Genomic DNA, 54,510 nt, shown 5'->3' with positions numbered 1-54,510 from the left:
ATGCCGATATTGAGGCCGTCGTCAACGACCCTGCTGTCTCCGCTTCCGAAGAAATCGGGCCTTCGCGAACCCCAGCTCGGCAAGCTAAGCCAGTTGATGCCGGTGCCGATCTCTAGGCTAGGCGCGGTGTCCTCGTTCTGCGGTGTTAGCTTGGTGTCGTCGGCAAGTGCAGGGGAGGTCGTGCCAGTAAGGCTTGCTAGAGCCGCAACCAGAATTGCGGCCATTTTCTGGGGCAGAACGGCTTGGCGGATCCGCATTCTCTCGTCACCTCAAGATGGCACCGACGCAGGCCGGCGCGACACGCTGAGGTCTATTACTATTATAATTTAGTATACAATCAATTAGCCGCGGTATCCGCGCGTGGGGAGTTGGTGCCATCGGTGCATAAATGTCACGGCACGGATACCACGCAGAGCTTCTCGCCGTTCGGACCATAGACGGTGAGCCGGGCGCTCCATCCGTTCGGCGACACGGAGACGGTTGATCTTGAAAGCGCGAGCCGTCCCGGGTTGTCCTTCTGGAAATCACCGCCTTGAACGTTGCTTGACGTATTGCCATTGGAACTCGAGAAAATCTCGAACTGATAACTTCCTTCGCCGCGACCGTCGCTTTCGATCGTCGGGACCAGGGTCATGGCATCCCCACTCTCCTTATGATGCTCGATGATGCAATGGACGGGGGGGAGGGCAGTAATCATTGTAGGACTCCATCGTAAAGGAGGTCAGCGGCACGGCCGCTGACCTAAAGATATACTCGACTAATGCTGGATGGTCACAGAGTTGTTGCCCACGCCGGACTGGTAGGTCTGCGAGTTGTTGCCATGGCCAAACTGCAGCGTACCAGAGACGTTTCCTAGACCCTGTTGTACGGTAAGCGAGTCGTTATGGAAGCCGAATTGGGCCGTTCCGGATTGATTGAATGCACCATGTTGAATGGTCGTCGAGCTATTCCAGCCGCCGAGCTGCCCGGTGCCGCTGAAGTTACGGAAGCCGCTCTGGGCCGTGCCGGCGCTGTTGCCCCAGCCGCTTTGAGATGTGATGGACAGATTTTCCGCAGCGAATGCGCCGGAAATCGATGAAAGAGCAAACACGGTTGCAATTACTAGGCCCTTGATTTTCATTGTATCTCTCCTCTTCCTCCCGCCGGAATTGACGGTTGGAGAGACACTACCCCATCGCTAGTCGCGCTAGGGCTGCAAAGCTTGCCTAACTCAAGAGGGAAGTCTCTAGTTTGAGCCAAGGAATATGGCTGCGAATTGGTTAGAGAGCGTGATTGGTGGTCTATTGCGCCATGCCAATAGGGATCTTCGCCAGAAGATTGGGAAAGAGTAACAGCTGCGTTTTTCCACGTCTTTGCCGCGCATAGCGCCGCCGGCGGAAGATATACAACTATACGCTTTGAAAGTATACGCGCCTACGACCCAGGCAACGTTTTGCCCGGAAGCCCGAGCATCCGGCAAGATGATGACGAGGCGATCCGCTGACCACCCCGTCGACCAGGGCGATGTCGCTGCCCTTGGATGTCGCCAGTTAAAAGTGCGGCGCCCCGCAAGGTGCGGAAAAATCTATGGCGCGAACGACAGCGATCAGTGAGCGCATAGCACAGCCAATCCAGGCGAAACGTCAGGCCGGGCGAGAGCGTCGCCAGCAGTCTAGCTACAGCTAGGTTGTCAATGTTCCCGCCGCGCCCTTTTCTCGTTGATGCGACCCTGGCCTTTCGCTCGCCGGGGTTGCCGGTGCTATTGATCCGATGTGCAAGAAAAAGTATTCCTTTTGTCGACAAAAGGATTCCAGGATGACTGATAACGATACGAATTCCACTCCTGAACGCAAGCGCGGCTCCGGCGTCAAGGTGGTCTATGACCTCCTGCGCGACGAGATCCTTGATCTGGTTTTGCCACCCGGCAGCCCGATCGACGAGGTGCAGCTGGCCGAGCGGTTTAAGATGTCGCGCACACCGATCCGCGAGGCGCTGGTTCGGTTAGCGGGCGAGGGGCTGATAGATACGTTGCCCAATCGTTCGACCATGGTCTCGAACATCGATTTCTTCAACATGCACACCTTCTTCGATGCGCTGGTACTGATGTATCGCGTGACCACGCGCCTGGCCGCCCAATATCATCGTGCCGAGGACCTGCAGGTAATCCGCGCGCGTCAGGCCGAGTTTGCTGCCGCCGTGGCGGCGCAGGACGCTTTGGGAATGATTGCCACAAACGCCGCCTTCCATTCGGCCATCGCCGAGGCGGGTCGAAACGCCTATTTCACTGGCCTTTTCAATCGCCTTCTCGACGAGGGACGGCGCATCCTGCGGCTCTATTACCAGTCGTACGAGGACCGTTTGCCGCAACGTTTCGTCGACGAGCACGAGGACATTATCGCGGTCATAGCAGCGCGCGACGCCGAGGCCGCCGACCGCTTAGCGACGATCCATGCCGAGCAGATCGTACAGCAGATACAGAAGCTTTTCGCACGCGGCGGCAAGCTGGATATTGCTCTTTGATCTGCTGCATAATTTTTGTCGACAAATAATATGCAAGTTGCTATAACGACCTTCGACGACATGGGGGGGCCGGGTCAGCGCTCACGCACCGACCCCTTCCGTCCCCCAGGGCAAACAGGAGTTTCTCAATGAAGGCCAAGATTTTTTCCGGTGTAATCCCGGCTCTGATGACCCCCTGCAAGCAGGATCGTACCCCCGACTATGACGCCCTCGTCCGCAAGGGGCAGGAGCTGATCGCCCAGGGCATGTCGGCAGTCGTTTACTGCGGCTCCATGGGTGACTGGCCGCTCCTCACCGATGCGCAGCGCATGGAAGGCGTGGAGCGCCTGGTGAAGGCCGGCGTTCCGGTCATCGTCGGCACTGGCGCCGTCAACAGCGCGTCTGCGGTTGCCCATGCGGCGCATGCCCAGAAGGTTGGGGCAAAAGGTCTGATGGTCATCCCGCGTGTCCTGTCGCGCGGCTCGGTGATTGCGGCCCAGAAGGCGCACTTCAAGGCGATCCTGAAGGCTGCTCCGGATCTTCCGGCGGTCATCTACAACAGCCCCTACTATGGCTTCGCCACGCGCGCCGATCTGTTCTTTGCGCTCCGTGCCGAACATCCGAACCTCGTCGGCTTCAAGGAGTTCGGTGGCGCGGCAGATATGCGCTATGCGGCAGAGAACATCACCAGCCGCGATGATGACGTTTCGCTGATGATCGGTGTCGACACGGCTGTCTTCCACGGCTTCGTAAATTGCGGTGCGACCGGCGCCATCACGGGCATCGGCAACGTCCTGCCGAAGGAAGTGCTGCATCTTTGCAACCTGGCCCAAGCCGCCGCTGCCGGCGACGCGGATGCCCGCCAGCGGGCGCTGGAGCTCGAGCAGGCGCTGGCCGTCCTCTCTTCGTTTGACGAAGGCCCGGACCTCGTGCTGTTCTTCAAGCACATGATGGTGCTGAAGGGCGACAAGGAATACACGCTGCATTTCTACGAAACGGACGTTCTGACGGACAGCCAGCGCGGCTACGTCGAGTCTCAGTTCAAGCTTTTCAATACCTGGTACGCAGAGTGGAGCAAACTCCCCGGCGCTGTTGAGAAGTACAGGGCCTGATTTCAAGAACTCTCAAATCGAAAGGCCCTCCGTTTGGAGGGCCGTTTCGCATGTGCGCCCAGCATGGGCGCACTCTTGCGGGTGTAAGTCCCACCGTAAGCTGGTCATGGCGAGGGAAGTGAAGCGCAACTGCGCAAGGGCGACTGAGCGTGGAGAGGAAGCGTCGATCGAAACGGCAGTCGCTGGGCCGATCTGAACGCCGACATTGTTGACGGAGATGTGGTCATCAAGCGAACCAGAGGCACGCCGCAGGGTGGCCGACTTCGCCTGAAGGTGAACGAGACCAAGAGCGCCGTTGCCAGCGTCTTCGGCCGCAAATTCCTCGGCTATGCATTCTGCAAAGCACCGGGGCGGGTGGTCAAGAGACGGGTTGCCGACATGGATGCGCCATCGTGTGAGGGTAATCCAGCTCAAGCAATGGAAGCACGGCAGGACGATCGTCCGGGAAATGATGGCAAGGGGAGCGAAACCTCTTGTGGCTCAGCAAGTGGCAGCCAATGCCGGTCGCTGGTGGCGCAACAGCGGCAAAGTCCTCAACGCCATCCTCACCATCAGATGGGCTGACCAACTTGGAATGCTCGAGCTCGTCTAACCTCAATCGCTCGAACCTCCCGGCGCGGACCCGCATGCCGGGTGGTGTGGCAGGGTGCGATCAAATCGATCTCCCCTATGCCGATTATCAGCGATGTCAGGCGGCGGCTCAGGCCACCGCATCCAGGCCGAGTGCGAACAACCGTTCGAGCTGCTTGATCTCGGCGTCGGTCAGCGTGATGCCATCGGTCTCCGATTTCGCGCGTGCCACATAGCGGCGCTGCGAAGGCAGGCGGGCGCCCTGGCCAATGATTGCCTCGAACAGTGTCTCGGCCCGTGCAAACGGATTGCCTGGCCGGCCGGCTGCGAAGGCTTCGGGAAAGAAGGCGATGATCAACTCGCCGTGGAACGGCGCAAGCGTGGTCGTGCCAAGATAGTCCAGCACCTCAGGGCTCGTCAGATCGCCGATCATGATGCCGGCCAACAGCTCGATCATCGTACCGATCGCAGATCCCTTGTGTCCTCCGAAGGGCAGCATGGCGCCGGCAAGCGCAGCGTTCGGATCGGTCGTCGGATTGCCTTCGGCATCGATCGCCCAGCCCTCTGGCAGCGACTTGCCGGCTCGTCGATGCAGTTCGATTTCGCCGCGCGCGGCGACCGACGTTGCAAAATCGAAGACGTAAGGCGGTTGGCCGGCGCGCGGCCAGGCGAAGGCGAAAGGGTTGGTGCCGAGCAGCGGCTTGTTGCCGCCAGTCGGTGCAACGGTCGCATAGCTCGGGCACATCACCAAGCCTGCAAGCCCCTGTTCGGTCAGCGCTTCCGCTTCCGGCCAGAGTGCGGAGAAATGTGTGCAGTCGTTGATAACGAGTGCCGCAAGTCCGCACGAGCGGGTGCGTTCCACGAGCGCCGGCAGGCCGAGTTCGAAGGCGGGATTGGCAAAGCCGCCCTTGGCGTTGACCTTCACAATCGCCGACCCCTCCTGCAGCAGCAGTTCCGGCACCGCATCCGGCTTCACCTTGCCTGCCTTGACGGTGCGCAACGCACCCTCGATCCGGTAGATGCCGTGCGATTTGCAGGCATCGCGTTCCCCGGCAACGATCACGCGAGCGAGTGCGCCGGCTTGGATCTCGTTGAGGCCGGCCTTGCGAAAGATCGCATCGACCCGCTCCTGCAGTGCCGGGACGGTCAGGGTGGTGTTATCGCTCATCTTATGTCTCTCATGGATGGCCCGGCCGCCGATGGCGATCGAGTGTTGATGTTATAAATACATAGAGTATACAAAGATTCGACTTGCGCAATTCGCCTCCGGATGGATTTTCGCGTAAAGCACCCCGGCCCTCAAGAAAGGAATCGCAGATGGTCTTCACTCCCAATGGAAAACACCTCGTCGCGGGCGAATGGCTCGATGGAGCGGGTACTTTTGCATCCGCGCCGGCGCATGGTCCAGTGCATCAATTCGCTATTGGCACGGTCGACTTGGTGAACCGCGCTTGCAAGGCAGCCGAAGATGCATTCTGGAGCTATGGCTACTCGACGCGCGCACAGCGGGCGGCGTTCCTTCGCGCCATCGCTGACGAGATCGAGGCTCGTGCCGAGGCAATCACAGAGATCGGTAGCCAGGAAACGGGCCTGCCAGAAGCGCGCCTGCAGGGCGAACGCGGTCGCACGACCGGCCAGCTGCGTCTCTTCGCCGACCATATCGAAAAGGGCGAATACCTCGACCGCCGCCTGGATGCTGCATTGCCAGACCGTCAACCTGCGCCGCGCCCGGAGATCCGGCTCATCCAGCGCCCGGTCGGCCCGGTGGCTGTCTTCGGAGCTTCGAACTTCCCCCTGGCCTTCTCGACTGCCGGCGGTGATACGGCGGCCGCACTCGCGGCGGGTTGCCCTGTCGTGGTCAAGGGGCATTCGGCGCATCCTGGAACAGGCGAAATTGTCGCGCAGGCCATCGAGGCGGCCATTCGCAAGACGGGTGTTCATCCTGGCGTCTTCTCGCTGATCCAAGGCGGCAACCGTGACGTCGGTCATGCGCTCGTGCAGCATCCGCGGATCAAGGCCGTCGGCTTCACCGGCTCGCTCGCCGGCGGTCGCGCGCTCTTCAATCTCTGCGCAGCGCGGCCGGAGCCGATCCCCTTCTTCGGCGAACTCGGTTCGGTCAATCCGATGTTCCTCCTGCCCGAGGCGTTGAAGGCACGCGCCGAAACGCTGGGTCAGGGCTGGGCCGGGTCGCTGACCATGGGCGCCGGCCAATTTTGCACCAATCCCGGCATCGCCGTAGTGGCGGAAGGCGCCGATGCCGATCGCTTTGTTGCCGCAACGGTCGAAGCACTGGGCAAGGTAGCGCCACAGACCATGCTGACCGATGGTATCGCGAAGGCCTACCAGGATGGGCAGTCACGCTTTGCAACTCGCAATACGGTCAAATCGCTGTTCACCAGCGAGTCCTCCGGCCGCTCAGCCGCTCCGAACCTGTTTGAGACGACTGGCGCACAGTTCCTCGCCGATCACGCCCTGGGCGAAGAGGTCTTCGGACCGCTCGGCCTTGTCGTGCGTGTGCAGACGATCGATGAGATGGAGCAGCTCGCTCGTGGCTTCGAAGGTCAGTTGACGGCGACGATCCATATGGATGCAGGCGACATTTCCGACGCCCGTCGTCTGCGCCCCGTGCTGGAACGCAAGGCAGGACGCGTCCTGGTCAATGGATTCCCGACCGGGGTCGAGGTGGTCGATTCCATGGTCCATGGCGGACCCTATCCGGCTTCGACCAACTTTGGGGCAACGAGCGTCGGCACGATGTCGATCCGGCGCTTCCTCCGCCCGGTTTCGTACCAGAACATGCCGGAAGATCTCCTGCCGGAAGATTTTCTCGGCTGATTCCTATCAAGGGTAGAAAAGCAAAGGGCGGCCACGACTTGGCCGCCCTTTTTTGTCGACATCGCCGCTATTCAACTTATACTTTTTGCATACTTCATGTATTTTAGCATTGATTTGCGCGCGCCGACGGGGAATAGTGCGCCTCGCTGTCAATCGACAAACCAACTCTGGGAGAGAGAATAGAATGAAACCCTCGGTCCTCGCCTTCAGCCTTCTGGCCACCGCCACCCTTCTGACCAGCCCGGCCAAGGCCGATAAGCTGGATGACATTATCGGCTCGGGCACGTTGCGCTGCGCTGTCGTGCTGGACTTCCCGCCGATGGGTTCGCGCGACGAGAACAACAATCCGATCGGCTTCGACGTGGACTATTGCAACGATCTGGCCAAGGCGCTGGGCGTAACTGCCGAAATCGTTGAAACCCCGTTCCCTGAACGCATTCCGGCACTGATGTCGGGTCGCGTCGATGTCGGCGTCGCCTCGACGTCCGACACGCTGGAGCGTGCTAAGACCGTTGGCATGACGGTGCCCTACTTTGCCTTCGAGATGGCGGTTACCGCCAATGAGAAGTCGGGTGTGAAGTCCTTTGAAGACATGAAGGGCAAGGTTGTCGGCGCCACAGCCGGCACCTACGAAGCAATCGCGCTCGAACAGCAGGTCAAGGCCTGGGGCGTTGGTGAGTTCCGTCCTTACCAGACGCAGGCCGACGTGTTCCTGGCACTGAGCCAGGGCCAGCTTGACGCCACCGTCTCGACCTCGACCGTTGCTCAGGCCAACGTCAAGACCGGCAAGTTCCCAGGCATCGCAGTGGTCGGCAAGGCGCCGTTCGATATCGACTACGTCGCACTCTTCACCAACCGCGAAGAATACGGCCTCGTCAACTACCTGAACCTGTTCATCAACCAGCAGGTTCGTACTGGCCGCTACGCCGAACTCTACAAGAAGTGGGTTGGCGGCGACGTCCCGTCGCTCGCGGTCAACGGCGTTTACCGCTAATCCGTGCCGTTTCTCCCGCGGCGCGAGGTCATTCCTCGCGCCGTAGCTTTACGAAAAGGTGAGACGGTCATGTTCAACTACACCTTCCACTGGAACCAAGCGTTCAAGGCCTTGCCGCATATGCTGGACGGCGCGCTCGTCACGCTGCAGATTGCGCTCATGTCCATGATCGTCGGACTGGCTTGCGCGATCGGGCTGACCCTGTTCCGACTATCGGGAAACCGCATTCTGAATGGTTTTGCCACGGCCTGGGTCGAGATCGCGCGAAACACGCCTGCGCTCTTCCAGATCTACATGGCCCATTTCGGGCTCGGCAACTTCGGTATTCACCTCACCCCGTTTACCGCGCTTCTGGTCGGTATCGCCTTCAACAATGCCGGCTATCTCGCAGAAAATTTCCGCGGCGCGCTAAAAGCGATCCCGGACACGCAGACACGCGCCGGGCGCTCGCTTGGCATGACGTCGATGCAGGCTTTTCGCCTGATCGTGCTGCCGCAGATGCTGCGCGTGGCCTTTCTGCCGGCGACCAATCAGATGGTTTGGGCCGTCCTGATGACATCGCTCGGCGTGACCGTCGGCATGAACACCGATCTTGCCGGTGTGACGCAAGAGCTGAACGCGCGCTCCTTCCGCACCTTTGAATTCTTCGCCTTGGCTGCCGTGATCTACTACGTCATCGCCAAGTTTCTGACCCTTGCCGCCCGCGCACTCGCCTGGCGTATGTTCCGCTACTGAGAGAGGTGAGAGATGTTTAGTGCTGCCCTCACCTGGAGTGATCTGGCCTTCCTCGCGCAAGGCGCGGGAATGACGCTTGCGGTCACGGTCGTTTCGGTTGTTGCCGGGACCATTCTCGGTATCCTTTTTGGGATGATCCGCGTCGAACTCGGACCCTACTGGTCGGCGCCGCTGACCTTCACGCTCGACGTCTTCCGCTCGGTGCCTTTGTTGATCCAGCTCGTGCTTGGCAACGCCCTCCAGTCGATCATGCGGCTTGGCTGGCCCCCGTTCACGACTTCCTGCGTCGTGCTGTCGCTCTATACGGCCGCCTATTGCACCGAGATCGTTCGCGGCGGCATTTCCGCGGTACCGCCAACCACGCGCCGCGCGGCTCGCTCGCTCGGCATGACCTGGTGGCAGGACATGCGCTATATTGTTGCGCCGCTCGCCACCCGCGTTTCGCTTCCCTCCTGGATCGGCCTGACGCTCGGCGTCATGAAGGATTCAGCGCTGGTGCTCTGGCTCGGCCTGATCGAGCTGTTGCGCGCCTCGCAGATTCTCGTGACCCGGCTGCAGGAGCCGCTGTTCATTCTGATGATCTGCGGTGCCGTCTACTTCATTATCAGCTTTCCCATCGCCCGGATTGGCGGGTATCTCGAAAAACGGTGGTCTCCCAATGATTGAGATTGAAAACGTCCGCAAATCCTTCGGCCCTTTGGAGGTTCTGAAGGGCATCAACCTCACTGTCCCGAAGGGTGAGGTGCTGACCATCATTGGTGGCTCCGGTTCGGGAAAGTCGACGCTGCTCACCTGTATCAACGGCCTAGAAGCAATTGACAGCGGTCGTATTGTCGTTGACGGCACTGATGTCCATGCCAAGGCGACCGACCTCAACAAGCTCCGCCGCAAGCTCGGCATCGTCTTCCAGCAGTGGAACGCTTTCCCGCATCTGACCGTGCTGGAAAACGTCATGCTCGCGCCGCGAAAGGTGATCGGCCTCTCCAAGGCGGAAGCCGAAGCGATCGCCGTGAAGCAGCTCACCCACGTCGGCCTTGGGGAGAAGCTCAAGGTCTATCCGAACCGTATGTCCGGCGGCCAGCAGCAGCGCATGGCGATTGCCCGGGCGCTGGCCATGTCGCCGGAATACATGCTGTTCGATGAGGTCACCTCAGCGCTTGACCCGCAGCTTGTCGGCGAAGTGCTAGACACGCTGCGCATGCTCGCCTCCGAAGGAATGACGATGATCTGTGTCACGCACGAAATGAAGTTCGCACGTGAAGTGTCAGACCGCGTTGCCTTCTTCCACAAGGGCGTGATGGCCGAGATAGCTCCGCCCGAAGAGCTGTTCGGTGCGCCGAAGAACCCGGAGCTGCAGGCTTTTCTGGCTGCTACCCATTGAGGCAATGATGAACAATCAAAACCAACCTGACGTCATTGTGATCGGCGCGGGTGTCGTTGGACTTTCCGCGGCGATCGCAGCACAGGCAAGAGGGCTTTCCGTGGTCGTACTCGACCGGGAGGCCCCCGCTGCTGGAGCATCGGCAGGAAATGCCGGCGCCTTCGCCTTTACCGACATCCTGCCGCTTGCCTCGCCCGGCATCCTGAAGAAAGCGCCGAAGTGGCTTCTCGATCCGCTCGGCCCGCTGTCGGTGCCGCCTTCCTATGCCTTGCAGATAGCGCCGTGGATGTTCCGGTTCTGGCGTGCCTGCGCGCCGGGCCGTGTCGCTCATTCGACTGCGGCGCAAACCGCGCTGATGGACCTTTCGAAGGCCGAGCTCGAGCCATTCCTTCAGCAGGCCGGCACCGCTGCCATGCTGCGCAAGGACGGCAATCTGCAGGTCTACGAAGGCGAAGCGGAATTGAAGGCCTCGCTTCCCGGCTGGAAGGCGCGGGAAGCGCATGGGATCGAGTTCCATCACCTTGATGCCAAGGGTATCGCCGAGATCCAACCGGGTCTGGCGCCGCGCTTTACTCACGGCACCTTCACGCCCGGCTGGTACTCGATCGCCGATCCCAAGCTATATACCCTGGCCCTGGCGGATCATTTCCGCGCCTTGGGCGGCGCGATCGAGCGCGCAGAAGTCACGACTTTGCGTCCCGGCGAGGGCGGCGTCGATGTTGTAAGCGTCGATGGAGCCTCGCGACGTGCTGCACGGGTGGTTCTGTCGGCGGGCGCCTTTTCGCACCAAGTGGCCCGCACGATCGGCGAGAACATTCCGCTCGAAACGGAGAGGGGCTACAATACCACGCTTCCTCCCGAGGCTTTCGACCTGCGGACGCAAATTACCTTCGGCAGCCACGGTTTTGTCGTTACCCGGCTATCGACGGGTATCCGCATCGGTGGCGCCGTTGAACTCGGAGGTCTCAAGCTCCCGCCGAATTTCCGCCGCTCGGACGCGATGCTGCAGAAGGCGCGCAATTTCCTGCCCGGCCTGAAGCCGCAGGGCGGCGTGCAATGGATGGGGTTCCGCCCGTCCTTGCCCGACAGCCTGCCCGCCATCGGCCAAGCCCGTGACACGCAGCGGGTGATCTACGCTTTCGGTCACGGCCATCTCGGCTTGACGCAGTCGGCAGGCACCGCACGGATCGTCGCGGATTTGTTGACTGGCAAGAAGCCCGCGATCGACATCACGTCCTTCTCGCCCCAAAGATTCTGACGGAGGCGAACAGCGAGCCGACAGCGATGTTGGCTCGTAACGCCCCCGTTGGTGACCGCCATCTCCCCGTTTGAGGCCTCACCTGAATGAAACAGTCCGCACTCGATCGCAGCATTCTCGATGGTTCCGCCAGTGGCCGCATCATCGCCACCCAGGAGGCTTTGAGCTTCTGGGGAGGAGTGGACCCGGCGACCGGCAGCGTAATCGACGTGCACCATCCACTCCACGGGACCTGTCTCACCGGTGGCATCCTGATGATGCCGTCGAGCCGCGGATCCTGCACTGGTTCCGGTGTGCTTCTTGATCTAGTGCTGACAGGTCGCGCACCGGCTGCCCTGGTTTTTTCCGAAGCCGAGGACGTGCTGACGCTCGGCGCGCTGATCGCGTCGGAAATGTTCGGCAAGCCGCTGCCCGTCCTGCGGCTTGGGCGGGAAGCCTTTGCGGCGCTCTCTCACGCCCATACCGCCGACATCAGCGATGCGGCGGTTGTGGCAGACGGGTTGGAGATTCCGATCGCTCCTCCGGCGACCGCCACGCTTGACCTCACCGAAGCCGACCGCGCGATGCTTGACGGGCAGCAGGGCATCGCCGTGCAGCAGGCCATGCGCATCATTTGCGCAATGGCGGCGCAGCAGGGCGCCCTTGGTCTCGTGGATGTCACAAAGGGCCACATCGACGGCTGTATCTATGCGAGCCAGGCGAACCTCACCTTCGCGGAAAAGATGGCCGATATGGGCGCACAGGTTCGTGTGCCGACGACCATGAATGCCATTTCCGTCGATCGTGCCAATTGGCAGGCGCAGGGCGTGCCCTCAGCCTTCGGCGACGCGGCCGCGCGGCTTGCCGATGCCTACGTCCGCATGGGCTGTCGGCCAACCTTCACCTGTTCTCCATACCTGCTCGAAAGCGCGCCGCAGGCGGGCGAATCCATTGCCTGGGCGGAATCCAATGCGGTGATCTTCGCCAACACGGTCCTCGGCGCGCGGACGGCAAAGCACCCCGATTTCCTCGATCTCTGCATCGCGCTGACTGGGCGCGCACCACTTTCCGGCGTCTATCTTGACGAGCACCGGAAGGCGCGGCGGGTCATCGATGTGGAGCTGCCGGACCGCGTCGATGATGCCTTCTGGCCACTAATCGGCTATCTCGCCGGTCGCGCAGCGCCGGACCGCATTCCGCTTCTGCGCGGCCTGAGCTCCGCACGGCCCTCGCGAGACGATCTCAAGGCATTGTGTGCCGCCTTCGGCACCACCTCAGCAGCACCCATGCTGCATGTAGAAGGTGTCACGCCTGAAGCTGCTGTCGCTGCACGAGACGGTGCCGATCATGCTTTGATCTCCCGGGCCGATATGGTCTCCGCGTGGACGGTTCTGAACGGCGGGCCGGAAGAGGTTGAACTCATTGCCATCGGCAGTCCGCACGCCTCCCTGACCGAGTGCCGCGCCTTGGCTGAGGTCCTTGCCGGTCGTCGCCGGCATCCCGATGTCGCGGTGATCGTCACCGCCGGACGGCAGGTTATCAGCGAAGCTCGCAACGAAGGTCTGCTCGGCAGATTGGAGGATGCGGGAGTGCAGGTGCTGCCAGATCTCTGCTGGTGTTCGATCTCCGAGCCCGTATTCCCGACGCGGACCCGTGCCCTGCTGACGAATTCCGGCAAGTATGCCCACTACGGCCCAGGGCTCTCCGGCCGCGCCGTTCGCTTCGGCAGCCTTGCTGATTGTGTCGAAGCGGCTCTAACTGGTCGCGTCCCCCCGCGGCTCCCCAATTGGCTTTTCTGAGGAGGTATCATGCGCAGTACCAAGACCATCCATGTCGTGTCGGCCCATGCCGAGGGCGAGGTGGGCGATGTCATCGTTGGCGGCGTTACGCCGCCGCCCGGCGAAACCATATGGGAACAAAGCCGCTGGATCGCCCGCGATGGGACGTTGCGCAACTTCGTGCTGAACGAACCGCGTGGCGGCGTCTTCCGCCACGTTAATCTGCTGGTGCCCCCGAAGCATCCCGATGCCGATGCCGCCTTCATCATCATGGAGCCCGAGGACACGCCGCCGATGTCAGGATCGAACTCGATCTGCGTCTCCACGGTGTTGCTGGACAGTGGCATCCTGCCGATGGAGGAGCCCGTCACTGAAATCACCCTGGAAGCCCCCGGAGGCCTTGTTCGCGTACGTGCCGAGTGCCGCAACGGCAAGGCCGAGCGCATCTTCGTGCAGAACCTGCCGAGCTTCGCCGAGCGGCTGGATGCGAAGCTGGAAGTTGAGGGCCTGGGCACGCTGACCGTCGATACAGCCTACGGCGGCGATAGCTTCGTGATCGTCGATGCAGCCGCGATGGGCTTCAGCCTGACGCCGGACGAGGCCCATGACATTGCGAAGCTGGGCGTGCGTATCACCAACGCCGCCAACACGGCGCTCGGATTTCATCACCCGGAAAATCCAGACTGGAAGCACTTCTCCTTCTGCCTCTTCGCAGGGTCGGTGGAGCGCACCGCCGAAGGCCTGCGTGCGGGCGCCGCCGTCGCGATCCAGCCCGGCAAGGTCGATCGCTCGCCGACCGGGACGGCGCTGTCGGCGCGCATGGCGGTATTGCATGCGCGCGGCCAGATGAAGCTCGAAGATCGTCTAACGGCTGTCTCGCTGATCGGCTCGACCTTCTCCGGCCGCATTCTCGGCACGACGAAAGTCGGCGATCGCGCGGCGATCCTGCCGGAGATTTCTGGCCGGGCCTGGATCACCGGCACCCATCAGCACATGCTCGATCCGTCGGATCCCTGGCCAGAGGGCTACCGGCTCACCGACACCTGGGGTGCGCGCTGAATGGATGAGAAGGCCTGCCTGACGGCAGGCCTTCCGTCAGCTTGCTAACGATCCATGTGATAGCAGGCGGCGGTCTGCCCAGCACGAACCTGCTCCGTTGCCGGCATTTCCGTGCGACAGATATCCGTCGCCTTCCAGCAACGCGGCGAAAAGACGCAGCCTGGCGGCGGATTGAGTGGCGAGGGCGGATCACCTTGTAGTCGGATACGTTGTCGGTCCCGGGCAAGTTTGGGATCGGGCACGGGTGCGGCCGAAAAGAGGGCTTGCGTGTAAGGATGCGCTGGCCGGTCGAATACGGTAGCGCAATCGCCGGCCTCGACCACCTTGCCGAGATAGAGCACCAGCACGTCGTCCGAGATTAGTCGCACGACTGAAAGATCATGGCTGATGAAGATCAACGTCAGCCCAAACTCCTTGCGAAGCTTGCGCAGCAGCGTGATGACTTGCCCCTGGATCGATACGTCGAGTGCCGAGACCGGCTCGTCGCAGATAATGAGCTTCGGTCGCGTCACGACAGCGCGGGCGATGCCGATGCGCTGCGCCTGGCCGCCCGAGAATTCGTGCGGATAGCGGTTGATCATCTCCGGCACGAGGCCGACAGCACCCATGATTTCTCGCACGCGCGCCACGCGTTCCGCCTTTGTAAGCTTCGGTTCGAAGACTGTGAGCGGTTCGGCAATGATGTCGCCGACGGTCATGCGCGGGTCGAGCGAGGCGATCGGATCCTGGAAGATGATCTGCATGTCGCGGCGAGCTGCCCGCATCTCTTCGTCCGATAGGTCGAGGAGATTGCGCCCCTGCCAGAGGATGCGGCCTTTCTGCGACTTCAGCAGGCGGAGGATCGAGCGGCCAAGCGTGGATTTGCCGCAACCGGACTCGCCGACGACGCCGAGTGTCCGGCCTTCTCTGAGGTCAAAGCTGACATTGTTCACGGCGGTCAGCAGTGATGGCGGTTTGAAAAAGCTCTTCGACGGGATTTCGAACTGAGTGGTGAGGTTCTCAACTCGTAGGAGCGATCGTTCAGCCATGATTCATAACCTCCTCACGGCGCGGGAAGGGATGGAAGCAGGCCGCGGAATGACGTTCCGCCAATGTCTCGAGCTTCGGTGATACGTCGATGCAATCGTTCTGAACCATGGGACAACGCGGCGAGAAGCTGCAGCCCTTCGGCAGGTGCTGCAAATTGGGCGGCCGGCCGGGGATGACGGCGAGTTGGTCGACGTCCTGGTCGGGTCGAGGAATCGAAGCGTGCAGCGCAGCCGTATAGGGATGCGCCGGCACCTCGAAGAGTTCGTCCACCGGCGCTTCCTCGACGATCCGCCCGGCATACATGACGGCCACGCGATCCGCGAGGCCCGCGACGACGCCCAGATCATGCGTGATCATGACCAGCGCCGTGTTCATTTCCGCCGTCAGGTCGTTGAAGAGATCGAGGATCTGCGCCTGGATCGTAACGTCAAGCGCCGTCGTCGGCTCGTCGGCAATGAGCAGCTTCGGCTTGGTCAGCAGTGCCATGGCAATGACGATACGCTGGCGCATGCCGCCCGACAGCTCGTGCGGGTAGAGGTTGAAGCGCCGCGTTGGGTCGGGGATGCCGACCCGCTTCAGCATATCGAGTGCCTCGTTGGAGGCAGCCCGTGCCGTGAAGCCCCGGTGGACCTCGAGCTGCTCCGTCAATTGGCGGGAGATCCGCAGCGACGGATTGAGGGCCGTCATCGGGTCCTGAAAGACCATGGCCATGTCCTTGCCGCGGACATGGTCGAGTTCGCGCGGCTTCAACGCCAATACGTCCTTGCCCTCAAGCAACGCCTGGCCGCTGGTGCGGCCATTCTTGGCAAGCAGGCCCATGACGCCGAGGAAGGTCTGGCTTTTGCCCGATCCCGACTCGCCGACAATCGCCACGCGCTCGCCGCGCCGGATCGAAAGGTTCATGTTGGAAACGGCCTTCACCTCGCCATCCGGCGTCGCAAAGGTGATCGAGTAGTCTTTCAGTTCGAGAAGCGTGTCGTTTTTTGTTTCTTGTTGCATCTATCGATCCTTCGGGTCGAACGCGTCGCGCAGGCCGTCGCCGATGAAAAGCAGGCTCATCAGCAAGGCGACGAGGAAGCAGGCCGGGAAGATCAGCAGCCACGGCATGCTTTCCATGGCGTCGGTGCCCTCGGCAATCAGGGTGCCGAGCGACGTCAGCGGTTCTTGAACACCGAAGCCAAGGTAGGACAGGAAGCTCTCTGTCGCGATAATTTCCGGAACCGTCAGCGCGGCGAAGATCACCACCGGTCCGACGAGGTTCGGAATGATGTGCTTGAGGATGATCTTGAATGGCTTCTGGCCGGACGCGCGGGCTGCTTCGATGAACTCACGCTGCTTGATCGACAGCGTTTGTCCGCGCACGATTCGGGCCATGGTCAGCCACTCCAGCGCACCGATTGCTGCAAACAGCAGGTAGACGTTTCGGCCGAACACTACCATCAGCAGGATGACGAAAAGAATGTAAGGCAGTGCATACATGATATCGACGAAGCGCATCATGATCGCATCGAGCCTGCCGCCGATGTAGCCGGAAATCGCGCCGTACAGCACCCCGATCACCACCGAAACGATGGTTGCCGTTGCCGCGACGGCGAGTGACACGCGGGTACCGTAGAGCACACGGGCAAGCAGATCTCGGCCATTCGGATCGGTTCCGAAATAGTGGCCGCTCTCCATATCGGGCGGCATCCGGAATGCCGCCCAGTCCGGCTCCTCATAGTCGAATGTGATGAGGTACGGGCCGAGGAATGCCGCCAGAATCAGGAGGACGAGCACAATGATGGCAACCACTGCTGCCTTGTTGCGGGAAAGACGACGCAGCGCATCGCCAGTCAGCGAGCGGCTCTTGTGGGAGAGCCCCTCGGCTTCGAGAAGTTCAGCCGCAAGCAGCTCTCTCTTTGCGGGATTGAGAATCATCGGTTTCTCACTTTCGGATCGAGCCACGCATAGGCAATGTCGACGAGAAGGTTCAGAACGACGATCAGCACCATGTAGAAGATGACCGTGCCGAGAACCATGCCGTAGTCGCGGTTCAGCGCTGCGTTGACGAAGTAGCGGCCGATGCCAGGCAATCCGAAGATGCTCTCGACAACGAGCGAGCCGGTGAGAAGGTAGCTGGCCGCCGGGCCGAGATAGGACACGACAGGCATCATGGCGGGCTTCAGCGCGTGACGCATGACCGTTAGCCGCGGGCCGATACCCTTGGCCTTGGCGGTGCGAATGTAGTTCTGGTTCATCACCTCGATCATTGAGCCGCGGGTCATGCGTGAAATGCGGCCCGCATGCGGCAGTGCCAGCACAACGATCGGGATGACGAGATACTTGAACGAGCCGTCACCCCATCCGCCGACGGGCAACCAGCCGAGGTGGATGCCGAAAATCAGCTGCAGGATGGGCGCAATCAGAAAGTTTGGAAGAACCAGGCCGACGAGAATGAGCAGTCCGAGGACGTAGTCGGGCGCCTTATTCTGATAAAGCGCCCCAACACAGCCGACGGTCACGCCGATGAGAATGGCAAAGATAAAGGCGAGGCCGCCAATGGTGAAGGTGTAGGGCAGGCCAATCATGATCTGCTGGGCAACGCTGAAGTCTTCGTTGGCGAAGGACGGGCCAAGGTCACCCTTCAGGACGTCGAAGACATAGATCAGGTATTGTTCGATCAGCGGCTTATCGAGATTGTAGTGGGCGGCGAGGTTTTTCAGGATCACCGGCGGCAATGGCCGCTCGCCATCGAATGGGCCGCCGGGAGCAAGGCGCAGGACGAAAAAGCTGAGTGTCACGGCGATCCACATCACGGGGATCGTCGACAGCAGGCGACGGAGTGCGTATTTGATCATGGTCGTAGATCGGCCCTTCCCACGTTCAGCGGGAAGGGCCGGTGTTCCTTATTCTTTGATTGACAGCCAGCGCGTGCGATGGATGTCCTGAATATTGTCTTCGAAGCCCTGGACCTTCGGGGAAACGACGTTCTTCGAGACATAGTAGTACAGCGGAATGGCGGCGCTGTCGTCGAGTGCAAGCCGCTCAGCCTTCTTGAAGATCTCGGCGCGTGTCTTCAGGTCTGTCTGGGCGTTGGCTTCCTTGATCAGCTTGTCGTATTCCGGATTGCTCCAGCGGCCGTAGTTCATCGAGACGCCGGAAACCAGCAGACCGAGGAAGTTGTCCGGATCGTTGTAGTCCGCGATCCATCCGGCGCGGCCGATCTCGACCTGACCATGCTGCATTTCGTCGTAATGCACCTTGGTTTCGGTATTGTAGAGCTCGATCTGAACACCGAGCGGCTTCCACATCGAAGCAATGGCGACCGCCACGCGCTTGTGGTTGTCGTTGGTGTTGTAGCGAAGCTGTGCTTTCAGCGGATGGTCAGGTCCGAATCCAGCTTCTTTGAGCAGCTTCTTTGCTTCTTCCACCTTTTCCTTGTACGGCATGTCCTTCCAGCTGACATAGGCAGGCTCGCCATAATTGGCGGTGCCCGGCGGAACCCAGGAATAGGCCGGCAGTTCGCCGGTGCCGAGAATCTTCGGACCGATCACTTCGCGGTTGACGGCCATGGAGAGGGCCTGGCGGACGCGCTTGTCGTTGAACGGCGGCTTGGTGGCGTTGAGGACGTAATAGTAGCTCGCAAGGTACGGCGTGACGTGCGCCTGACCCGGCAGGTTCTTCTTCATCCACTCGTACTGGTCAGTCGGGAAGTCGGTCATGATGTCGAACTCGCCGGCCCGGTAGCGCTTCAGGGCCGCTTCCTGGTCTTCGAGCGTGAAGAATTTGACGCCGTCGATCTTCAGGTCTTTCTCGCCGTAATACTGGTCGTTCTTGACGGTCGTGACGGACGCGCCCGGAATCCACTCGGTCGGCTTGTACGGGCCGTTGGTGACGATGTTGCCGATCTTCACCCAATCGGTGCCCTTTGCCTCAACCACATGCTTCGGCAGCGGATAGGCGGTGTAGTGCATCAGCGAATTGATGAAGTAGGGGGTTGGGTTCTCGAGCGTGATCTCGAGCGTCTTGTCGTCGATTGCCTTAACGCCGAGCTGGCTGAAATCGGTGATTTCGCCCTTGTTGATCTTTTCCGCGTTCTTGATGGTGAACTGCAGGTACGCGTATTCGGCGGCGTTCTTCGGATCAACCAGGCGCTGGAAGGCGAAAACAAAGTCGCCGGCCGTTACCGGCTGTCCGTCCGACCACTTGATGCCGTCACGAAGCTTGAAGGTATAGACCTTGCCGTCGTCCGAAACCTTCCAGCTTTCGGCCTGCCCCGGAATCGGATCGTCCTTCGGGTCTTCCGTTACGAGGCCCTCGAAGATGTCGCCTGCAATGCGGTTTTCATAGTCGCTCGACAGCTTCTGGGGGTCGAGTGACTGCGGGTCGCCACCGTTGTGGATATTGAGCGTCGCTGCATGCGCCGACACGGCCAGCAGCGAACCAAACACTGCTGAAGCCAGAAATTTTTTCGTAAGGAAGTTCATATGGGGGCCACCTTTCTAGGCTTTGCGCCTTTATTAGTCGTTTGTTCCCGTGACCAGTTACGTTCAGGTCAACGTGCAACCTATCGTAAAGGTCTGGCGTTGCAAGCCCCCAAATGAAATAGCGAGCACCGCCTTCTGCGGCGGTGATTTTTGTGCCGCATTTCGTCAGGTGGCTACGGAAAGGAGGATTTTGGACAGATGTTGAAGCGTTTTGGTAAGATTGGCGCGCCTCGTCATAATCAATCTTTGGTTGAAGTTATTTATGCTAGCCGGCTCAATTTTCGGCGTTTGCAGGCCGAATTGCATTGATAATTCAACGACTGGTGCGTCGATTTGCCGTCTGTTTGCGACATTCGTCGCACCGATTTTTGAAATGTTGCGTTGTCCTCTGAGGGTCTGCGAATGACCGGCGCCAGATCGCGCCACGGAACGAGGAAGCCTGCGCCACGCATCGAGAGTACGTCATGACCCGAACAAGCACTTCCGCCGACGATGTGGCGTTGAGCGCCGACATCAGGCCTACACGACGCGCCCGATCCTAGGATCGCGATCGCCTGGCTCTTGGCTGTCGCGCGGATGTGAGCGGGACCGGAACTTCCTCATGCTCCAGGAAGCGGCTGCCTGCCCCGTCTGCGGCGCTCACATTTGACGCTTCACCGCTCGCTGCTAGATTGAGCATGACGAAGAAGGAGGCTGCAATGACCGAAATGGAACTGCCTTGGGAGGGCGGCTGCCGATGCGGCCGCGTGCGATTGAAGATCAGCGCCAAGCCGCTGTTGACCATGGCCTGCCATTGCACGGGCTGCCAGAAGATGTCGTCAAGTGCCTACTCGCTGAGCGCGGCGATCCCGGCGGAAGGCTTTGCGATCACGGAAGGGGAGCCCGTCATCGGCGGTCTGCACGGTCCCGAGGCGCACCACTACTTTTGTGGCGACTGCATGACCTGGATGTTCACACGGTCGGAGGGGATGGATTGGTTCGTCAATCTTCGCCCGACGATGCTGGACGATCCGCGCTGGTTCAAGCCGTTCATCGAAACGTGGACGCGCGAGAAGCTGCCCTTCGCCGAAACCGGCGCGGTCCGCAGCTATGAGGCACTGCCCGAGATGGACGCCTATGAAGGCCTGGTGAAGGAATATATGGCCTGCAGCTGAGGCGGGGAAATCAGGTAATAGCCCGGCCATGCGTTGCTTGCCGGCCGGGCTGAAAGTGGCGCTTTACTCGTCGCCCATCTTGAGCGCGGCGATGAAGGCTTCCTGCGGAATCTCCACTTTGCCGAACTGGCGCATGCGCTTCTTGCCTTCCTTCTGCTTTTCCAGAAGTTTGCGCTTGCGGGTGGCGTCGCCGCCGTAGCACTTCGCCGTGACATCCTTGCGCAGCGCCGAAATGGTCTCGCGGGCAATGACGTTGCCGCCGATTGCAGCCTGAATCGGAATCTTGAACATGTGCTTCGGGATCAGCTCCTTCAGCCGCTCGCACATGTCGCGACCGCGCTTTTCGGCAGACGCGCGGTGGACGAGCATGGAGAGCGCATCGACCGGCTCGCCGTTGACGAGGATCGACAGCTTGACGAGATTGCCTTCACGGTAGCCTTCGAGGTGATAATCGAAGGAGGCATAGCCCTTCGAAATCGACTTCAGCCGATCATAGAAATCGAAGACGACTTCGTTGAGCGGCAGCTCGTAGGTCACCATAGCGCGCGTGCCGACATAGGTCAGTTCCGTCTGGATACCGCGACGGTCCTGGCAGAGCTTGAGGATGCCGCCGAGATAGTCATCCGGCGTCATGATGGTCGCCTTGATCCAGGGCTCGCGGATCTCTTCGATCTTGACGACATCGGGCATGTCGGCCGGGTTATGCAGCTCGCGCTCGCTGCCGTCCGTCATCGTCAGCTGATAGACGACCGAGGGAGCCGTCGCGATCAGGTCGAGGTCGAATTCGCGTTCCAGGCGCTCCTGGATGATTTCGAGATGCAGCAGGCCGAGGAAGCCGCAGCGGAAGCCGAAGCCGAGCGCCGCGGACGATTCCATTTCAAAGGAGAAGGAGGCGTCGTTGAGGCGAAGCTTGCCCATCGCCGCGCGCAGATCTTCGAAATCGGCAGCATCGACCGGGAAGAGGCCGCAGAAGACGACAGGCTGGGCCGGTTTGAAGCCCGGCAGGGCTTCGGCGGTCGGGCGCTTGTCTTCGGTGATCGTGTCGCCGACGCGGGTATCGGCCACCTCTTTGATCGAAGCAGTGATGAAGCCAATCTCGCCAGGACCGAGGCTATCGACATTGACCATCTTCGGCGTCAGCACGCCGATGCGCTCCACCTGGTACTTGGCATCCGTGCCCATCATGCGGATCGTCTGTCCCTTGGTCAGCACGCCGTCGATGACGCGGACGAGAACCATGACGCCGAGATAGGTGTCGTACCAGCTGTCGACGAGCAGCGCTTTCAGCGGCGCCTTTTCGCCACCCGGGCTCTTTGGCGCCGGCAGCTTCTGGACGATGGCCTCGAGGACATCAGGGATGCCGAGACCGGTCTTTGCCGAGATCAGCACGGCTTCCGAAGCGTCAATGCCGATCACTTCCTCGATCTGTTCCTTGATACGGTCGGGTTCGGCCGCAGGCAGGTCGATCTTGTTGAGGACGGTGACCAGCTCATGATTGTTGTCGATCGCCTGGTAGACATTGGCAAGCGTCTGGGCTTCGACGCCCTGCGACGCGTCGACGACCAGCAGCGAACCTTCGCAGGCCGAGAGCGAGCGCGAGACTTCGTAGGCGAAGTCGACGTGGCCGGGCGTGTCGATCAGGTTGAGGATATAGGTCTCGCCATCCTTCGCCTTGTAGTGAAGGCGCACAGTCTGGGCCTTGATGGTGATGCCGCGCTCTCGCTCGATATCCATGTTGTCAAGCACCTGCTCGGACATCTCGCGCTCCGCCAGGCCCCCGGTCGATTGGATCAGGCGGTCGGCAAGCGTCGATTTACCGTGGTCGATGTGGGCCACGATCGAGAAATTGCGGATATGGGAAAGCGGAGTCGTCGAATTGGTGCTCATGCGCGCCATATAGCAGCGCTGCCCCTTGCCGCAAAGCGGAAAAGCAGGAGTTCGTTTACGATAAGCGGCTGTTTCTCAGGTGGAAACATAACTCTTGATTCCATCATCAGACTATGCGTTTCTATTATAGTAGAAAATCGGATCTGATGATGGAACAGGAACTCGAAACGGCGATCGGCATTCGCATCCGCAAGCTCCGGGTGCAGAAGAACTTAACGTTGGACGACCTTGCCAATGCCTCCGGCGTCAGCCGCGCCATGATCTCACGGATCGAGCGCGGCGAGGCGAGTCCGACTGCCTCGCTGCTCGCGAGGGTCTGTGCAGCACTCGACTTGTCGCTTTCCGCCTTCTTCGCGGAAGAAGGCGAAGTCTCACCGTTGTCGCGCCGGAAGGATCAGCAAGTCTGGCGGGATCCGGAGACGGGCTACGTCAGACGCTCCGTCTCGCCGCCTGGCACGGCTTCCGATGTCGACATCGTCGACGTCGAATTCCCGCCTGGCAGCCGCGTCAGTTTCCCTCCGCATGCGGCAAGCAGCGGCATGACCCAGCATGTCTGGCTGTTCGATGGCGAGATGGAAATGACAACGGGCGATAGCGTGTATCGCCTTCTGCCCGGCGACTGTCTGTTCATGCCGGTCGGCGAAGGCCATGTTTTTCATAACCCCGGCAACATTCCCGCCCGCTATTGCGTCGTGCTCGACCGGCGCGGGCGCTAATTCATTTCATTGGAGAAAAGTGATGACAGCAACGATCCGCCTTCTTGACGCGGCAATGGCCCGCGCGGCGATCCCCGACCTTTGCGAGGTGCTGACCGACTGCGTCAACGGCGGTGCCTCTGTCGGCTTCATGCAGCCCTACACGAACGCCGATGCCGAGCCCTATTGGCAGGGTGTTGCAGATGCCGTTGCCGCAGGCGCGACGCTGCTCTTCGTTGCCGAGATCGAAGGCAGGGCCGTCGGCACGGTCCAGGTCGGTGCGGCGCAGATGCCGAACCAGCCGCATCGCGGCGATCTGAAGAAGCTGCTGGTGCATCGCTCCGCCCGGGGCAAGGGGTTGGCGCGTCTGCTGATGGATGCCGCGGAACGCGAAGCTGCCGCGCGCGGCAAGACGCTTCTGGTGCTCGACACGGCAACCGGAAGCGCAGCCGAGGCGATCTATCCACGGCTTGGCTGGGAGCGGGTCGGCGTGATCCCTGATTATGCACTGTGGCCGGAAGGTGGCCTCTGCGCCACGACGTTTTTCTACAAGCGTGTTGCCTGAGATGGCTTAGGCGGGCTTCCGCTGCGGGTCGTCGAGCGCTGGGTTGTAGAACAGCGATAGCGTCAGGCTCCTGGCGATCCGCTCGGCGGTCGCCATGAACCAGCCTTTGGCCTCCCGGTTCGGGGCGATATCGCTGAGTGTCTCGGAAAACAGTGCCAGCCACTGCGGGAAGAGATCGGGCGACATGTTCGCGACACCCGTATGCGCCTGCACTGGCTTGCCACCATAGGCGCCGCTGCGGAAAGCGACCGATGACCAGAAGCTCTTCATCTTCTGAATATGCTCGGGCCAGCGGCCGGAGAGCCTGGCATCGAACACCGGCCCAAGCGTCGGATGCTGGAGCACGCGGCCATAGAACGTCTCAACCAACCGATCGATGAACGCTTCATCGATGCCCATCGCCTTCATTTCGGCTTCGGCGCGCTCGCGAATGGCGGCCACATGTGCCGCACGGCCCTGTATTTCGGTATCCATCATGAACTCCGGCATGTCGCAACCCGCGACCGCTTCCATATAGGCGATTGGTACCGTGAGATGAAGGCGCTGCGACGCAAGGCAGCATTGCGTGTCAATAGCCGCTTCTGTTTTCGCTTCTTGGATCGTCGACCATCTTCTCGCGATAGATGTCGCCCTGTCGCGCCTTCAGCCGCCAAGGCCGGGCCTTCTGCAGCGGGATGTCGTAAAGGGCGTCGTCGCGATCGAGCGTCGCGGTCACGAGGTTCGGTTCGGGAGTTGCAGGGCACTGCGTCACCCATTTTCCATCCGGGCCGATGATGCCCGCCGGGCCTTTGGCGGCCTTCTGCACCGGCGTCGCAGCACTGATCCAGATGCAGTTCAGCCCCGCATGAGCGCGAAGCGCAATCTGGAAGTACTCGGCAATGCCATACGAGGAGAAAAGCACGGCATCGACGCCGAGTGTCTCATATTCTTGAAACACTTCCTGAAATTGAGATTCGATGCAGATGGCGCAGCCGAATCGATAGCCGTCGGTATCGAAGGTAATCGGTGCGGTGCCTGGGGAGTACCAACCGCCAAGTTCGCTGTTCGACAGGAACCTCTTGTCGTAGCGGGTGAGAAGCGCCCCTTCTTCGGAGAAGATGTAGAGGCTGTTGTGCGGTGGACAACCGTTCTCCAGCCGATGCGCTCCGCCGACAACCGCAAAGATGCCGAGGTCGCCGCACAGATCGGCGATCGCCCTAAGCTCCGCTTCCTGCTTGTGCCAATCGAAACTCCTCCAGTCATCGGGATGCATGATCTGGAACTTCGAGTATCCCGAAAGCGCGCCCTCGCAGAAGTTGATGACACGCACGCCGCTGGCGGCCGCGGCTACTATCATGTTCCGGATTGCGCTGCCGTTTGCTGCGATGTCGGAGGAAACCAGGGTCTGTGCTGCGGCAATCCTCAACGGCGCACCTCTCGTGATTCGGTCCGCATCTTCCACCGATCTGGCGCAGCTTGGAAGCGGGTTAGGGCGTGGCGGGGCCACGCAGCACGCCGATCAGTGCTTTCCCATCGGTGAAATACGGGTCGCCGCCGCCGTTGCGACCGGTCTTCGTGGCGCCGATGCCCGGGATTTCATAGGTGGAGGACAATTGCTCGGCCGTCTGAAGATCTCCGATAACAAGATCCCGCTCGGCATCGACATCAGGCGCAATGTGATGGGTGATCTGGCCGGTGTCGTGGCTGAAACCAACACCGCGGTCAAAGCTCGCCGAGCCGAGCCAGAGTGGTCGCCCATCTTCACCGCTCTTCTTGGTTTCCCAGAAACGGACGTGGTGGCGTTCATCGGCGCTCTTGCCAACGGCCTTTTCAAAAGCCAGATCCTGTTGGCGGCCCTCGAACAGCAATGGGCTCACTGGAGCGTCTAGGTCGGGCCGATCGAGCACGACGCTCAAGCCGATTTCGGCCGATGTCCGTAGCGTGATCTTGTCAGCCGGATCCCATCCAGCCGACGCGAATGCACGGAGCACACCCTCCTTCGAACCGACAAGCCCGACATTGATGGGGTCGCCCGGAATGTCCTGTTTGGTGGTGGTCACCATTGGGCCAAATTCCGCGATATGGCCGGCGTCGCGATGGATCCATATTTCAGGCACGAAGAAGTAGGCGACGAGCAGATACGCAACCAATAGGATCGCCACACCGCTAACCACCATCCGCGTTTTCGTCAAACGTCTCATCGAAGTCCCCCCGGTCTCGACGTTATCATACAATCGTCCAACGTCGGGGCCAACATCCACCTTCTATCGCGCCGATCTCGTGCCAGGTGCGTGCTCATTCCGCCATCGGCATACCGACTGGACCTCGCACCCTTGCCATCCGTCCTCGTTGCGCTTAGCTCTCGGGCACCACGAATCCGGATATCGAATGCCGCACAAGGTCTCCCTGTCCCGTCTCAAGCTCACCGACTTTCGCAATTACGCGTCAGTCTCGCTGTCGCTCGATGGTCGGCATGTGGTGCTGACGGGAGACAATGGCGCCGGCAAGACCAATCTGATGGAAGCCGTTTCCTTCCTGTCGCCAGGCCGCGGTCTGCGCCGTGCCACCTATGGCGATGTCACCCGCGTCGGCGCGACTGCTGGTTTCTCGATCTTCGCCGAGCTTGACGGTATGGAAGGCGAGGTGGAGATCGGCACCGGTGTCGACACCACCGATGACAGTGCGTCCCGGCGCCTGCGCATCAACGGCACGCCCGCAAAGGCGGCGGATGAACTGACCGATCATCTGCGCCTCCTATGGCTGACGCCCTCGATGGATGGGCTGTTCACCGGTGGCTCGTCCGAGCGCCGCCGTTTCCTTGATCGGCTCGTGCTGTCGCTCGATCCGGCCCATGGCCGCCGTGCCAGCGATTTCGAGCGCGCCATGCGCAGCCGCAACAAGCTGCTCGACGAGCGCCGCTTCGATCCCGCCTGGCTCTCCGGCCTCGAACAGCAAATGGCGAGCCTTGGCATTGCCATGGCGATGGCACGCCAGGAGATGCTCGGCCTTCTTGCCCGCCTCATCGAAGAGACGCACGAAACCTCGCCCTTTCCTGCTGCAGCGCTCGAGCTTGCCGGCTTCATGGATGGTCAGTTCTCGCGCCCCGCCGTCGATCTTGAGGATGAGTATGCGGTCATGCTTGCGGAGAGCCGCTACCGCGACGCCGCGGCCGGTCGCACGCTCGAGGGCCCCCATCGCGCCGATCTGCTTGTCCGCCACCGGCAGAAGCAGATGGAAGCAGCGCGCTGCTCCACCGGCGAGCAGAAGGCCCTGCTGGTCGGGCTGATTCTTGCCCATGCGCGGCTGGTCGCCAATCTCACCGACCACGCGCCGGTCCTCTTGCTCGATGAGATCGCCGCGCATCTCGACGAGGGAAGGCGGGCTGCGCTGTTCGACCTCATTGACGCGCTCGGCGGTCAGGCCTTCATGACAGGCACGGATCGCGCCATGTTCTCCGCCCTCGGCGAGCGTGCGCAGTTCTTCACCGTTGCCGATGGAAAGGTTTTCGAATGACCGATGCCGCTTCCCCCTCGACCAAAGGCCGTGTTAGCATCGCGCCCATGGAACCCCTCAGCCCGGAAGAAATCGCGCGATATCAGCGTCATATCCTGCTTCCTGAGATCGGTGGCGCAGGCCAGCAGAAGTTGAAAGCTGCCCGCGTGCTGGTCATCGGTGCCGGCGGGCTGGGAGCGCCGGTCCTGCAGTATCTGGCGGCCGCCGGTGTCGGCACGATCGGCATTGCCGATGACGACCGCGTTTCGCTCTCCAACCTGCAGCGGCAGGTGATCCACGATTCCGGAACGATCGGCGAGCTGAAGACGGAAAGCGCCGCCTTCGCGATCGCCCGCCTGAACCCGCACGTTAACGTGATCCGCTTTGAAGAGCGCTTCTCACCGGATTCGGCGCGCCGTCATCTCTCTGGCTTCGATCTGCTGATCGACGGCTCCGATAATTTTGATACGCGCTATACGGCAGCCGACGCCGCCGAGGCTGCGCAAATCCCATTGGTGACCGGCGCTGTCGGTCGCTTCGATGGCTCCGTCACCGTTCTGAAGCCTTACGAAATGGCCGAGGACGGGACGCCAAACCCGACCTATCGCGATCTCTTCCCCGAGAAGCCGCCGGCAGGACTGATCCCAGCCTGTGCCGAGACTGGCATCATCGGCGCGCTGACGGGTGTGATCGGCACGCTGATGGCGATGGAAGCGATCAAGCTTGTCACCGGTACCGGCGAACCGCTAATTGGCCGGCTGTTGCTCTACGATGCGCTTGCCGCCCGCTTCGATACGATCCGCTACAAGCGCCGCCGCCAGAGGCAGCGCCAGGCATCATGAACATCGTTCGCATCGACGAAGATTTTCAGCGCTGGGACGAGCTGTTGGCGCTGGTCCTGTCGTCGTTCGCCTATATGAATGATCGCATCGATCCACCGTCTTCGGCCTTGAAGCTTACGCCGGCGACGTTGGCAGATAAGGCGCGCTCCGAAATCGCCCATGCGGCTATGGAAGGCGGTATCTTGTGCGGCTGCGTCTTTCTGCGACCGGAAGAAGGCTGCCTTTATGTCGGCAAGCTGGCGATTGCCCCGGACGCCCAGGGCCGGGGCATCGGTCGCAAGCTGCTGGCCATTGCCGAGCAGGTGGCACGAGACCGCGCACTGCCGTCACTGCGGCTCGAGACCCGCATCGAGCTTGTCGAGAATCATGACGTCTTCATGCGCTGGGGATTTGAGAAGACTGCCGAAAACGCGCATCCCGGCTTCACCAGGACGACGTCGATCGAGATGCGCAAGCCGGTCTTGGCCTAACGGCCTGGCAGCACGCGGTTTGGCGGGCGATGGCCGTCGATGAAAGTCCGTATGTTGATGATCACCTTGTCGCCCATGTCGATACGGCCTTCGATCGTTGCCGAGCTCATGTGCGGCAGAAGCACGACCTTGCCTTCATTCGCCAGTTTGACCAGCTTCGGGTTGACCGCCGGTTCGTTCTCGAAGACATCGAGACCCGCACCTGCCAGCTTGCCTTCACGCAGACTTTTGATCAGCGCCGCTTCGTCGATGACGTCGCCGCGCGCGGTATTGACCAGATAGGCGGTTGGCTGCAGCAGGGCCAGGCGGCGCGCTGAAAGCAGGTGGAATGTTGCCGGTGTCGAAGGGCAGTTGACCGAAACGATGTCCACACGGGCAAGCATCTGGTCAAGGCTTTCCCAGTAGGTCGCTTCCAACTCGTCTTCTGTCGCCGGGTTCACCCGCTTGCGGTTGTGATAATGGATCGAGAGGCCGAAAGCCTTGGCGCGGCGCGCAACGGCGGTGCCGATCCGCCCCATGCCAACGATGCCGATGCGCTTGCCGTGGATGCGCCGGCCGAGCATCCAGGTCGGCGACCAGCCGGGCCATTCGCCCGGATGGTCGGTCAGCACTCGCGCACCTTCGCCCAAGCGGCGCGGCACAGCGAGGATAAGCGCCATGGTCATGTCGGCCGTGTCTTCAGTCAGCACGTTCGGCGTGTTCGTGACGGTGATGCCCTTGCGGGCCGCCGCTTCGACGTCGATGTGGTCGGTGCCGTTCGAGAAGCTGGCGATCAGCTTCAGCTGCGGCCCGGCCTCTTCGATCAGGCTGGCGTCGATCCGGTCGGTGACGGTCGGTACCAGCACGTCGGCGCTTTTGACCGCAGCAATCAGCTCGGACTTGGAGCGTGGCGCATCGTCGATATTGAGTTCCGCGTCGAAGAGTTCGCGAATGCGCGTCTCGACTGCGTCGGGCAGCTTCCGCGTGATGTAGACCTTCGGTTTTTTCTTCGTCGTCATGTGCGCCGGCGCTAACTTGTAAAGAGGTCCTTAACCAAGACGCGGGATAATTTTCCCGTTCCGGGCATTTTCTACCAGACCCGCGCGCGAAGACAAACAAAACTCGCTCAGCGTGCGCAGGAATGTCGAATTCCCGGAATCAGGCAGCAGTCCTGCCCTCCTCTGAGCAAACGGAAGTCCCATGCATAGCAAAGTCCTGAAATCTTGCCTCGCCCTTGCGATCGGTTTCGTGCTTTCGGCGGGAACGGCTGAAATGGCTGCCGCACAGGCTGCAAAGGGACCGAGCGGTCTGCCGCTGCCGCGCTTCGTCACGCTCAAGTCAAAGCGCGTCAACCTGCGCATCGGCCCCGGCACCGACTATGCGGCCTCATGGATGTATCTGAAGGCCGGCCTGCCGGTCGAGATTATTCAGGAATACGATAACTGGCGTCAGATCCGCGATGCCGACGGCACCGAGGGTTGGGTCAACCAATCGCTGCTGTCGGGCTCGCGTGCGGCGATCGCGGCCCCGTGGATGAAGGGCAAGGGCAAGTCCGTCTACGTCAACATGCGTCGGGACGCTCTGCCGTCGGCAAGCATCGTCGCCAAGCTGGAGCCCGGCGTTATGATGAACATCGGCGAATGCAATGGCGATTGGTGCTTCGCCAAGAGCGACGGCGCCGAAGGCTGGGTGGCGCAGTCGGAAATCTGGGGCGCATATCCAGGCGAAGCCTTTAAGTAAGGTTCGCCTGCTTGCCGGCTTCGGCAAGCGACTTCATCGGACGCGGGCCGATCTGCTGGATCACGATACCGGCGGCAAGGCAGCCGAGCTTGCCGCAATCTTCCAGCGTCCGACCTTGCGTGTAGCCGTAGAGGAAGCCCGCGGCGAACAGATCGCCCGCACCTGTGGTATCGACCAGTTGCTTGATCTTGATCGCGTCCACGTAGAAGCGCTCGTTGCCCTTCAGGATCACGGCGCCGTTCTCGCTCATCGTCACGGCGGCGATCTTGCAGTCCTTGGCGATGCTGTTCAGCGCCCCTTCGAAGTCGTCGGTTTCGTAGAGTGCCAGCGCTTCCTGACGATTGGCAAAGACGATGTCGACAGTGCCGGAGCGCATCAGGTCGAGGAATTCGCCGCGATAGCGGTCAACGCAGAAGCTGTCGGAAAGCGTCATCGACATTTCGCGGCCGTTCTCGTGGGCGACACGGGCGCATTCGCGGATCGCTTCCTTGGCGCGCGGCGGATCCCAGAGATAACCCTCGAAGTAGGTGACCTTGGACTGGGCGACCACGTCGACCTCGACGTCTTCGGGTCCGAGCTCGACACAGGCGCCGAGATAGGTGTTCATCGAGCGTTCGCCGTCGTCGGTGACGAAGATCATTGAGCGAGCGGTCGGCGGGAATGTCCCCTTCGGCTGCGTCTGATAGTGAACGCCTTGTGCACGGATATCGTGGGCGAAGATCTCGCCGAGCTGGTCTTCCGCGACTTTGCCGAAATAGGCAGCCTTGCCGCCGAAGCTCGCGACACCTGCCGCCGTGTTGCCGGCGCTACCGCCGGAGGCCTCTACCGCCGGTCCCATGCGCGCATAGAGAAGCTCGGCGCGCTCGGCATCGATGAGGTTCATCGCCGCCTTTGTGATCTCGTTGTCAATGAGGAACTGGTCGTCGCAACGCGCGATGATATCGACGATGGCGTTGCCGACAGTCAGAACATCGAATTTGGTCATGAAAGGGAAGGTCCCGGTTTAGGTGATAGCCGGTGACCGGTCTTAGCGAATTTTCGCCGCATGGGAAGCGGAAATGCCGTTAGAGCTTTCAATCGATCGCAAAAACGCGGCTGTGACGAATGAAATGCCACGAGCAGTCCGACGGCGTGACAGCGACGTTTCAATGAGGCTGTGTCTCAAGCAACGGCCGCATAGATGAGGTCGGGAACCACAAGCCACTCGTTCTTGCGCAAGGCGGACACATCGAGCCTGCCGCGTCGGTCGCGGCGAGCAACTCCCACGAAGCGATAGCGGCTGCCTCTGGTGTCGATCACGCGAGCAGGGATGGGTCTGCCATCGATATGGCCGATGACCGGTCCATCAGACCGCGAGCCATTCAGGAAAAAATACTCATGAGGGACGCTCCTGCTCACCATCCTAGTGGCCTTTCGTTTGGTTGTGCGCACGGCGTAAACTCACCGCGGACGCACTTCTCATCGTCGGGGCTGGCCTTCTTCAAAGGAGCGGCGCTTTTTGATGGCGACCTGGGAAAATTTCTTGATCTCCGTGACAAATGGCTTCCTTTGGCGACGTATGTAGGGCTCCCGCCGGTTGGCGAAAGTGAAGATGCCGTCGACAGGTGGCCAACGGTCACGTCTCGTCACAAGGATGGAGACAAAGCCATAGTCATTCCATTCGGACGCCCGGCGCCTGGAATTAAAATCTCATATGAATTGAAAGGCTGCATTGCCCGTGGTGGGCGATCTAGTGCTCGATTTGCTGCTCTGCCACGGCGCTTGCGATAATCTGATCGGAGCCCTTGGCATAGAGTGGAAGCGTCAGGGTAATTGCTTCGTCGCGCCCGTTGATGCTGGCCGTATATCGCTTGTAGACGCGATCCTGCCCTTGCTCTTCACCTGCCGAGACAGCGTTCACTTTCTCGACTAAGGCCTTCTCGAAGACAGTTGCATCGACGTCGCCCAATGCCACCGTGCAACCTTCGATGGTTTTGCCCCCAACGTCCGCTCGCGAGACCACTAGCGCCTGAAAACTGTCGCTTTCACCGCCGCTGACGATCCACCCTTCCAGCGCTTCGGGGTTTTCCATCGGTGTGAAGGTCAGCGCCAGATCCTGTGCCATGGAAGGCCATTCGTCTGTTTTCGCGCGCTCTGATGTACGTTCGAAATCTGGACCGGAGGACACGCAGCTGTCGTAGAAGAACGCAAGCTTCGAGCTCGCGTCGTCGGCAAATGACGGTCCGGTCACCACAAGCATGAAGAAGCAGACAGTCAAGCTACGCTTCATATTGTCTCCGCGCGTCAAAGCCAGTGCGGCCTTTCGGCCGCACTGATCATTTCAAAGTTGCCGGATATTGTCGGCAGAGGTTCTGCCGGTCCGACGGTCCTGCGCCACTTCGAACGCTATGCCCATTCCCTCTTTCACGGTGTCGATCCCGCCGCGTTGGGCGGCCGTGATGTGCAGGAAGACATCGGTGCTTCCGTCATCCGGCGTGATGAACCCAAAGCCCTTGTCCTGGTTGAACCACTTGACTTTACCTGTTGGCAAAATTTACCCCCATGTTGGTCTCCCCAGCCAAGATGCGACATCGCACGATTTTGTCGGCCGGCACAAGAGCCGTTGATAACAGGAGATTGCGGCGGGCTGACAGCGCTTCGCAAAAATGCCGCCCTGACGTCATCCCCGCGTCATTTTCAACCCTTATAGGGATGCTCATTGAGATTGGCATGAGCGGCTTGCGGGCTGCAGCCAATGGCGAAGGGGATGATGCCCTTCGACGATACCGGAGCGACGCTGACCACGGATGAACTGGCGGCTCGCGAACCGGCTATCCGGCCAGACCGGATGCGGAAAAGCGGGCGAGGCCCGCTTTTTTTGTTTTTATGCCCGGCGTGTTTGTCATCTCGTCCGATTTGCTGCTACGCATAATCATCTCTCGCAAGGCAGCCGCATTGAATGTCAGCCATCATCTTCGACGTCCTTCCCATTTTCATCATGATCCTGATCGGTTGGCTGACCGTGAAACTGCGGCTGATGAAGGCGGAGATCGGGGATGCGCTGAGCGAGTTCGTCTTCAAGATCGCCGTACCGTTGTTACTGTTCCGCACGATCGCCGAAGCTGATTTTCATGGTGCCTCGCCGTTCCGTCTCTGGATCGCCTACTTCTCCGGCGTTGCGGTGACATGGGTCGCCGCCCATATCGCCGCGACGCGCTTCTTCGGGCGCGATGACCGCATCGGCGTGCTGGCCGGAGTGTCGTCAGCCTTCGCCAACACAATCTTCATCGGCTTGCCGCTCGTCCAGCGCACGGTCGGCGACAAGGGGCTCGTGCCGCTCTCCATTCTGATCGCGGTCCATCTTCCTGTGATGATGATCATCGGGACCATTATGATGGAGCGCGCCGAACACAAGATCGCCGGCAAGACGGAGCGCAGCATCGCCAAAGTGGTGCGCCAGATCGCCCATAATCTCCTCAAGAACCCTCTGGTGATCGGCTTGGCCGGGGGCGCTACCATGCATCTTCTCGGTCTCACCATGCCGGGGCCAGTCGAATCCATCGTCAATCAGATCGCTGGCGTGGCTGGGCCGGTTGCGCTGATCTCGCTCGGCATGGCGCTCGAAAAATACGGGATATCGGGCAACGCGGGCATTGCCAGCGTCACCTCCGCCTTCAAGCTGTTGCTGTTGCCGGCCTGCGTCTGGACGGCAAGCCGCCTGGTGGGCCTGGCCGGCGATTGGACGGCCGCTCTCGTGCTGATCTCGTCCGTTCCGACGGGCGTCAACGCCTGGCTGATCGCCAATCGCTTCGGTGTCGGCCATAGTCTGGCAGCCTCGACAATCACGCTGACCACCGCGCTCGGCGCCATCTCGGTGACGTTCTGGGCTTTTCTGCTCGGCGCATAGGACAAAAGAAAAGCCCGGCGTAGGGCCGGGCTTGTCCGCAAGAGCAGCGTAGCGATTACTGTGTCGCGCTATCCGGTGCGTTCGGATCCGGAAGCGGAACCGGCGAATCGGCCAGGGTGTGAAGGTAGAGGATAACGTTGGCGCGATCCGTGTCTTTCGGGAGACCCGCAAAGCCCATCGCCGTGCCGGCAACATACTTTTTCGGCGCTGTCAGGAAGTGGCTCAGATGATCGAAGGTCCACTTCTCGCTGCCGCCCTTGGAGAAGTCCTTCATAGCAGACGAATAGGCAAAGCCCTCGTGCGTGCCGATTGGACGATCAACGAGACCATAGAGGTTCGGGCCAACTTTGTTCGGCCCCCCCTTGGTCGCGTCATGACAGGCCTGACACTTCTTGAAGATAGCTTCGCCGGCCTTGGCGTCTGCCTTTGCGAGCAGCTGCGCGATCGGAACGGCTGCAGCAGGTGCAGCCTCGCCGCCACCGGAGGCTGCCGCCTCTTCGGCTACGATCGCAAAACCTTCCTTTTCCGGCTTCTCCGAATGAAAGATCCCCTCCGACGCGATGGAGACGGACATCAGAACGAAAACCGTCCCGAGCAGTGCCCCCACCGCCGTATTCACGTATGAATTCATCTGCAATGCTCCCCTTGCAGCCGGCAGACATAAAACCGGACCATCTTGAAATCGCGCGGAACCTATGTCTTTTGGCTATTCGTTGCAACAGTCTAAATGGGCTGTTGCGTGAGACTTTTTGACACCTTTCCGCCCGGATTAGAAGGCCCGAACAATGACCAGTCCAAATTTAGATGACGTGCTCGTGTTGATCCCGGCTCGCATGGCATCGACCCGTCTTCCGGGTAAGCCGCTCGCCGATATCTGCGGCCTGCCGATGATTGTTCAGGTGGCCTTGCGTGCCAAGGAGGCTGCGATTGGCCGCGTCGTCGTCGCGGTCGATGACCAGCAGGTCTACAATGTCGTTGCCGAGGCGGGCTTCGAAGTCATTATGACGAGCAAGGATCATCAATCCGGTTCGGATCGTATCTACGAAGCCCTGGCGAAGGTGGACCCGGAGGGGCGCGCCAAGCTCATCGTCAACGTGCAGGGTGACTTGCCGACGATCGAGCCGGAAACCATTCGTGCCGCGCTGCGCCCGCTGGAAGACCCGAGCGTCGATATCGGGACACTGACGATCGAGATCGAGGACGAGGCCGATAAGACAGCGCCTCATATCGTCAAGGTCGTCGGTTCGCCGCTCTCCGACAGCCGCCTGAAAGCCCTCTACTTTACGCGCGTCACGGCGCCCTACGGCAACGGCCCGCTCTATCATCATATCGGCCTTTATGCTTACCGCCGCTCGGCCCTGGAGCGTTTCGTTGCGCTCGGACCGTCCGTGCTGGAGAAGCGCGAGTCGCTCGAACAGCTACGCGCGCTCGAAGCTGGCATGCGCATCGATGTCGAGATCGTTGACACGATTCCGCTTGGTGTCGATACTCCCGCCGACCTTGAAAAGGCGCGGCGCATTCTCTCCGCTAGAACGAAGTGACGGATTTCCCATGAATATCAAGACCAACAGGATCGCCTTTCAGGGCGAGTTCGGCGCGAATTCCGACATGGCGTGCCGCGACATGTTTCCGACCATGGAACCGCTGCCGTGCCAGACGTTCGAGGATGCCTTTGTGGCGGTCGAGAACGGCGATGCCGACATCGGGATGATCCCGATCGAAAACACAATCGCCGGTCGCGTCGCCGACATTCATCACCTGTTGCCGGAGTCCCGTCTGCATATCATCGGCGAGTATTTCATGCCGATCCGATTCCAGCTGATGGTCCTTCCTGGCGTCACCAAGGATGAAATCCGCACCGTTCACAGCCACATCCATGCGCTCGGCCAGTGCCGCAAGATCGTTCGCTCGCACGGCTGGAAGCCGGTGATCGCTGGCGACACGGCCGGCGCGGCAAAGCTTGTCAAAGAGACCGGAGATCGCTCGATGGCCGCGCTTGCCCCGCGTCTTGCTGCGGATCTCTACGGTCTCGAGATCGTTGCAGAGAACGTCGAAGATACTGAGGACAACGTCACCCGCTTCGTCGTCCTCGCTCGCGACGAGGAATGGGCGCATCGGAACTCCGCTGAAGAGAAGGTCGTCACGACCTTTGTCTTCAACGTCCGAAACATCCCTGCCGCGCTCTACAAGGCGCTCGGCGGTTTTGCGACGAACACCATCAACATGACAAAACTGGAGAGCTATCAGCTCGGTGGCAAGTTTGTCGCAACGCAGTTCTATGCCGACATTGAAGGCCATCCGAACGATCCGAACGTCCGGCGTGCGCTCGAGGAGCTGCGCTTCTTCTCCGAGAAGGTGCGCATTCTCGGCGTCTACAAGGGTCACCCGATGCGGGGCCAGTTACAGAAATGAAAAGGGCGCCTCCGGGCGCCCTTTCTGTTTTAGCTTACTTGTCCGGCTCACACACACGCAGGCGATGGCCGTCCGGGTCGAGCACGACGAAGGTCGGACCGAAATCCATGTCTGTGAGGTCTTGCGCGATTGGTAGCTGGCGTTTGCGCCAGTCCTCGTAAAGCGTCGACACGCCGTTCTCCCCGGGAACCATGAAGGCGATCTCGGCGCGGCTGCCGGTGGCGGACGGCTGCGGCGTAACGTTGCTCAGCCGCCAGAGGCCGAGCGTGAAACCGCCGTCGAGCGCGAAAGCGACAAAGTTCGGCGCTTCGGCCACCGGCTCGCGGCCGAGCAGTGACCGGTAGAAGCCGGCGCTCGCGGCCGGATCCTTGACGTAGAGAATGATGAGGTTTGGGCTGTTCATCGGGTCGTCCTCGTTGTGACAGGGTGGCAGGCGAAGAAACGCCGCTGCACCCATGGCAGCGGCGGCGGTCGGTAACGCGTCTTGGGAGTTGCGTAGTCGCGGTCTATCCTTCGTGGCAGGCCCGGCCCCAATCCACGAAGCCGAGATCGCGTTTCATCGTCTCCGATAGCGCCTCCGGATCGAGGCGCGGATACTTGCTCCGTGCCATCTGGCGCGACGCCTTCAGCATCATCCGAAGCAGCATGGATTGCGGATATCCTGCATGGTCAGAGGTGTCCTCGATCGGAGGATTGCCACGCGTCGATCTGGTAAGGTTCAAGCTCGTCATCATCGGTCCTCCTGTTGGATTGGTACCGATAATAGCGCTGACCACTGTCAGTTTATGGCAGTAGTGTCGCGCTCAGTGCGCAACATCCTGTTGGTCTCGCCATTCCTTGAGAAGGACCGCGCGTCTGCGCGGATAACGCCCGTCCTGCGGAATCATCTCGACGATTCGGTCGGTGCGAAAGTGACGGTAATCCTGACGCAATTCGCACCAGGCGACAACAACACGCACTTGTTCGAAATAACTCAGCGCGAAAGGCCAGATATTGCGTACGGAGACGGTACCGCTCTCATCGGAATAGGTCAGCTTGAGAATCCGTTCGCTGCGGATTGCCTTGCGAATGGCACCGAGGTCCGCCTTGTCGGCGACGGGCGGCTTTAGGTGGACGAGCAGCGTCGATGTCTCGATTTCGGCGCGCATCTCTTGCGGTAGCACATCCGCGATCTTGGCCAGCGCATCGGCCCCGGCAGCGGCAAGTCGCGAATCCGCGGCACGCGCGACCCATCGCGAGCCGAGGACGAGCGCCTCGATTTCGTCCTGCGAGAACATCATTGGGGGCAGCATGAAGCCCGGCTTCAGTACATAGCCGAGGCCCGGCTCTCCTTCGATCAAGGCGCCTTGCGCCTGCAGGCTCGAAATGTCCCGGTAAAGTGTGCGGATGCTGACGCCGGTTTCCGTTGCGAGCACGGCACCGCTGACCGGCCGGCGATAGCGTCGCAGGGTTTGCAGCAGCGCCAAAAGGCGTTCGGAGCGCGCCATGTCATGGGCCTCGTTCTGTCAGGCCTTATTGCCTTTTCCACTCCACCCAGTCGCGCATCAGCCGGTGGGCGATCGCGCCCTTGGGCGGCGGTGCCTTGCCCGTTGCGCTGGGGCGCTCGAGCATCTCAAGCGTTTCCTCGCGCGTGAACCAGCGGCAGTCTTCCAATTCCTGGCTGTCGAACTTGACCTCCTTGGACTTGGCTTCGGCATAACAGCCGATCATCAGTGTATGCGGCATCGGCCAGGGCTGCGAGGCGTGGTAGCGAATCCGTCCCGTATGAATTCCGGATTCTTCCAGTGTCTCGCGCCGCACGGCGTTCTCGATCGTCTCGCCCGGCTCCACGAAACCGGCGAGACAGGAATACATGCCCGGCGCAAAGTGCGGGCTTCGGCCGAGGAGGCAGAGATCGCGCTCCTCATCAATGGTCAGCATGATGACGACGGGATCGGTGCGCGGGAAGATTTCGTGTCCGCAGGCGGAGCAGACGCGCTTGTAGCCGCCGATATGGATCTCCATGGTCGAGCCGCAGCGGCCGCAGAACTTATTGTCCCGGTTCCAGCGGATGAGGCTTGCTCCTTGGGCGAACTCACCGAGCAGGACCTCGTCGATCAGCATTTCGCGGAACAGTGAACGGCCATCCGAGGGCTTGTAATGGCTGGCGAGTTCTTCTTCCGGAACACCCACCGGCACGGCGAGACGCGGTTCCCCGGTTTTGCGGTAGCCGAGCAGCACTGTTTCGTCCCAGTTCGGCTGTAGGTCTTTCAGTTCGTAGCGCGCAAACAACGGATCGAGCACTTGCCCATCATGCTTGAGGACCAGCCTGTCGCCAGCGAAGGCGAAGATATGGGTTCCTTCCTTCGCCAATGCCTTGTCGACCGAGGTCTCGTCGCGATGTTCGGAATCGCGGATCAGGTCATTGGCGGCGAAGGCAGTCAGACTGCTGGGTTCCGGATGCGGAACATCCGAATCGAAAAGCGAACGGCTCATGATGAAAGGGCTTCCCGCAACTTCTCTATAAGGTCATCTCTCTTGTCGGCCGCATAAGGCTCAGCCTTGCCAAAACCCCAAACCGGATTTGGCCAATTGGCATCGCCTTCGAAGCGGGCAATGACATGAACATGAAGCTGACGGACGATATTGCCAAGGGCCCCAATATTGATTTTTGTGGCGCCGGTGATCTTCTTCAGTGTGGAGGCGACCATCTCCGTCTCGAATGTCAGCATCACCTGATCGAGGGGTGTGAGTTCGAAGACTTCGCTTATATCCATCCTGCGTGGCACGAGAATCAGCCACGGCCAGCGGGCGTCCTTCGACAGCCTGAGATCGCAGAGTCCGGTCTGCATGACTCTGTCGCTATCGCTTTCCAACCGACGGTCGAGCTTGAATTCGTCCAACAGGCATTCCTCCATGTTTTCCTGAGGCTAGCAGTTTTTTTTGTGCTTGGCTTGCTTTTGATGGCGATATTGCCGATATGTGCATCCGGGAGGTTGGTGGTGGACGAGCCACTCGCCAACCGGGTCAGGTCCGGAAGGAAGCAGCCCTAACGAGCCCGGCACGGGTCATCGTGCCAGCCTCCCACCTTTCTCTCCATTCTTGCTCGGGCAGTCCGGGTGATAAGCAGGGCGATGAGCGACACCGAGCGACAGTCAAAAGATGCCGCCTCGACGGGCACCGGATACCGGGTGCTGGCACGCAAATACCGCCCCAAGGATTTCACGGATCTGATGGTCGGCCAGGAGCCGATGGTCCAGACCCTGACCAACGCCTTCGAGACCGGCCGTATTGCGCAGGCCTACATGCTGACCGGCGTTCGCGGGGTCGGCAAGACGACGACGGCCCGCATCCTCGCTCGTGCGCTGAACTACAAGACGGCCGATATCGACAAGCCGACGATCGACCTGCGGGTTCCTGGCGAGCATTGCCAGGCGATCATGGAAGGCCGGCATGTCGACGTCATCGAGATGGATGCCGCCTCTCACACCGGTATCGACGATATCAGAGAGATCATCGAGCAGGTGCGCTACCGTCCGGTTTCGGCGCGCTACAAGGTCTACATCATCGACGAAGTGCATATGCTCTCGACGCAGGCCTTCAACGGCCTGCTGAAGACGCTCGAAGAGCCGCCGGAGCATGTGAAGTTCATCTTCGCTACCACCGAAATCCGCAAGGTCCCGATCACGGTCCTGTCGCGCTGCCAGCGCTTCGACCTGCGCCGCATCAGCGCCTCTGATCTCGTTGGCCTCTTCTCTACGATCGCGTCAAAGGAAGGCATCGAGGCCGAGCCCGATGCGCTGGCGATGATCGCCCGTGCGGCCGAAGGCTCGGCGCGTGATGGTCTTTCGCTGCTTGATCAGGCGATCGCCCATGGTAGCGGTGCCGTTTTGACCGAAGCCGTGCGCGGCATGCTTGGCCTCGCCGACCGTGCCCGCATCGTTGATCTCTTTCATCACATCGTCAAAGGCGATGTCGCTGCGGCGCTCGGCGAATTCGAAAGCCAGTACGAAGCCGGCGCCAATCCTGTTGCAGTGCTGACCGATCTTGCTGATTTCACGCATCTCGTCACGCGGCTTAAATATGTGCCTGATGCCGCGAACGACCCATCGCTCAGCGAAATCGAACGCACGAAGGCTGCTGAATTCGCGCAAGGCGTGGCGGTGACGACGCTGTCGCGCATCTGGCAGATGCTGTTGAAGGGCATTCCGGAAGCCGAGGGTTCCTCGCGCCCGGCCGGTGCCGCCGAGATGGTGCTGATCCGACTGGCGCATGCCGCGCATCTGCCGGCGCCCGAAGATGCCGCCCGCCGTCTCGCAGAGTTTTCTGAGACGAACGGTGGCGGCCGTCCAACAGCCTCGTCAGGCAACGGCGGTGGCGGCGCAACGGTGAACTATCAGGGGAATCTGGCGGCACGATCGACGGAGTCGATCCCCCGTCCACAGCCCGCCGGCCCGACCGCGATGCTGCGCGCGGTGCCTAATCCCGATCCGCGGAGCATGCCGGTCGGTCGCGTTGAGACGAAGCCAATTGAAGCGCCAAAGCCATCGGTGCCAGTCAATTCCATTGCTGATATCGCCAATCTGGCCGGCGAAAAGCGCGATGCCAAGATCAAGGCACTGGTGCGCAACTTCGTGCGCCCCGTTCGCATCGAACCCGGTCGCCTCGACGTCAATCTGACGGAAGGCGCCCCCGCTACGCTGCTCAACGAACTGGCGGTCAAGCTCAAGGAGTGGACTGGCATCCATTGGATTGTCAGCCTCAGTCGCGAGCAGGGCCAGCCGACCATCGTCGAGGCCGAAGCCAACGCCAAGGCGCAACAGGTCAGCGACGCGCGTCAGGATCCGGATGTGGCGGCGATCCTCGCACAGTTTCCAGGCGCCAAGATCATCGATGTTCGCGTGCGGGCGCCAGAGCCCGATGAGGAAGAGGAGGCCAAGGCGCCCGCCACTGCCGAATCCGACGAGGGCGACATCCTGCCGGGCGACGACATAATTTTCTAAAGTATCGAGAAGGAGCGAGACGATGCGCGACATCATGGGCATGATGGGCAAAGTCAAGGAAATGCAGGCCAAGATGGAGAAGATGCAGGCGGAGATCGCCGAACTCCATGCGGAGGGCAAATCGGGTGGCGGTCTCGTTACCGTCATTCTCAACGGCAAGGGCGAGATGCAGAGCCTGAAGATCGACTCGTCACTGTTCAAGGAAGACGACGTCGAGATTCTCGAAGACCTGATCGTTGCCGCTCACAAGGATGCCAAGGACAAGGCTGAAGCCGCCGCCGCTGAAAAGACCAAGGCGCTGACCGCCGGCCTGCCGATTCCTCCCGGTTTCAAGATGCCGTTCTGATCTCCGGCAGAGATCAAGAGAGAGGTGTCGGCTGCGTCGGCATCGCTTCCGTCACGCAGTAGGGAGGATTGCCGATGACCTTGACCAGTCTATTTGTCTTTGCCTGCGCATTGTTCGTGGCGGCCGGTTCCCCGGGGCCAAGCGTCGCCGCACTCGTCGCCCGCGTGATTTCCAAGGGTGCGCGTGACGTTCTGCCGTTCCTGGCGGCCATGTGGCTCGGCGAAGCAATCTGGCTGACTTGCGCCGTCGCAGGCCTCGCGGCGATTGCCGAAACCTTCCACTACGCCTTCGTTGCCATCAAGTGGCTTGGCGTTTGCTATCTGTTCTACCTCGCCTGGAAGATGTGGTTTGCGTCGCCTGATAGTGAAGGCGAGGCGCTGCCGGATGCGCAGTCGCCGCTGAAGCTCTTTCTGGCTGGTATGACGGTAACGCTCGGCAACCCGAAGATCATGATGTTCTATATGGCGCTACTGCCGTCGATCATCGACATCCACGCCGTGACCGTCGTCGGTTGGGCCGAACTCGTTGCGATGATGTTTCTGGTGCTGATCGTGATCGATATCAGCTGGGCGCTGGCAGCCGCCAAGGCAAGAAGCTTCCTGAAGAGCCGCCGCGCGGTGCGCATGGCCAATCGTGCCAGCGCCGGTACGATGGCCGGCGCTGCTGTCGCAATCGCGATGCGCTAGGCTACCTCTGCGAGATATGCCGCTTGGGGGCTCGTGGCGGAGGTGCCGGTGGCACCCAGGTCAGGATCATATTCGCAACGCCCGCTGCGATATTGAGACCGGACGTGCCCTCAGCCGAGACCGGTTGTAGAGCAATCGAGCCCTCGAATCCCCCGATCAGGACATTGGCCCCAACACCGAGCCCGACCGTCGCATTGGCTGCGAGGCCGGAGTAGCTGCCCTGCAGGGCACCGTCGAGCCGGTTGGTCGGTGCGTAGACGAGCCAAATCAATCCGCCGCCGGCGAGAGTCCCGATATCAATGCCAAACTTGGTGATCGTGCCGGTATAGTGTTCGCTCGGTCGATCAGGGGAGGACGGTGTGAATATGCAGTTGAGCGTCCGCTTGGAGCCGATGATGACACCGAATCCCGGAGAAATATCACAGCCCAGCGAGCCAACTTTGACGCGGGCTGCCGCCGGCGTTGCTGATAGGAAGGCAGTGGCTGTTGCGGCAATGACTGCCGCCGCGATAAGTCTTGCGATGGACATGCGAGCCTCCTTCGATTTGCACCCCGTGCGTGAAAATCTAGGAGTGTTGTCCTCGTCAGCAAGTGGTAGTGGTCGAAATCCGTCTCAGGGGTAGTTGCGGGGCAGTTTCATCAGTTCGCGACCGATCGCCTTCATAGGCTGGCTGCGCAACACGAGGGATGTTGTTACCGCACCATAGCGCGCTATGCTGTCGACGATGATTTCAAGCTCGGACGGTGAGGGAACCAGGACTTTCAACACGAAGCAGTCCTCTCCGGTCAGCCTCAGAACCTCGATAATCTGCGGCATTTCAGAAAATTGCTTGAGGCAGGCACGAATATGTTCGTGGGTGGTGCGCAGCCGGATTATGGCCATCATGCCCAGCCCGAGTGCCGCCATGTTGATGCGGGCACCGTAACCCTCGATGATGCCTCGCTCTTCCAGGCGTTTCAGCCGCTCGGAGGCGGCCGGTTGTGACAGGCCGACCTTTCGGCCGAGTTCGGAAACGGAGATGCGTCCGTCCGCCTGCATGATCTCGACAATCAGCATGTCGGTGGGGTCAAGTTGCCGGTTCACGAAGCCAGTCATTATTGTTCGCCTTCAATTCATCGGCTGGAGGATATTTTGTCCGATGATTTCCTATGTCCGTTGCCGACTATCTCATGCAGCTTACGCGTCGAGCAACAGGAAGGAATCGATGCGAGATATCATTACCTTGCCCGGCATCGGCGGGTCTGGCGAAGCACACTGGCAATCCCGATGGGAGGCGAGCGATTCTCGCTTACGGCGCTTTTCGCCCTCGAATTGGGATCAGCCAGACCTTGAGGATTGGATTGCAGCGCTGGACCGTGCCGTCGCACAGTCAAAGGCCGAACCGGTTCTCGTCGCTCATAGCCTCTCCTGTCTGCTCGTTGCCCATTGGGTTCGGCGGAGCAAGCATCGCGCCCGTGGCGCTCTGCTGGTCGCTCCCCCGGATCCGTCTTCGCCGGCTTTTCCGTCAGAGGCTGCCGGCTTTGCCAGTCCACCGGCAAGTGCGCTCCCGTTCGCATCCCTTGTCATAGCTAGCAGCGACGACCCTTTCGGCTCGCTCAACCATGCGCGCACCACGGCCAATGGATGGGGCAGCGAATTCATGGACATCGGTGCCCGCGGTCACATCAACGGGACGAGCGGGCTTGGCGAGTGGCCGCAGGGAAGGGCCGCTCTGGCAGCCCTTGAGGCGCGCTTGCGCTAGACCTCTGCCTGCGCTTCCAGGATGTTGCGGAGCTTGTAATGGATCGGAGCCGAGAGATAGCGGTTGCGGTCTTGCGTCGCGAGCGTCTTGCCGAATGTCGCGATCATCTCGGGCATCGTGACCTTTTCGCCGCCGTAGGGGAGATGGTCGACTGGCATTCCGGCCGCGATCGCTCCATTTTTCAGAACGCGGCAATAGACGCCCGGTCGCGCCGCTTTGGTGTAGCGCTTGGCGAAGTGCGGGTCGCCCATCCGGGCGGCAAAGGTCGCGCAAGGGATACGAGCGCTGGTGACCTCGAGAACAAGATCGCCGGCTATGAATCGATCACCGACTGAGACGATGCGGTTATCGAGACCGCCGATCACCATGTTCTCTCCGAACGTGCCCGGCTCGACGATTCGTCCCAGTTCCTTCGACCACCACTCGAGCGTCAGCGACCCCTCGAGATAGATGGCCTGGTCGACGCCGCCATGGTGCTTCCGGTTGCAGATTGCATCGCCGACGAGCCCCTCGGCATCGACAAGCACATTGCCGCCGATCGGATGCTTGTAGATGCCCGTCTTGTAGCTCTTGCCGGGCAGGCGCTCGGCACTGCCGATGCAGACGGCGAGGATTTTCATTCGCTCCGCACTCCCAACATGTTTCCGTTTTGGCACCATATGGGCTAATAACCGCTCATGGCAAAGCGAGTCACTGGTCCCGAAATCGAAAAACTGATCCAGCTGCTGGCGAAGGTGCCGGGCCTCGGCCCGCGCTCCGCGCGCCGCGCTGCGCTGCATCTCATCAAGAAAAAGGACCAGCTGCTCGGCCCTTTGTCGAATGCGATGGGCGAGGCCTATGACAAGGTCAAGATCTGCTCGCGTTGCGGCAACGTCGATACGGTGGATCCCTGCACTGTCTGCACGGACGACCGCCGCGACCAGTCTGTCATCATCGTTGTCGAAGATGTTTCCGACCTCTGGGCGCTGGAGCGTGCCGGCGCGCTGAACGCCGCCTATCATGTCCTCGGTGGTACCTTGTCTCCCTTGGATGGGGTTGGACCCGACGACCTCAACATTCGCGGCCTGATCGAGCGCGTCACTGCCGGCGGCATTCGTGAGCTGATCATCGCGGTCAATGCGACTGTCGAGGGGCAAACGACAGCACACTATATAACCGACCAGCTGACCGGGCTGGACGTCAAGATTACGCGCCTTGCCCACGGTGTCCCGGTCGGCGGCGAACTCGACTATCTCGACGAAGGAACGCTGCAGGCGGCGCTCAGGGCACGCACGGCAATCTAGGGGGAAGCATGAGCAAGCGCATTTTCGGCCGCCTTTTGATCGCGACGGCAGCGCTGCTGACGCTGTCATGCGGGCCGGCGCTTTCAGCGTCCAAGCCCGATGTCGAGGCGCAGTTCGAGAAATGGGTGCAGACCGACCTCTGGCCCGAAGCGCAGAAGAACGGCATTTCGGAGCGGGCGTTTCGCGCATCCTTTGCGGGCGTCGAACTCAATTGGGACCTGACTGATCTCGCGCCTCCCGGCTTCCCGCCGCCGAAGCAGCAGAAGCAGACTCAGGCCGAATTTTCATCCCCAGGTCCCTATTTCAATGAGGACCGGTTGGCGCGGCTGGCCGCCACCGGCCGAGGCTTTGCCTCGCAATATGCCTCGGCGCTGAGAAAGATCGAAAGGACCTACGGCGTTCCCGGTTCGATCGTGCTGGCCGTCTGGGGGCGCGAAACGGGGTTCGGTGCCGCCAAGATTCCGAACTCGGCAATCGAAGTGCTGGCGACCAAGGCTTTCATGTCGACGCGCAAGGAAATGTTCCGCACCGAACTTCTTGCTGCCCTGCACATCATCGATCGCGGCGACGCAACGCCGGCTGAATTCAAGGGGTCGTCTGCCGGTGCGCTCGGTCAGCCGCAGTTCATGCCCACCAGCTACCTCAAGTATGCCGTCGATTTCGATGGTGACGGCCATCCCAATATCTGGACGTCTGTACCCGACACACTTGCCTCGATTGCCAACTTCCTGGCCCAGAAGGGCTGGCAGCGCCGTCGTAGCTGGGGCTATGAAGTCACGATTCCCGATCAGGTTTCCTGTGCTCAGGAGGGGCCGGATCTCGCCAAGCCCGTATCGCATTGGGCCTCGCTTGGCATCACGCGCATATCGGGCAAAGCCTTCCCCTCCGACGAAGGCAAGGCATCCGGCATGATGCTCGTCCCGGCGGGCCGCGACGGACCGGAATTCGTGGTCACGCCGAACTTCTACGTGATCAAGGAATACAACAACTCCGATCTTTATGCGCTCTATATCGGCAATCTCGCGGATCGGATCGCCTATGGTTCGGGCGCCTTCCAGGGGCCGTGGGGCGATGTCGGCAAGATGCTGCGTTCCGACGTGGCGGCCATGCAGAAGGCCTTGGAGAAAAAGGGATATGATGTCGGCGGCTCCGACGGGCTGCCGGGCTACAAGACGCGCCGGTCCATTGGCCAGTGGCAGGAAAAGAACGGCATAAAGCCGACCTGTTATCCCGAGGCGTCGATGATCGGCAGGTTGAAGTAAGTCTGGACGGCGCGCTTCAGGCCTTGGTGGCTCGCGACGAACCCCAGCTTCTCGTAGAAGCGGATCGACTCCGTCCGCGATTTGTCGGAGGTCAATTGTACCAGGCCGCAACCGCGCTCGGCGCAGCGCGCCACCGCCCATTCGATGAAATCGGAGCCAAGGCCCGACCCTCGGGCGTCCCTAGCGATGCGCACGCTTTCGATCTGTCCGCGCCACATGCCAGTCCGCGACAGACCGGGAATGAAGGTCAGCTGCAGGCAGCCGACGACGCGATCGCGCTCATTGACGGCGACGGCCAGCAACTGGTTGGGATCGGCCTCGATCGCCGCGAATGCTGCGACATACCTGGCATCCGGCGGATCCGAGACGATCTCGCGCGTCGCTCCTAGATCGTCGTCGGCAAGCAGGTCGATGATATCAGGCAGATCGGAAGAACGGGCAGGGCGAAAGGAACGCATGACTTGCCTCAATGGTGCAGGTCGATCGGCGCCTTGTAGAAGACGTCGTCATTGGGAGGAATAGCCTGACGCTCGATCAGCCGGTGCACCTGCGGTAGGTCCTTGCCGCGGTGGAGATCGCGCAACCGTTCGATGTTTTCCGCATCGGCCTGGGTGCGGCGTTGATTGTGTCTGATGTATTCGACCCAGGTCGGCGTGTGGTAGGTCTCGGTCCATCGGCCTGGCTTTTCGAGGTCGCGCATCAGCGCCCAATTGCGGGCGCCATCGCGAAGGCGAATACGCCGCCGCTCGCCCATCAGTGCCAGAAACTCGCGAACATCCGCATCAGCGATTTCGTAGTCGATCTGGACGACGATCGGGCCGCTGCGTGGCGTAATATCGAGACCGAGCGCCGGTTCGGTGAAGCGGTTCAGCGGGTCGAGGTTGAGTGAGGCAAAGGCCGGCATGGCGAAGCGCAGCCCGACGACGATGCCGAAGAGCATGACAACGGCGGAGATCAGCAGGGCGTTGGAGACACCGTAACGGTCGGCGGCCACGCCCCAGATCCAGCTGCCGCCCGCAATGCCGCCAAAGGTCACCGTCTGATAGAGCGACAGCGCGCGACCGACGACCCAGCGCGGCGTCGACAGCTGCACGATCGTATTAAACAGCGAAAGCGCCAATACCCAGCAAGCGCCCGATATCACCAATCCAGCACAGGTCAGCGCGGCAATCGGGCTGAAGGCGGCGATCGCGGCGCTCAGTGCAAAACCGGCGAAGGAGATACGCACGATCGTTTCGCTCGAAAAGCGTTCGCGCAGCCAATCATTCAGCATCGCGCCGCCGATCGCGCCAATACCAAAGGAGCCGAGCATGAGGCCATAGGTCAACGGGCCGCCGACAACGAGGTTGATCGCCACGATCGGCAGCAAAGCGAGTATCGAGCTGGCACTGATCCCGAAGATGAGACCGCGCAGCAGCACTTTCTGCAGGTTGGGCGACATCGACACATAACGAAGGCCAGCAAACACCGCGCTGCCGAGCGTCTCCCGCGGCAGGGTGGAGGTCGGCAAGCTCGGTTTCCAGCGCATCAGGGCATAGATCAGTGCGAAATAGCTCAGTGTGTTAACGGCAAACGCCGCCGCGGCGCCGGCGGCAGCGACGATGACACCACCGATCGCCGGGCCGACGCTGCGGGTGATGTTGAAGCCGACGCTGTTGAGCGTGACGGCGCCCGGCAGATCCGCACGCGGGACCATATCGCCGACTGAGGCCTGCCAGGACGGATTGTTTAGCGCTGTGCCGCATCCGATCAGAAACGTGAAGAAGAGGAGCAGCCACGGCGAAAGCCAGCCGAAATAGGCCGAGATGCTAAGTAGCGCCGAAACGGCAAGCATGAAGTATTGCGCCGTCAGCATCACCCGGCGCCGGTCGAAGCTGTCGGCAAGGGCGCCAGACACGAGCGAAAAAAGCATGATCGGCAACGCCGTCGATGTCTGCACCAGCGCGACCATATTCTCCGATGCCGTGATGGTCGTCATCATCCAGGCGGCGCCGACCGCCTGGATCAATCCGCCGAAATTCGAGGCGAGGCTTGCAAACCAGATCGTCCGGTAGGTTTCGTGCCGCAACGGCGCCAGTGTCGACGAAGTGTAAGGCACGATCCCTCCCGATGCCGGTCCCTCGAAACCAATATATGGCGCAAGATGCCTCTGGCTAGCGCCGGGGCGCATCCGGAACGTTGGCGACGGAGCTTGCAATTTCGGAAAAACCGGCCTATATGGCTCTCAAATCTTGATCGTTTTGATGAAGAGTGGGCCGCAAGGACCCGCTCTTTTTTATTACCGCGATCACCCAAAATGCATGAAATTGCTAGGAGCGCATCGCTTGTCGGATCCGACGAAAGCAGACAATGAACTTGAGCCGCGGCTGATCACCGAAACCGGTCTCGACCAGCGTCTTGCCGACATTATCGAGCCTGTATTGGTGGATCTCGGGTTTCGCCTGACCCGCGTGCGGATGCTCAATCAGAACGGCGCAACCCTCCAGATCATGGCCGAGCGCAACGACGGAACGATGACTGTGGAGGACTGCGAGGCGGTCTCGATGGCCATTTCTCCGGTTCTGGATGTGGAAGATCCGATCGATCGGGAGTATCATCTCGAGGTGTCTTCGCCGGGTATCGATCGTCCGTTGGTGCGGAAATCGGATTTCACCCGCTGGCAGGGACACCTTTTGAAGTGCGAGACGTCGATCATGATCGGCAGCCGCAAGCGCTTCCGCGGCAAGATCGTGGAGAGCGATGCGGACGGTTTCACGCTCGAGCGTGACCAGGTTGCCTATGGCGAAGAGCAGAAGGTTGTCATCCCTTTCACTGCGCTCAGCGATGCGAAGCTCATTCTGACCGACGATCTGATCCGTGATGCGCTGCGCGCCGACAAGCTGGCGAAGGCAGAGGCCGCGAACCAGAACGAAGCGGAAGACGAAGAATAACCGATCAACTTGTGGCTCCAGGGACGGGAACCCGGGACGTCTAGACGGAGAGAAAAGACAATGGCAGTCAGTGCGAACCGGCTCGAACTTCTGCAGATCGCAGATGCAGTGGCGCGCGAAAAGGTCATCGACCGCGAGATCGTGCTTGCCGCAATGGCGGACGCGATCCAGAAGGCAGCGCGCTCCCGCTACGGCACCGAGTCCAACATCCGCGCCGACATCAACCCGAAGACCGGGGAAATCCGTCTTCAGCGTCTGCTCGAAGTTGTCGACAAGGCTGAAGACTATTCGACCCAGATTCCGCTTGAGCTGGCCCGCGACCGCAACCCGGACGCAGCGCTTGGCGATTTCATTGCCGATCCGCTGCCGCCGATGGATTTCGGCCGTATCGCTGCCCAATCCGCCAAGCAGGTCATCGTCCAGAAGGTTCGCGAAGCCGAGCGTGACCGCCAGTTCGACGAGTTCAAGGACCGCGTCGGCGAAATCGTCAACGGCACCGTCAAGCGCGTCGAATACGGCAACGTCATCGTCGACCTCGGCCGTGGCGAAGGCATCATCCGTCGCGACGAAATGATCCCGCGCGAAAACGTCCGCTATGGCGATCGCGTCCGCGCATACGTATATGATGTTCGTCGTGAACAGCGCGGCCCGCAGATCTTCCTGTCGCGCACGCATCCGCAGTTCATGGTCAAGCTCTTCACCATGGAAGTGCCGGAAATCTACGACGGCATCATCCAGGTGAAGTCGGTTGCCCGCGATCCGGGTTCGCGCGCCAAGATCGCCGTGATCTCGAACGACAGCTCGATCGATCCGGTCGGCGCTTGCGTCGGTATGCGCGGTTCTCGCGTTCAGGCCGTCGTCGGCGAGCTTCAGGGCGAAAAGATCGACATCATTCCGTGGTCGCAGGACCCGGCGACCTTCGTCGTCAACGCCCTGCAGCCGGCTGAAGTCGCCAAGGTTGTTCTCGACGAGGATGCAGAGCGCATTGAAGTCGTGGTTCCCGACGAGCAGCTGTCGCTGGCCATCGGCCGCCGCGGCCAGAACGTCCGCCTGGCATCGCAGCTGACCGGCTGGGATATCGACATCATGACGGAAGCCGAAGAGTCGGAACGCCGTCAGAAAGAATTCAACGAGCGCACCAACCTGTTCATGGATTCGCTCGACGTTGACGAAATGGTCGGTCAGGTTCTGGCCTCGGAAGGTTTTGCGGCAGTCGAAGAGCTTGCCTATGTCGACCTTGACGAAATTGCCTCAATCGACGGTTTTGACGAAGACACGGCACAGGAAATCCAGACGCGTGCCCGCGAATATCTGGAGCGCCTGGAAGCCGAAATGGACGAAAAGCGAAAGGCGCTCGGCGTTTCCGACGAACTGCGCCAGATCGACGGCATGACCGCACAGATGATGGTCGCGCTCGGCGAAGACAGCATCAAGACGCTCGAGGACTTCGCCGGCTGCGCCGCTGACGATCTCGTTGGCTGGAGCGAGCGCAAGAACGGCGAGACCAAGAAATTCGAAGGCCTGTTCTCGAAGTTCGACGTTTCGCGCGTCGAGGCTGAGCAGATGGTCGTCCAGGCTCGCCTCGCGGCTGGCTGGATCACCGAAGAAGACCTCGCCAAGGACGCGGAAGCTGAAGAAGCTCCCGAGGCCGAGCAGGAAGTATAATGTCCGCGCGTGAGCCGACCGTTTCTCCTGAGGACGACGATCTTGCAGGATATGACGTGAATGGTCGCATGTGCATCGTGACGCGCGAAAGCGGATCGCCGGATGAGCTGATCCGCTTCGTTGCCGCTCCGGATGGGACTGTCATCGCCGACCTGAAGCGACAGCTTCCGGGACGCGGCTGCTGGGTCAAGGTCGATCGCTCGTTGGTCGACAAGGCGGTGGCGAAGAAGCTCTTCGCCCGCGCGTTGAAAGCGGATGTGAAGGCGGCGGCCGATCTTGGCCAAGCCGTAGAGACGCTGCTTGGACAGCAGTTGATGCAGATGATGAACATGGCTCGCAAGGCGGGCCAGTTCGTTACGGGTTCCGCGAAAGTGGATGCCGCAGTCAGGAGTGGAGCCGCGATCGCAGTGTTCCACGCAACGAATGCCGCCGAGGATGGCGTGAGAAAGATAGACCAGGCTCGCAAGGCTTGGCATCTCGGAATGGAAACCGAGGAAGAAATACCTTCCTTCCGTCTCTTCTCGGAGGACGAAATGGAAGGGGTGATGGGCCAGAACGCTTTTATCCATGCTGCAGTGCTTGCAGGGCAGGCGGGTGAGGGTGTAGTGAAGCGCGCAAAGATGCTCGAACAGTACCGTAGTGGCGGTCAGTCCCGGGCACCGGGCGGCGCTGGCCGGCAAAAACAATGATACGGTCACCGGCATCGGCCGGCTGCTACATCATTGATCGACAGTATTTGAACGACAGGGTCTGATGACGTCATCGCTCCCTGTCCGAAGGAACGGGAACGAATGACCGATAGCAATGACGACAAGACACTGAACGGACCGGGCAAGAAGACTTTGACCCTGAAGCCGTCGGGAATGAGCCAGGGCACCGTGCGCCAGGATATGGGCCGCGGCCGCACCAAGGCGGTCGTTGTCGAGACCCGCAAGCGGCGTCCGATGCGTCCGGAGGACGAGCGCCCGATCACCCCCGTAGGCTCCAGCGCTCCGGTTCGTGCCGAAGCAGCTCCGAGCGTGCACCAGCCGCGCGCGCCGCAGGCGCCACAGCCGCGCATTCAGCCGACGGGCGGCCAGCAGTCGCGTCCGCAGCAGCCTTCTTCTCAGCCTCCGCGTCAGCAGGATCGCCCCCGTCCGGTGGTCCTGAACCATCTGTCGCCTGAGGAAATGGATGCGCGCCGCCGCGCGCTCGCCATGGCACAGGTTCGCGATGCCGAGGATGCGGTTCGCCGCGCCGAGGAAGAAAAGCGCCGCGCCGCGGAAGAAGCCGTACGCCAAGCCGCTGAGGTTGAGGAAGCCAAGCGCCGCGCTGCGGAAGAAGCTGCTGCTCGGGCCGCTGAAGCCGCCGCCGCTCCGACTGCCCCAGCAGCACCTGCTGTTGTCGAGCAACGCACTGAGGCGCCGCGCGTTCAGCCGGCTGCGCCCGTCGCGCGCCGTCCGGATGCTGCGCCATCTCCGGCCGTGGCACGCCCGGCACCTGGCGCAGTTGCGCCAGCTGGACGCGGTCGTCGCGACTCTGACGACGACGATCGCTCTGCGCCGCGTGGCGGCGCGCCGGTTCGTGGTCGTGTCGTTCGTCCCGAGCCCGCAAAGCCGGTGACGACTCGCCCCAAGGGTGAGGAGGATCGTCGCCGCGGAAAGCTGACGATCACGACCGCAAGCGAGGATGAAGACAGTGCACGCGGCCGTTCGCTCTCGGCAATGCGCCGTCGTCAGGAGAAGTTCCGCCGCAGCCAGATGCAGGAAACCCGCGAGAAGATTTCGCGAGAAGTCGTTCTGCCGGAGACCATTACCATCCAGGAACTGTCGCAGCGCATGTCCGAACGCGCGGTCGATGTCATCAAGTACCTGATGAAGGAAGGCCAAATGATGAAGCCGGGCGACGTCATCGACGCCGACCTTGCTGAACTCATTGCTGGCGAATTCGGCCACACAGTCAAGCGCGTTTCTGAATCCGACGTCGAACTTGGCATCTTCAACGTTGCCGACGATGAGGGCGATCGCGTTTCGCGTCCGCCTGTTGTGACCATCATGGGCCACGTCGACCACGGCAAGACCTCGCTGCTCGACGCCATCCGTCATGCCAATGTGGTTGCTGGCGAAGCCGGTGGTATCACGCAGCATATCGGCGCCTATCAGGTCGAGCAGAACGGTCAGAAGATCACCTTCATCGACACCCCCGGCCACGCCGCCTTTACGGCAATGCGTGCCCGCGGTGCGCAGGCGACCGACATCGCGATCCTGGTCGTTGCAGCTGATGACAGCGTCATGCCGCAGACGATTGAATCGATCAACCACGCCAAGGCGGCTGGTGTTCCGATCATCGTGGCGATCAACAAGGTCGACAAGCCGACCGCCGATCCGCAGAAGGTGCGCACGCAGCTCCTGCAGCACGAAGTCTTCGTGGAATCGATGGGCGGTGAAGTTCTTGACGTCGAAGTTTCGGCCAAGACCGGAAAGAACCTCGACAAGCTGCTGGAAGCCATTCTGCTGCAGGCCGAAATCCTGGACCTCAAGGCCAATCCGAACCGCACGGCGGAAGGTACGGTCATCGAAGCCCAGCTCGACCGCGGCCGCGGTTCGGTTGCCACGGTTCTCGTCCAGAACGGTACGCTGAAGCCCGGCCAGATCATCGTCGCTGGTGATGTCTGGGGTCGTGTCCGCGCCCTCGTCAACGACAAGGGCGAACACATGAAGGAAGCCCCGCCGGCCATGCCGGTCGAGGTGCTTGGCCTTTCCGGCACGCCGCAGGCAGGTGACAGGTTCGCCGTCGTTGAAAACGAAGGCCGCGCCCGCGAGATCTCGGAATATCGCCAGCGTCTCGCTCGCGACAAGGC

60 protein-coding genes and 1 other RNA gene (2 of these 61 only partly in view) are annotated in these 54,510 nt (G+C 61.0%); 32 read left to right on the top strand and 29 right to left on the bottom strand.

Annotated elements, in window-relative coordinates; all coding sequences use genetic code 11:
* The 3 genes from ATY80_RS11835 to ATY80_RS11825 all read right to left on the bottom strand — a co-directional run.
* A protein-coding gene (locus ATY80_RS11835) for a hypothetical protein (RefSeq protein WP_088692618.1) crosses the window boundary here: on the bottom strand, positions 1-257 show its 5' end (the start). 1,054 nt of this gene lie to the left of the window's left edge; only the first 257 of its 1,311 coding nucleotides appear in the window; the start codon lies at positions 255-257; its stop codon lies beyond the left edge, outside the window.
* A 134-nt stretch (positions 258-391) separates the two neighbouring features.
* Positions 392-697, bottom strand: coding sequence for a curli-like amyloid fiber formation chaperone CsgH (csgH, locus tag ATY80_RS11830; RefSeq protein WP_088692617.1), 306 nt, complete (start codon positions 695-697; stop codon positions 392-394).
* Between the two features lie 60 nt (positions 698-757).
* On the bottom strand, positions 758-1,120 hold the full coding sequence (locus ATY80_RS11825) for a hypothetical protein (RefSeq protein ID WP_088692616.1): 363 nt from the start codon (positions 1,118-1,120) through the stop codon (positions 758-760).
* Positions 1,121-1,794: 674 nt separating this feature from the next.
* On the opposite strand from ATY80_RS11825, the gene ATY80_RS11820 reads away from it, so the two are divergent.
* The 3 genes from ATY80_RS11820 (at position 1,795) to ATY80_RS11810 (ending at position 4,182) form a co-directional block, all read left to right on the top strand.
* Positions 1,795-2,499 carry a GntR family transcriptional regulator gene (locus ATY80_RS11820; protein ID WP_088692615.1) on the top strand — a complete coding sequence of 235 codons (705 nt, stop codon included), beginning with the start codon at positions 1,795-1,797 and terminating at the stop codon, positions 2,497-2,499.
* 128 nt (positions 2,500-2,627) lie between these two features.
* Positions 2,628-3,590 carry a dihydrodipicolinate synthase family protein gene (locus tag ATY80_RS11815; RefSeq protein WP_088692614.1) on the top strand — a complete coding sequence of 321 codons (963 nt, stop codon included), beginning with the start codon at positions 2,628-2,630 and terminating at the stop codon, positions 3,588-3,590.
* 394 nt (positions 3,591-3,984) lie between these two features.
* Positions 3,985-4,182, top strand: a complete 198-nt coding sequence (locus tag ATY80_RS11810) for an RNA-directed DNA polymerase (RefSeq protein ID WP_245306821.1) — start codon at positions 3,985-3,987, stop codon at positions 4,180-4,182.
* Positions 4,183-4,290: 108 nt separating this feature from the next.
* Here ATY80_RS11810 and ATY80_RS11805 read toward each other — a convergent pair whose 3' ends face one another.
* Positions 4,291-5,328: an Ldh family oxidoreductase gene (locus ATY80_RS11805; RefSeq protein WP_088692612.1), complete on the bottom strand. Its 1,038-nt coding sequence runs from the start codon at positions 5,326-5,328 to the stop codon at positions 4,291-4,293.
* Positions 5,329-5,477: 149 nt separating this feature from the next.
* On the opposite strand from ATY80_RS11805, the gene ATY80_RS11800 reads away from it, so the two are divergent.
* The 8 genes from ATY80_RS11800 (at position 5,478) to ATY80_RS11765 (ending at position 14,179) form a co-directional block, all read left to right on the top strand.
* Entirely contained in the window at positions 5,478-6,995 is a 1,518-nt protein-coding gene (locus ATY80_RS11800; protein ID WP_088692611.1) for an aldehyde dehydrogenase (NADP(+)), read from the top strand.
* Between the two features lie 184 nt (positions 6,996-7,179).
* Positions 7,180-7,989 (top strand): transporter substrate-binding domain-containing protein, encoded by an 810-nt coding sequence (locus ATY80_RS11795; protein WP_088692610.1) that lies wholly within the window; start codon positions 7,180-7,182, stop codon positions 7,987-7,989.
* Positions 7,990-8,058: 69 nt separating this feature from the next.
* Positions 8,059-8,724, top strand: a complete 666-nt coding sequence (locus ATY80_RS11790; protein WP_088692609.1) for an amino acid ABC transporter permease — start codon at positions 8,059-8,061, stop codon at positions 8,722-8,724.
* 12 nt (positions 8,725-8,736) lie between these two features.
* Positions 8,737-9,390, top strand: a complete 654-nt coding sequence (locus ATY80_RS11785; protein ID WP_088692608.1) for an amino acid ABC transporter permease — start codon at positions 8,737-8,739, stop codon at positions 9,388-9,390.
* The gene (locus ATY80_RS11780; protein WP_088692607.1) at positions 9,383-10,105 is read left to right on the top strand and encodes an amino acid ABC transporter ATP-binding protein; all 723 of its coding nucleotides are present in this window, start codon (positions 9,383-9,385) and stop codon (positions 10,103-10,105) included. Before ATY80_RS11785 ends, ATY80_RS11780 begins: the two co-directional genes overlap by 8 nt.
* 7 nt (positions 10,106-10,112) lie before the next feature.
* A complete protein-coding gene (locus tag ATY80_RS11775) occupies positions 10,113-11,363 on the top strand; it encodes an FAD-binding oxidoreductase (protein WP_088692606.1) in 1,251 nt (416 codons plus the stop codon).
* An 86-nt stretch (positions 11,364-11,449) separates the two neighbouring features.
* Positions 11,450-13,141: an aconitase X gene (locus ATY80_RS11770; RefSeq protein ID WP_088692605.1), complete on the top strand. Its 1,692-nt coding sequence runs from the start codon at positions 11,450-11,452 to the stop codon at positions 13,139-13,141.
* Positions 13,142-13,150: 9 nt separating this feature from the next.
* The gene (locus tag ATY80_RS11765; RefSeq protein ID WP_088692604.1) at positions 13,151-14,179 is read left to right on the top strand and encodes a proline racemase family protein; all 1,029 of its coding nucleotides are present in this window, start codon (positions 13,151-13,153) and stop codon (positions 14,177-14,179) included.
* A 44-nt stretch (positions 14,180-14,223) separates the two neighbouring features.
* Here the strand turns inward: ATY80_RS11765 and ATY80_RS11760 are convergent, their stop codons facing one another.
* The 5 genes from ATY80_RS11760 to ATY80_RS11740 are packed head-to-tail and all read right to left on the bottom strand — an operon-like array spanning position 14,224 to position 19,674.
* Positions 14,224-15,207, bottom strand: coding sequence for an oligopeptide/dipeptide ABC transporter ATP-binding protein (locus tag ATY80_RS11760; RefSeq protein ID WP_088692603.1), 984 nt, complete (start codon positions 15,205-15,207; stop codon positions 14,224-14,226).
* The gene (locus tag ATY80_RS11755; protein ID WP_088692602.1) at positions 15,200-16,207 is read right to left on the bottom strand and encodes an ABC transporter ATP-binding protein; all 1,008 of its coding nucleotides are present in this window, start codon (positions 16,205-16,207) and stop codon (positions 15,200-15,202) included. Before ATY80_RS11755 ends, ATY80_RS11760 begins: the two co-directional genes overlap by 8 nt.
* On the bottom strand, positions 16,208-17,125 hold the full coding sequence (locus tag ATY80_RS11750; RefSeq protein WP_088692601.1) for an ABC transporter permease subunit: 918 nt from the start codon (positions 17,123-17,125) through the stop codon (positions 16,208-16,210). It lies immediately after the preceding gene.
* The gene (locus ATY80_RS11745) at positions 17,122-18,045 is read right to left on the bottom strand and encodes an ABC transporter permease subunit (protein WP_088692600.1); all 924 of its coding nucleotides are present in this window, start codon (positions 18,043-18,045) and stop codon (positions 17,122-17,124) included. Before ATY80_RS11745 ends, ATY80_RS11750 begins: the two co-directional genes overlap by 4 nt.
* A gap of 48 nt (positions 18,046-18,093) precedes the next feature.
* Entirely contained in the window at positions 18,094-19,674 is a 1,581-nt protein-coding gene (locus ATY80_RS11740) for a peptide ABC transporter substrate-binding protein (protein WP_088692599.1), read from the bottom strand.
* Positions 19,675-20,372: 698 nt separating this feature from the next.
* On the opposite strand from ATY80_RS11740, the gene ATY80_RS11735 reads away from it, so the two are divergent.
* Entirely contained in the window at positions 20,373-20,828 is a 456-nt protein-coding gene (locus ATY80_RS11735; protein ID WP_007528867.1) for a GFA family protein, read from the top strand.
* A gap of 63 nt (positions 20,829-20,891) precedes the next feature.
* Here ATY80_RS11735 and lepA read toward each other — a convergent pair whose 3' ends face one another.
* Entirely contained in the window at positions 20,892-22,724 is a 1,833-nt protein-coding gene (gene lepA, locus ATY80_RS11730) for a translation elongation factor 4 (protein WP_088692598.1), read from the bottom strand.
* Positions 22,725-22,864: 140 nt separating this feature from the next.
* Between lepA and ATY80_RS11725 the strand changes: the two genes are divergently transcribed.
* Positions 22,865-23,431, top strand: a complete 567-nt coding sequence (locus ATY80_RS11725; protein WP_088692631.1) for an XRE family transcriptional regulator — start codon at positions 22,865-22,867, stop codon at positions 23,429-23,431.
* Positions 23,432-23,453: 22 nt separating this feature from the next.
* Complete coding sequence (locus ATY80_RS11720) at positions 23,454-23,975, top strand: GNAT family N-acetyltransferase (RefSeq protein WP_088692597.1); 522 nt, start codon at positions 23,454-23,456, stop codon at positions 23,973-23,975.
* A 6-nt stretch (positions 23,976-23,981) separates the two neighbouring features.
* Here ATY80_RS11720 and ATY80_RS11715 read toward each other — a convergent pair whose 3' ends face one another.
* From ATY80_RS11715 to ATY80_RS11705, 3 genes are all read right to left on the bottom strand, one after another.
* Entirely contained in the window at positions 23,982-24,449 is a 468-nt protein-coding gene (locus ATY80_RS11715; protein ID WP_088692630.1) for a truncated hemoglobin, read from the bottom strand.
* Between the two features lie 94 nt (positions 24,450-24,543).
* Positions 24,544-25,416: a carbon-nitrogen hydrolase family protein gene (locus ATY80_RS11710; protein ID WP_245306820.1), complete on the bottom strand. Its 873-nt coding sequence runs from the start codon at positions 25,414-25,416 to the stop codon at positions 24,544-24,546.
* A 25-nt stretch (positions 25,417-25,441) separates the two neighbouring features.
* On the bottom strand, positions 25,442-26,155 hold the full coding sequence (locus ATY80_RS11705; protein ID WP_088692595.1) for an LssY C-terminal domain-containing protein: 714 nt from the start codon (positions 26,153-26,155) through the stop codon (positions 25,442-25,444).
* Between the two features lie 187 nt (positions 26,156-26,342).
* On the opposite strand from ATY80_RS11705, the gene recF reads away from it, so the two are divergent.
* The 3 genes from recF to ATY80_RS11690 are packed head-to-tail and all read left to right on the top strand — an operon-like array spanning position 26,343 to position 28,758.
* Complete coding sequence (gene recF, locus ATY80_RS11700; protein ID WP_088692594.1) at positions 26,343-27,467, top strand: DNA replication/repair protein RecF; 1,125 nt, start codon at positions 26,343-26,345, stop codon at positions 27,465-27,467.
* Positions 27,464-28,288, top strand: coding sequence for a molybdopterin-synthase adenylyltransferase MoeB (locus tag ATY80_RS11695; protein WP_088692593.1), 825 nt, complete (start codon positions 27,464-27,466; stop codon positions 28,286-28,288). Before recF ends, ATY80_RS11695 begins: the two co-directional genes overlap by 4 nt.
* The gene (locus ATY80_RS11690) at positions 28,285-28,758 is read left to right on the top strand and encodes a GNAT family N-acetyltransferase (protein ID WP_088692592.1); all 474 of its coding nucleotides are present in this window, start codon (positions 28,285-28,287) and stop codon (positions 28,756-28,758) included. Before ATY80_RS11695 ends, ATY80_RS11690 begins: the two co-directional genes overlap by 4 nt.
* Here the strand turns inward: ATY80_RS11690 and ATY80_RS11685 are convergent.
* Positions 28,755-29,756 (bottom strand): D-glycerate dehydrogenase, encoded by a 1,002-nt coding sequence (locus tag ATY80_RS11685; protein WP_088692591.1) that lies wholly within the window; start codon positions 29,754-29,756, stop codon positions 28,755-28,757. The two genes, ATY80_RS11690 and ATY80_RS11685, sit on opposite strands and share 4 nt — an antisense overlap.
* Positions 29,757-29,937: 181 nt before the next feature.
* On the opposite strand from ATY80_RS11685, the gene ATY80_RS11680 reads away from it, so the two are divergent.
* A complete protein-coding gene (locus tag ATY80_RS11680) occupies positions 29,938-30,477 on the top strand; it encodes an SH3 domain-containing protein (RefSeq protein WP_088692590.1) in 540 nt (179 codons plus the stop codon).
* On the opposite strand, the gene ATY80_RS11675 is transcribed toward ATY80_RS11680, so the two are convergent.
* The 4 genes from ATY80_RS11675 to ATY80_RS11660 all read right to left on the bottom strand — a co-directional run bounded on the left by ATY80_RS11675 (position 30,470) and on the right by ATY80_RS11660 (position 33,007).
* Positions 30,470-31,462, bottom strand: a complete 993-nt coding sequence (locus ATY80_RS11675; protein ID WP_088692589.1) for an adenosine kinase — start codon at positions 31,460-31,462, stop codon at positions 30,470-30,472. The two genes, ATY80_RS11680 and ATY80_RS11675, sit on opposite strands and share 8 nt — an antisense overlap.
* Before the next feature lie 176 nt (positions 31,463-31,638).
* Positions 31,639-31,878, bottom strand: a complete 240-nt coding sequence (locus tag ATY80_RS11670) for a hypothetical protein (protein WP_088692588.1) — start codon at positions 31,876-31,878, stop codon at positions 31,639-31,641.
* A 328-nt stretch (positions 31,879-32,206) separates the two neighbouring features.
* On the bottom strand, positions 32,207-32,746 hold the full coding sequence (locus ATY80_RS11665; protein ID WP_088692587.1) for a hypothetical protein: 540 nt from the start codon (positions 32,744-32,746) through the stop codon (positions 32,207-32,209).
* 51 nt (positions 32,747-32,797) lie between these two features.
* Positions 32,798-33,007 (bottom strand): cold-shock protein, encoded by a 210-nt coding sequence (locus ATY80_RS11660; protein ID WP_007528897.1) that lies wholly within the window; start codon positions 33,005-33,007, stop codon positions 32,798-32,800.
* 408 nt (positions 33,008-33,415) lie between these two features.
* On the opposite strand from ATY80_RS11660, the gene ATY80_RS11655 reads away from it, so the two are divergent.
* Positions 33,416-34,363 (top strand): AEC family transporter, encoded by a 948-nt coding sequence (locus tag ATY80_RS11655; RefSeq protein ID WP_088692586.1) that lies wholly within the window; start codon positions 33,416-33,418, stop codon positions 34,361-34,363.
* 55 nt (positions 34,364-34,418) lie between these two features.
* Here the strand turns inward: ATY80_RS11655 and ATY80_RS11650 are convergent, their stop codons facing one another.
* Positions 34,419-34,994, bottom strand: coding sequence for a cytochrome c family protein (locus ATY80_RS11650; RefSeq protein ID WP_088692585.1), 576 nt, complete (start codon positions 34,992-34,994; stop codon positions 34,419-34,421).
* Positions 34,995-35,148: 154 nt separating this feature from the next.
* On the opposite strand from ATY80_RS11650, the gene ATY80_RS11645 reads away from it, so the two are divergent.
* A complete protein-coding gene (locus ATY80_RS11645; protein ID WP_088692584.1) occupies positions 35,149-35,904 on the top strand; it encodes a 3-deoxy-manno-octulosonate cytidylyltransferase in 756 nt (251 codons plus the stop codon).
* Positions 35,905-35,914: 10 nt separating this feature from the next.
* On the top strand, positions 35,915-36,775 hold the full coding sequence (locus ATY80_RS11640; RefSeq protein WP_088692583.1) for a prephenate dehydratase: 861 nt from the start codon (positions 35,915-35,917) through the stop codon (positions 36,773-36,775).
* A 34-nt stretch (positions 36,776-36,809) separates the two neighbouring features.
* Here the strand turns inward: ATY80_RS11640 and ATY80_RS11635 are convergent, their stop codons facing one another.
* From ATY80_RS11635 to ATY80_RS11615, 5 genes are all read right to left on the bottom strand, one after another.
* The gene (locus ATY80_RS11635) at positions 36,810-37,178 is read right to left on the bottom strand and encodes a VOC family protein (RefSeq protein ID WP_088692582.1); all 369 of its coding nucleotides are present in this window, start codon (positions 37,176-37,178) and stop codon (positions 36,810-36,812) included.
* Positions 37,179-37,281: 103 nt separating this feature from the next.
* On the bottom strand, positions 37,282-37,506 hold the full coding sequence (locus tag ATY80_RS11630; protein ID WP_245306819.1) for a hypothetical protein: 225 nt from the start codon (positions 37,504-37,506) through the stop codon (positions 37,282-37,284).
* 72 nt (positions 37,507-37,578) lie between these two features.
* Entirely contained in the window at positions 37,579-38,262 is a 684-nt protein-coding gene (locus tag ATY80_RS11625; RefSeq protein ID WP_088692580.1) for a YafY family protein, read from the bottom strand.
* 25 nt (positions 38,263-38,287) lie between these two features.
* Positions 38,288-39,250, bottom strand: a complete 963-nt coding sequence (gene nudC, locus ATY80_RS11620; RefSeq protein ID WP_088692579.1) for an NAD(+) diphosphatase — start codon at positions 39,248-39,250, stop codon at positions 38,288-38,290.
* Positions 39,247-39,657 (bottom strand): HIT family protein, encoded by a 411-nt coding sequence (locus ATY80_RS11615; RefSeq protein WP_189637133.1) that lies wholly within the window; start codon positions 39,655-39,657, stop codon positions 39,247-39,249. Before ATY80_RS11615 ends, nudC begins: the two co-directional genes overlap by 4 nt.
* Before the next feature lie 88 nt (positions 39,658-39,745).
* Here ATY80_RS11615 and ffs point away from each other — a divergent pair.
* The 4 genes from ffs to ATY80_RS11595 all read left to right on the top strand — a co-directional run bounded on the left by ffs (position 39,746) and on the right by ATY80_RS11595 (position 42,789).
* Positions 39,746-39,842, top strand: an RNA gene (gene ffs, locus ATY80_RS11610) — signal recognition particle sRNA small type.
* Between the two features lie 46 nt (positions 39,843-39,888).
* Complete coding sequence (locus ATY80_RS11605) at positions 39,889-41,757, top strand: DNA polymerase III subunit gamma/tau (protein ID WP_088692577.1); 1,869 nt, start codon at positions 39,889-39,891, stop codon at positions 41,755-41,757.
* Between the two features lie 22 nt (positions 41,758-41,779).
* Positions 41,780-42,103, top strand: a complete 324-nt coding sequence (locus tag ATY80_RS11600; RefSeq protein ID WP_088692576.1) for a YbaB/EbfC family nucleoid-associated protein — start codon at positions 41,780-41,782, stop codon at positions 42,101-42,103.
* A gap of 74 nt (positions 42,104-42,177) precedes the next feature.
* Positions 42,178-42,789, top strand: coding sequence for a LysE family translocator (locus tag ATY80_RS11595; RefSeq protein ID WP_088692575.1), 612 nt, complete (start codon positions 42,178-42,180; stop codon positions 42,787-42,789).
* Position 42,790: 1 nt separating this feature from the next.
* Here ATY80_RS11595 and ATY80_RS11590 read toward each other — a convergent pair whose 3' ends face one another.
* Entirely contained in the window at positions 42,791-43,318 is a 528-nt protein-coding gene (locus ATY80_RS11590) for a DUF992 domain-containing protein (protein WP_088692574.1), read from the bottom strand.
* Between the two features lie 84 nt (positions 43,319-43,402).
* Complete coding sequence (locus tag ATY80_RS11585) at positions 43,403-43,885, bottom strand: Lrp/AsnC family transcriptional regulator (RefSeq protein WP_088692573.1); 483 nt, start codon at positions 43,883-43,885, stop codon at positions 43,403-43,405.
* Between the two features lie 109 nt (positions 43,886-43,994).
* Here ATY80_RS11585 and ATY80_RS11580 point away from each other — a divergent pair, with 109 nt between their 5' ends.
* The gene (locus tag ATY80_RS11580) at positions 43,995-44,531 is read left to right on the top strand and encodes an alpha/beta fold hydrolase (protein ID WP_088692572.1); all 537 of its coding nucleotides are present in this window, start codon (positions 43,995-43,997) and stop codon (positions 44,529-44,531) included.
* Here the strand turns inward: ATY80_RS11580 and ATY80_RS11575 are convergent.
* Positions 44,528-45,151 (bottom strand): MOSC domain-containing protein, encoded by a 624-nt coding sequence (locus ATY80_RS11575; RefSeq protein WP_088692571.1) that lies wholly within the window; start codon positions 45,149-45,151, stop codon positions 44,528-44,530. The genes ATY80_RS11580 and ATY80_RS11575 overlap by 4 nt on opposite strands.
* A gap of 57 nt (positions 45,152-45,208) precedes the next feature.
* Between ATY80_RS11575 and recR the strand changes: the two genes are divergently transcribed.
* Both recR and ATY80_RS11565 read left to right on the top strand, forming a co-directional pair.
* A complete protein-coding gene (gene recR, locus ATY80_RS11570; RefSeq protein WP_088692570.1) occupies positions 45,209-45,814 on the top strand; it encodes a recombination mediator RecR in 606 nt (201 codons plus the stop codon).
* 8 nt (positions 45,815-45,822) lie between these two features.
* Positions 45,823-47,076, top strand: a complete 1,254-nt coding sequence (locus ATY80_RS11565; RefSeq protein ID WP_088692569.1) for a lytic murein transglycosylase — start codon at positions 45,823-45,825, stop codon at positions 47,074-47,076.
* On the opposite strand, the gene ATY80_RS11560 is transcribed toward ATY80_RS11565, so the two are convergent.
* Both ATY80_RS11560 and ATY80_RS11555 read right to left on the bottom strand, forming a co-directional pair.
* Complete coding sequence (locus ATY80_RS11560) at positions 47,040-47,534, bottom strand: GNAT family N-acetyltransferase (RefSeq protein ID WP_088692568.1); 495 nt, start codon at positions 47,532-47,534, stop codon at positions 47,040-47,042. The genes ATY80_RS11565 and ATY80_RS11560 overlap by 37 nt on opposite strands.
* 8 nt (positions 47,535-47,542) lie before the next feature.
* Positions 47,543-49,174, bottom strand: coding sequence for an MFS transporter (locus ATY80_RS11555; RefSeq protein ID WP_088692567.1), 1,632 nt, complete (start codon positions 49,172-49,174; stop codon positions 47,543-47,545).
* A gap of 226 nt (positions 49,175-49,400) precedes the next feature.
* Between ATY80_RS11555 and rimP the strand changes: the two genes are divergently transcribed.
* From rimP to infB, 4 genes are all read left to right on the top strand, one after another.
* On the top strand, positions 49,401-50,006 hold the full coding sequence (gene rimP, locus ATY80_RS11550; protein WP_088692566.1) for a ribosome maturation factor RimP: 606 nt from the start codon (positions 49,401-49,403) through the stop codon (positions 50,004-50,006).
* A 60-nt stretch (positions 50,007-50,066) separates the two neighbouring features.
* Positions 50,067-51,671 (top strand): transcription termination factor NusA, encoded by a 1,605-nt coding sequence (gene nusA, locus ATY80_RS11545; protein WP_088692565.1) that lies wholly within the window; start codon positions 50,067-50,069, stop codon positions 51,669-51,671.
* Positions 51,671-52,360 (top strand): RNA-binding protein, encoded by a 690-nt coding sequence (locus tag ATY80_RS11540; RefSeq protein WP_088692564.1) that lies wholly within the window; start codon positions 51,671-51,673, stop codon positions 52,358-52,360. Before nusA ends, ATY80_RS11540 begins: the two co-directional genes overlap by 1 nt.
* Positions 52,361-52,462: 102 nt before the next feature.
* Positions 52,463-54,510, top strand: partial view of a translation initiation factor IF-2 gene (gene infB, locus ATY80_RS11535; protein WP_088692563.1) — the 5' portion only. It continues 682 nt past the right edge of the window; 2,048 of the gene's 2,730 nt are visible here — the first part of the coding sequence; its start codon is at positions 52,463-52,465; its stop codon lies off the right edge, out of view.

The organism is Rhizobium sp. R711, from assembly GCF_002211365.1.
Classification (GTDB): domain Bacteria; phylum Pseudomonadota; class Alphaproteobacteria; order Rhizobiales; family Rhizobiaceae; genus Rhizobium.
The sequence above is the reverse complement of the archived record's forward strand: the minus strand, read 5'-3'. Positions and strand labels throughout refer to the sequence as shown.

Bases quoted from the DNA above. Each gene is read 5' to 3' on its own strand.
- csgH (WP_088692617.1), bottom strand. From the start codon at position 697: ATGATTACTGCCCTCCCCCCCGTCCATTGCATCATCGAGCATCATAAG.
- ATY80_RS11825 (WP_088692616.1), bottom strand. From the start codon at position 1,120: ATGAAAATCAAGGGCCTAGTAATTGCAACCGTGTTTGCTCTTTCATCG.
- ATY80_RS11820 (WP_088692615.1), top strand. From the start codon at position 1,795: ATGACTGATAACGATACGAATTCCACTCCTGAACGCAAGCGCGGCTCC.
- ATY80_RS11815 (WP_088692614.1), top strand. From the start codon at position 2,628: ATGAAGGCCAAGATTTTTTCCGGTGTAATCCCGGCTCTGATGACCCCC.
- ATY80_RS11805 (WP_088692612.1), bottom strand. From the start codon at position 5,328: ATGAGCGATAACACCACCCTGACCGTCCCGGCACTGCAGGAGCGGGTC.
- ATY80_RS11800 (WP_088692611.1), top strand. From the start codon at position 5,478: ATGGTCTTCACTCCCAATGGAAAACACCTCGTCGCGGGCGAATGGCTC.
- ATY80_RS11795 (WP_088692610.1), top strand. From the start codon at position 7,180: ATGAAACCCTCGGTCCTCGCCTTCAGCCTTCTGGCCACCGCCACCCTT.
- ATY80_RS11790 (WP_088692609.1), top strand. From the start codon at position 8,059: ATGTTCAACTACACCTTCCACTGGAACCAAGCGTTCAAGGCCTTGCCG.
- ATY80_RS11785 (WP_088692608.1), top strand. From the start codon at position 8,737: ATGTTTAGTGCTGCCCTCACCTGGAGTGATCTGGCCTTCCTCGCGCAA.
- ATY80_RS11780 (WP_088692607.1), top strand. From the start codon at position 9,383: ATGATTGAGATTGAAAACGTCCGCAAATCCTTCGGCCCTTTGGAGGTT.
- ATY80_RS11775 (WP_088692606.1), top strand. From the start codon at position 10,113: ATGAACAATCAAAACCAACCTGACGTCATTGTGATCGGCGCGGGTGTC.
- ATY80_RS11770 (WP_088692605.1), top strand. From the start codon at position 11,450: ATGAAACAGTCCGCACTCGATCGCAGCATTCTCGATGGTTCCGCCAGT.
- ATY80_RS11765 (WP_088692604.1), top strand. From the start codon at position 13,151: ATGCGCAGTACCAAGACCATCCATGTCGTGTCGGCCCATGCCGAGGGC.
- ATY80_RS11760 (WP_088692603.1), bottom strand. From the start codon at position 15,207: ATGGCTGAACGATCGCTCCTACGAGTTGAGAACCTCACCACTCAGTTC.
- ATY80_RS11755 (WP_088692602.1), bottom strand. From the start codon at position 16,207: ATGCAACAAGAAACAAAAAACGACACGCTTCTCGAACTGAAAGACTAC.
- ATY80_RS11750 (WP_088692601.1), bottom strand. From the start codon at position 17,125: ATGATTCTCAATCCCGCAAAGAGAGAGCTGCTTGCGGCTGAACTTCTC.
- ATY80_RS11745 (WP_088692600.1), bottom strand. From the start codon at position 18,045: ATGATCAAATACGCACTCCGTCGCCTGCTGTCGACGATCCCCGTGATG.
- ATY80_RS11740 (WP_088692599.1), bottom strand. From the start codon at position 19,674: ATGAACTTCCTTACGAAAAAATTTCTGGCTTCAGCAGTGTTTGGTTCG.
- ATY80_RS11735 (WP_007528867.1), top strand. From the start codon at position 20,373: ATGACCGAAATGGAACTGCCTTGGGAGGGCGGCTGCCGATGCGGCCGC.
- lepA (WP_088692598.1), bottom strand. From the start codon at position 22,724: ATGGCGCGCATGAGCACCAATTCGACGACTCCGCTTTCCCATATCCGC.
- ATY80_RS11725 (WP_088692631.1), top strand. From the start codon at position 22,865: ATGGAACAGGAACTCGAAACGGCGATCGGCATTCGCATCCGCAAGCTC.
- ATY80_RS11720 (WP_088692597.1), top strand. From the start codon at position 23,454: ATGACAGCAACGATCCGCCTTCTTGACGCGGCAATGGCCCGCGCGGCG.
- ATY80_RS11715 (WP_088692630.1), bottom strand. From the start codon at position 24,449: ATGGATACCGAAATACAGGGCCGTGCGGCACATGTGGCCGCCATTCGC.
- ATY80_RS11705 (WP_088692595.1), bottom strand. From the start codon at position 26,155: ATGAGACGTTTGACGAAAACGCGGATGGTGGTTAGCGGTGTGGCGATC.
- recF (WP_088692594.1), top strand. From the start codon at position 26,343: ATGCCGCACAAGGTCTCCCTGTCCCGTCTCAAGCTCACCGACTTTCGC.
- ATY80_RS11695 (WP_088692593.1), top strand. From the start codon at position 27,464: ATGACCGATGCCGCTTCCCCCTCGACCAAAGGCCGTGTTAGCATCGCG.
- ATY80_RS11690 (WP_088692592.1), top strand. From the start codon at position 28,285: ATGAACATCGTTCGCATCGACGAAGATTTTCAGCGCTGGGACGAGCTG.
- ATY80_RS11685 (WP_088692591.1), bottom strand. From the start codon at position 29,756: ATGACGACGAAGAAAAAACCGAAGGTCTACATCACGCGGAAGCTGCCC.
- ATY80_RS11680 (WP_088692590.1), top strand. From the start codon at position 29,938: ATGCATAGCAAAGTCCTGAAATCTTGCCTCGCCCTTGCGATCGGTTTC.
- ATY80_RS11675 (WP_088692589.1), bottom strand. From the start codon at position 31,462: ATGACCAAATTCGATGTTCTGACTGTCGGCAACGCCATCGTCGATATC.
- ATY80_RS11670 (WP_088692588.1), bottom strand. From the start codon at position 31,878: ATGGTGAGCAGGAGCGTCCCTCATGAGTATTTTTTCCTGAATGGCTCG.
- ATY80_RS11665 (WP_088692587.1), bottom strand. From the start codon at position 32,746: ATGAAGCGTAGCTTGACTGTCTGCTTCTTCATGCTTGTGGTGACCGGA.
- ATY80_RS11655 (WP_088692586.1), top strand. From the start codon at position 33,416: ATGTCAGCCATCATCTTCGACGTCCTTCCCATTTTCATCATGATCCTG.
- ATY80_RS11650 (WP_088692585.1), bottom strand. From the start codon at position 34,994: ATGAATTCATACGTGAATACGGCGGTGGGGGCACTGCTCGGGACGGTT.
- ATY80_RS11645 (WP_088692584.1), top strand. From the start codon at position 35,149: ATGACCAGTCCAAATTTAGATGACGTGCTCGTGTTGATCCCGGCTCGC.
- ATY80_RS11640 (WP_088692583.1), top strand. From the start codon at position 35,915: ATGAATATCAAGACCAACAGGATCGCCTTTCAGGGCGAGTTCGGCGCG.
- ATY80_RS11635 (WP_088692582.1), bottom strand. From the start codon at position 37,178: ATGAACAGCCCAAACCTCATCATTCTCTACGTCAAGGATCCGGCCGCG.
- ATY80_RS11630 (WP_245306819.1), bottom strand. From the start codon at position 37,506: ATGACGAGCTTGAACCTTACCAGATCGACGCGTGGCAATCCTCCGATC.
- ATY80_RS11625 (WP_088692580.1), bottom strand. From the start codon at position 38,262: ATGGCGCGCTCCGAACGCCTTTTGGCGCTGCTGCAAACCCTGCGACGC.
- nudC (WP_088692579.1), bottom strand. From the start codon at position 39,250: ATGAGCCGTTCGCTTTTCGATTCGGATGTTCCGCATCCGGAACCCAGC.
- ATY80_RS11605 (WP_088692577.1), top strand. From the start codon at position 39,889: ATGAGCGACACCGAGCGACAGTCAAAAGATGCCGCCTCGACGGGCACC.
- ATY80_RS11600 (WP_088692576.1), top strand. From the start codon at position 41,780: ATGCGCGACATCATGGGCATGATGGGCAAAGTCAAGGAAATGCAGGCC.
- ATY80_RS11595 (WP_088692575.1), top strand. From the start codon at position 42,178: ATGACCTTGACCAGTCTATTTGTCTTTGCCTGCGCATTGTTCGTGGCG.
- ATY80_RS11590 (WP_088692574.1), bottom strand. From the start codon at position 43,318: ATGTCCATCGCAAGACTTATCGCGGCGGCAGTCATTGCCGCAACAGCC.
- ATY80_RS11585 (WP_088692573.1), bottom strand. From the start codon at position 43,885: ATGACTGGCTTCGTGAACCGGCAACTTGACCCCACCGACATGCTGATT.
- ATY80_RS11580 (WP_088692572.1), top strand. From the start codon at position 43,995: ATGCGAGATATCATTACCTTGCCCGGCATCGGCGGGTCTGGCGAAGCA.
- ATY80_RS11575 (WP_088692571.1), bottom strand. From the start codon at position 45,151: ATGAAAATCCTCGCCGTCTGCATCGGCAGTGCCGAGCGCCTGCCCGGC.
- recR (WP_088692570.1), top strand. From the start codon at position 45,209: ATGGCAAAGCGAGTCACTGGTCCCGAAATCGAAAAACTGATCCAGCTG.
- ATY80_RS11565 (WP_088692569.1), top strand. From the start codon at position 45,823: ATGAGCAAGCGCATTTTCGGCCGCCTTTTGATCGCGACGGCAGCGCTG.
- ATY80_RS11560 (WP_088692568.1), bottom strand. From the start codon at position 47,534: ATGCGTTCCTTTCGCCCTGCCCGTTCTTCCGATCTGCCTGATATCATC.
- nusA (WP_088692565.1), top strand. From the start codon at position 50,067: ATGGCAGTCAGTGCGAACCGGCTCGAACTTCTGCAGATCGCAGATGCA.
- ATY80_RS11540 (WP_088692564.1), top strand. From the start codon at position 51,671: ATGTCCGCGCGTGAGCCGACCGTTTCTCCTGAGGACGACGATCTTGCA.